Raw genomic sequence first — 57671 nt, forward strand, 5'->3', positions numbered from 1 at the left:
ATAGCAATACAGGGACGACAGGAACAGTCTTTACTTGGAATAAACCGACAGGTACTTATCATTTGCGAGTGAATACTTATCATAAAGACGCTCGAAAAAAAGTTTGGGAAGTCAAAGTCGAGCAAGGGACTATCAAGACTGATTGGAGCCCAGCACCAGAAGATGTCGATGAGCAAATAACCGTTGCCAAAACCACATTAGAAAAAACTGCGGAAGGTCTAAAAACAGACATGGTTGCAGTTAAAAACTACGTGGCCGACGATGGCAAACGTAGGGATGAGCTGGAAAAATACAGCAGAGAAGAAACTGCTAAGCAGATAGAAGCTGAACGAATTAAAACAGCTGAAAATTACGTTGGCAAAAGCCAGTATACGGAAGATGTAAGAGGCATGAATCGGCGGTTTGAGGAGTTGCGGACAGGAACTAGTAACTTACTCTTAAACACAGAGTTTAATAAAATTTCAGACATTAACAACGTTAATAATCCTACGATTAAACTCAATCAAAATGACTATAACGGTCACAACTCAATTGAGGTAACTGTGACGGGTCAAACTAAGAATGCGTGGAAGGGTATTACCTTAAATGCGCTAACGCTTGCATTTAAGAAAGGCGACACAATCGCTGTCAGAATGCCTATTTACATTTTTTCTGACGTTCCTATAAATGCAGGCTTAATGCTTTTATTAAAAAACCACCCTAAAAATATAGGTTATGTTTCAAAAAGTTTGGAAGACTTACCTCGGAACAAATGGCACATTGTTGAATTTCTGCACACGTTTAATAGTGACGTTAATTTTGAAGGCGTGGATTACTTTTATCTGTATATAACGCAAAACGGACACTATAAAATAGCGGAGCCATTGCTCACGCTATCAAACGTAATCCCGTCAAGTTGGGCGCCAGCGGTAGAGGATAGCAAAAGCTATACAAACACTAAGCTTGCAGAATACAAGCAGGGCGTGGACGGTCAGCTTGCGGCAGTTAAGCAAGAGGTCGGCAGTAAGGTCTCACAGACTACGTTTGACCAACGAGCAAACCAAATCACGCAGTCAGTACAAGAGTTAAGCAATAACACCGTCAAGAAGAACCAAATCAAGATTGACGAGAACGGCTTGGTCTCTAGCTCTGAGAAAACAGTCAACGGTCAAACGTTGGCCAGCATGATTTCTCAGAATCCTGAATGGGTGGAAATCATCGCTAAGCTGTTAAAGATTAAGGGTGACATGATTGTCAATGGTGCAATCACAGCTGATAAGCTAAATATCAAAGAGTTGAGTGCTTTAGCTTCGAATTTAGGTAAGGTTAAAGCTGGTGAAATTATCAACGAATACCGAACCGCTGGAACTTATGGAGAAATTAAGATTGGCGATAATATCAAAATTACTAATCACAACACCGCAGGAGCTCGCTCTCATATTCCAAAAGAAGAAATCATGATGCTTCCAAACGGCTTCCTGATGAATGCTTATGATGCAGCAGACCGATTGACTTATACAATGCGCATTTCTCCCGAAGTGATAGAGTTTCAAAAAGTCAATAATACCCAAATGCAGAGTGGGACGGGTTCTTGGAGTTTGGGTTATTCAAACTCTTACTCATTGCTAAGCATTGACGCTATTTTGCAAAAAGTGAGACTGCAAGCGACTTCTAACTTAATGTGGGGTATTGGTGCGACATTCGTCCGTATAGGTAATCTTGTGACGATTTCTGTAACAAGGGTCATCAAGAATATTGCAAGCGTGGTTGAAAACGCACGAGCAAATGAGAGGATTCCTGACGGCTTCAAGCCAATCTCACAAGTACATTTGACACTAACTGGTAACTTCAATGCGACAATCGATGCTACTTGTGTTGTCCATCTTGAACCAGACGGAACAATCAACTACACGAATAATAAGTCAGGCAATCGTGTATGGACAGGAACCGTCACGTATACGACTGTTGATGATTTTCCAATTGTCGGAAATATACCAAATGGAAAACTTATATAAGAATAAAAGGAGAAAAGAAATGACAGAACTTTTAAATGTTGACACAATTATAGAGCCGTTTGATTTGCAGACGGCTCTTAGATATATGGACGAAAACGGCGAGTTTATCCGTTTTAAAAACGATGTAGAAGATTACTACATTTACAAAGAAACGCAAAAACGCCCCGCAATTGTGGGCGGCAAACGTAAATTGGTGGAAGTACCGCTTGTTTGGGCGTTTGACCGATATAACAATTCAATTACGACTTTCCGCTTTACAAATATGTTTGATAAAGCATTTTATATCATGAAATTTGACGAAGCGGGTGAACCAATCTGGGATGCCCCTGCTAAGAAGGAGTAGTGTATGGCACCAGACGTCATAAATGCGGTCGTGACAATTAGTGCTTCCTTAATCGGAACATTTGGCGGGATTATTACTAGTGCTAAGATAACTACTTTTCGGATTCAGGAATTAGAAAAGAAAGTGGAAAAGCACAATAGTGTAGTAGAGCGAACCTATCGCTTGGAAGAAAGAACGAATTACCTTGATGAGCAAATTGACAAGCTCGAAAGCAAAATTGAAAAGGAGAAATAAGATGCAACAAATTTTAATCACAGCGGGGATTATTGCCCCCATCATTTCAGCAATTGTAAATGTCGTTAAGACGCAATTCAATCTAAACGGAAAACAAGTATCTACGTTAGCTCTCGGTTTGGGGATTATTGTAGGTCTTGCGTACGCCGCAACAATTGCACATGGTGATTATGCTGCGTATGGTTGGGGCGGGCTAATTGCCGGCTTATCTGCTATCGGCTATTACGAATTGGCTTTTAAAAATAAAAAAGGAGACACAGCGGATGACACAGAAAAAGAAAATTAAGCAGCTTTTAGCTCTTGTTACAATCGTACTTGGTTTCATGCTTCCTACTGCTGCACAAGCAGCGGTAGGAGATCAAGGCGTGGACTGGTCTGTCTATCAAGGGACAAGTGGTATCTTTGGATACGGGCATGACAAGTTTGCTATTATCCAAATTGGCGGTATCAATGCCTATGGTATGTACGGACAGTCAACTTACGAAACACAAGTGGCAAGTGCTATCGCACAGGGTAAACGTGCTCATACTTATGTTTGGTACGAGGTGGGCGGCAATGCTGCTTTGGGTGAGCAAGTACTTAAAACCTTCTTGCCGCAGGTACAAACACCAAAAGGGTCAATTGTAGCTCTGGACTATGAGAGCGGAGCGAGCGCTAGCAAAGAAGCCAACACAAACGCAATTTTGCATGGGATGCGTATGATTAAGGCAGCGGGTTACACGCCTATGTACTACTCCTACAAGCCTTACACGCTTGATCACGTTGATTATAATCGGATTTTAGCCGAATTTCCAAATTCTTTGTGGATTGGAGCTTATCCAGATTACAACGTGACCCCATCACCAAACTACAACTTTTTCCCGTCACTCCCAGGAATTGCAATATTCCAATTCACCTCAACTTACATTGCAGGCGGACTTGACGGTAACGTGGATTTGACTGGTATCACAGATAACGGTTATGGTCGTAAGAATACACCTAAAACACAAACGCCAGCGATTAAAGAGGGCGAAAAAGCTGATAACACATCGAAAAGCGATATTAAAGTCGGCGACACAGTCAAGGTTAATTTCTCGGCTACCAACTGGGCGACAGGAGAAGGGATTCCTGATTGGGTTAAAGGTCGGTCTTATCAAGTAGCAGAGGTGAGCGGTGATAAGGTGTTGTTAGCAGGCATTAACTCTTGGATTTACAAACGAAATGCAGAGATTATCTCTACTACCACCAGCCAACCTCAAGCCCCGGCCGGTTCAAGTGCCGGCTCATATACAGTACAATCGGGCGATACGCTCTCTGGAATTGCGGCTAAATACGGCACAACTTACCAACGATTAGCGGCTCTAAATGGCATTAGCAATCCTAACTACATCTATGTTGGCCAAATCCTAAAAGTGACGGGACAAGGCCAATCAGCACCTCAAGATGTGTCTTATCATACTGCGCAATGGGGCGACACGCTCTCTGGCATGGCTGCTCAATACGGTACAACAGTAGAGAATATTCAAGCGCTCAATGGATTGTCTGGTGATCTAATCTATGCGGGCGTAACTTATAGGATAAAATAAGATAAGTAGAGCCCTTTGGAAAATCCAGAGGGCTTTTTTTCGTGGCCGGAAAGTGGTATAATAGCGTAAAAGAAATCACAGGTTAATTTTTATGCCCCAAAGAATCCAGAAAGCCCTGTTGGGGCAAAACTGGGGCATAAGTCCAAAACTTACTCGGACTTATTAAATAAATTTAAATAGGTTTGCTATTTATAACTCCTTATATAAAAAGAATTTCTACTATATAAAATTAACGGAAAATATTAATATTGAAAAGACGCTGTTAAATAATGAAACTTTAAAAAGCTTATTGTACCAACGTTTCGGCGTTATACAATAGGCTTTTTTCTTGTAAAAGTGCAGACAAGGAGAACAATGTTATCATTTGAGTTTATTTACAATCATTCTAAATATGCATTTTTCTATTTTCATGATATAATAAAGGAAAAAATCATGAGCAGGTAGGAAATGAACTCACATCCTTATTTAGAAACCACAGTTCAAGGTGATTATGAAAACGTTATTCAACGATTGAAAACAAAGGGAGTGCGTATTACAGAGACTAGAAAGGCAATCATTGCCTATATGATTCGGACGCATGAACACCCAAGTGCGGAAGCAATTTATCATGATTTACTTCCTGACTTTCCTAATATGAGTTTAGCAACAGTTTATAACAATCTCAAAGTTTTGGTGGAAGAGGGTTTTGTAGAAGAAATTAAGATTAGCCATGATAAGACAACCTATTTTGATTTTATGGGGCATGAACATCTGAATGTTGTCTGTGAAAAATGTGGTCGAATTGCAGACTTTGAAGATGTAGATATACCTGATTTGAAGCGCGAAGCCGAAGAACAAACGGGTTATAAAATTACAAAGACACAAGTTTTGATGTACGGAATTTGCCCTGAGTGCTCGAAAAATAGTTAAGGAATTGATGTACATTGCTTGAATAAAGTAAATTATCAAAAATCAAATATTCTCCCATTGATACTGGATTTTTTTGAAAAAATTTTGTAAAATAGAGTAGTGACTGTGAGACAGTTTTCAAAAATCAAAGGAGAATTTCTAATGGTAAAATTAGTTTTTGCTCGCCACGGTGAGTCTGAATGGAACAAAGCAAACCTCTTTACAGGTTGGGCTGATGTTGATTTGTCTGAAAAAGGGACGCAACAAGCTATTGATGCTGGTAAATTGATTAAAGAAGCTGGTATTGAGTTTGACCAAGCTTACACATCTGTTTTGACACGCGCTATCAAAACAACAAATCTTGCCCTTGAAGCGGCAGGTCAACTTTGGGTGCCAGTTGAAAAGTCATGGCGTTTGAATGAACGTCACTATGGTGGTTTGACAGGTCAAAACAAAGCTGAAGCAGCTGAAAAATGGGGTGACGAACAAGTTCATATTTGGCGTCGTTCTTATGATGTATTGCCACCAGCTATGGCAAAAGATGATCAATATTCAGCACACACTGACCGTCGTTATGCAAATCTTGATGACTCAGTTATTCCAGATGCAGAAAACTTGAAAGTAACCTTGGAACGCGCTCTTCCATTCTGGGAAGATAAAATCGCTCCAGCTTTGAAAGACGGTAAAAATGTATTCGTAGGTGCACATGGTAATTCTATTCGTGCCCTTGTAAAACACATCAAAAAATTGTCAGATGACGAAATCATGAATGTGGAAATTCCTAACTTCCCACCACTTGTATTTGAATTTGATGAAAAATTGAATCTGGTGAAAGAATACTATCTTGGAAAATAAGTCCAATATAATATTAAGAGGCTCTGCGTAAGCAGGGCTTTTTAATATCATGCAAAGCTTTCGTTTTTTAGCTGTATTTTTTATCAATGTTTTCCATTTTCCACGACTTCATTTAGGTGGATTTATGGTACAATAAAAGATAGCATTTTGACTAGAATGAGAGAAACCATGTCTAAGAAAAAAAGAACATTTAATAGCCATTCAATCCCACGACGTTTGAATTTATTATTTGGAATTGTGATTTTACTGTTTATGAGTCTGATTGTGCGTTTGGGCTATATGCAGGTTGTCCATAGAGATTTTTATACAAAAAAATTAGCGACAGCTAGTAAGACTAAGGTGACGACCAGCTCGGTTCGGGGGCAGATTTATGATGCGAGTGGGAAACCGTTGGTTGAGAATACAACCAAGCAAGTCGTTTCTTTCACACGTAGCAACAAAATGACGGCTGCAAAGATTAAAGAAATTGCTCAAAAATTGCTTCCATTGGTTTCTATTTCCAACGCAGACGTTACTGAGCGTCAACAAGTAGATTATTATTTGGCAGACAGCGAGGTTTATAAGAAGGTCGTTAATCAGCTGCCTAAAAATAAAAAATATGGTACAGATGGAAATCGTTTGGCAGAGTCTCAGATTTATAATAATGCCGTTAAGAATGTTGATGTAGCAAAGTTAAACTACTCAGATGAAGATAAAAAAGCTATTTATTTGTTTAGTCAGATGAATGCTATTTCTAATTTTGAGACGGGAAATATTCGTACGGATGATTTATCAGCTGATCAGATTGCGACAATCGCCTCTAGCTCGAAAGAACTGTCTGGTATCAGTATTACCACCAGCTGGGACAGGAAAGTGTTGGATACTTCTTTGGCTTCTATCATCGGAAGTGTTTCAAGTGAAAAGGCAGGGCTGCCCGCAGAAGAAGTGGATACTTATTTGAAAAAAGGCTATTCCCTTAATGATCGTGTTGGGACGAGTTATTTGGAAAAACAATATGAGTCTACACTTCAAGGAAAACGCGCAGTCAAAGAAATCAATCTTGATAAAAATGGAAATATGGAAAGCGTGAAAAATATTTTCAATGGTAGTAAGGGAAATAATCTAAAATTAACAACAGATTTAGCTTTTCAGAACGGTGTAGAAGACATTTTGAGAAAGTATTTTAGTGCGGAATTAGCGAGCGGAAATGCGACATATTCTGAAGGCGTATATGCTGTTGCGATGAATCCTAAAACGGGTGCTATTTTAGCCATGGCTGGTCTGAAGCACGATACCAATACAGGCGAACTAACAACAGACTCTCTTGGAACGATTATGAACAACTTTGTGCCGGGTTCTGTGGTGAAAGGAGCTACTTTAACAGCTGGCTGGGAATCTGGAGCTATCACAGGTAACCAAGTTCTGACAGATCAACCGATTTCTTTTGGAGATTCCTCTGCCATCACTTCTTGGTTCACACAATATGGGGCTCGCCAAATTACGGCTTTAGAGGCACTAGAATATTCATCCAATACTTATATGGTTCAGCTAGCTTTAAATATGATGGGAACGCCTTATACGCCCAATATGGCAATTGATTTGACGAATTTGAACTCCTCTATGGACAAATTGCGTAAAGCCTTTGCTCAATATGGCTTGGGAGCATCTACAGGAATTGATTTGCCAAGTGAATCAGAAGGTTACACACCTAAAAAATATACGTTTGCGAACTACTTAACCAATGCTTTTGGGCAGTTTGATAACTATACTCCAATGCAGTTGGCGCAATATGCTGCAACGGTAGCTAATGGCGGTACTCGTATTGCACCGCACTTAGTAGAAGGAATTTATGACAATAATGAGACGGGCGGGCTTGGAAAGCTGATTGAATCCAAGTCAACCAAAGAGCTGAATAAAGTTGATATTTCAAAAGAGAATATGGATTTGATTCGACAAGGTTTTTATCAGGTAGTTCATGGAACAAGTGGCTTTACCACAGGGCGTACTTTGTCACAAGGTGAAGCAGTGCCGATTAGCGCCAAAACAGGGACGGCAGAAACCTTTGCAGGTGGAAAGAAAGCCATTAATACGAATGTAGTGGCTTATGCGCCAAGTAACAACCCGCAGATTGCAGTGGCAGTTGTGTTCCCGCACAATACAAACTTATCGTCAACCGTTAGCCATAGTATAACTCGTGATATTATTAACTTGTATCATCAACAGCATCCAATGAATTAGAAAGGATACTATGCTTTATCCAACACCGATTGCAAAATTGATTGATAGCTTTTCAAAATTACCAGGAATTGGCATAAAAACAGCAACGCGTTTGGCGTTTTATACCATTGGTATGAGTGATGATGATGTCAATGAATTTGCTAAAAATTTGCTTGCAGCGAAACGTGAGCTGACCTATTGTTCTATTTGTGGTAATCTAACGGATGATAATCCTTGTGCTATCTGCACCGATGAGACACGGGATCAATCTACTATTTTGGTTGTAGAAGATAGCCGAGATGTATCTGCTATGGAAAATATTCAAGAATACCATGGTTTGTACCATGTTTTGCAGGGATTGATTTCTCCTATGAATGGTATTGGACCAGACGACATCAATCTGAAAAGTCTCATTACACGGTTGATGGATAGTGAGGTAACAGAGGTAATTGTGGCAACCAATGCGACAGCAGATGGGGAAGCGACTTCCATGTATATCTCGAGGGTGTTAAAGCCAGCTGGTATCAAGGTAACCCGCCTGGCTCGTGGATTAGCAGTTGGTTCTGATATTGAATATGCAGACGAAGTGACGCTGCTTCGGGCTATTGAGAATCGCACGGAATTGTAAAAAAGAAAATAGAGCTTTCCTTTAAAAGAAAATGGAAGCTCTTTTTCTATTCAAAAACAATCTAAAATATGATATACTAAAAAGCGATTAAATTTGTAGATTTCTTTTAAGATAAGAAGGTTAGGTATAAAAATGGCAAAACAACAAATTATTCTCCTTTACGGTGGTCGCAGTGCCGAACGAAAGGTCTCTGTCTTATCAGCGGAGAGTGTCATGCGTGCGATTGACTATGATAAATTCTTTGTGAAGACTTATTTTATCACACAAGCGGGTGACTTTATCAAGACGCAAGAATTTTCAAGCAAACCTGCTGATGATGAAAAATTGATGACAAATGATACCGTCATTGAGAGTCAAAAAATGAAGCCGAGTGATATTTACGAAGAAGGGGCGGTTGTGTTCCCCGTTCTTCATGGTCCAATGGGAGAGGACGGGTCTATCCAAGGATTTCTTGAAGTGTTGAAAATGCCTTATGTGGGTTGCAATATCCTTTCTTCTAGTGTTGCTATGGACAAAATCACGACAAAACGAGTGTTAGCTTCTGCTGGCATTCCGCAAGTTCCCTATGTAGCAGTGATTGAAGGGGAAAATATAGACGAAAAGATTGCAGCAGTAGAAGCCAATCTGACTTATCCAGTTTTTACAAAACCGTCAAATATGGGATCTAGTGTCGGCATTTCTAAGTCTGAAAATCAAGATGAATTGCGCTCTGCTCTTGAATTGGCTTTCAAATATGATAGCCGTGTCTTGATTGAGCAAGGTGTCAATGCGCGTGAAATTGAAGTTGGTTTACTTGGAAATGAAGGAGCCAAAAGCAGTTTGCCAGGTGAGGTAGTGAAAGATGTTGCTTTCTATGACTACGAAGCCAAGTACATTGACAACAAAATCACCATGGATATTCCTGCAAAACTCTCTGAAGATGTCATTGCCACTATGCGGCAATATGCTGAAAAAGCATTCCATGCTATTGGCGGTGTTGGTTTAGCTCGCTGCGATTTCTTTTATACTGATAAGGGCGAGATTTTCCTTAATGAGTTAAACACGATGCCAGGTTTCACTCAATGGTCGATGTATCCGTTGCTTTGGGAAAATATGGGCATTTCTTATACAGATTTGATTGAGAAATTAGTTCTCTTAGCGCAAGAAACATTTGCAAAACATGAAGAGCATTTGTTGTAAGACAAGATTGAAAGAGCCGAAAGGTTCTTTTTTCTATTGTTTTAGTATGTCTTTGGCGAGTGTGTGTAAAAGTAGGTTATTCTGTGGTATAATGAGAGAGTTAGAGAAATTTAAGACATATAGGTGAAAAAATGCAATTAACGTTCTATGAAGTAGCTTCTGTATTGAAAGCACAAAATGATGTTCATCAATTTCCAGATTGTACATTTGGAAAGGCAGAATTTGACAGTCGATTGATTGGAGAGGGAGACTTGTTTGTTCCTCTTAAAGGAGCACGTGACGGGCACGATTTTATTGTGACGGCATTTGAAAATGGTGCTGTGGCAACCTTGTCAGAAAAAAAATTGGGCGACTATCCTTATATTTTAGTTGATGATGTATTGGCAGCGTTGCAGCGTTTGGCACAGTATTATCTGGAAAAAATGAAGGTAGATGTCTTTGCAGTTACGGGTTCTAACGGTAAGACGACGACCAAAGATATGCTGGCTCACCTCTTGTCAACAACTTACAAGACTTATAAAACGCAAGGAAACTACAATAATGAAATTGGTCTTCCTTATACGGTTTTACACATGCCAGATGACACCGAAAAATTGGTTTTGGAAATGGGACAAGATCACATGGGGGATATTCACCTTCTGTCCACAATTGCGCAGCCAAAAGTAGGTATTGTGACGCTGATTGGCGAAGCGCATTTAGAATTCTTTAAAAGTCGTCATGAAATTGCAAAAGGAAAAATGCAAATTGCCGACGGCATGAAAGACGGGACTCTTTTGGTTGTTCCAGCGGACAAGATTATCAATGATTTTCTACCGAGCCAGCAAAATGTAGTCCGTTTTGGTCCAGACGAAGATATTTTCCTAACGAAATTAGAAGAACGAAAAGATAGTTTGACTTTTGAAACCAATTTCTTAGATAACGCCATTGACCTTCCAGTAACTGGGAAATACAATGCAACAAATGCCATGATTGCAGCTTATGTGGCATTGAAAGAAGGAGTAACACAAGATAAGATCCAAAAAGCATTTGCCACGCTTGAATTAACACGAAATCGCACCGAGTGGAAGAAAGCTAAAAATGGTGCGGATATCCTTTCAGATGTTTACAATGCCAATCCAACCGCTATGCGATTGATTTTAGAGACATTTTCAACGATTCCGTTTAATGAAAAAGGTCGGAAACTGGCAGTTTTAGCTGATATGAAAGAATTGGGGGTTGATTCTAAACAAATGCATGGTGCCATGATAACCAGCCTAAATCCAGAAATTCTCTCAGAAATTTTCCTTTATGGAGAGGACATGGCTGCTCTATTTGCCTATGCTAAGGAAATTTTCCCGCCTGGAAAAGCCCATTATTTTGTAAAAAATGCTGAAAAAGATCAATTTTCTGACTTAGTAAAGGCTGTTAAAGAAGCACTCAAACCAACGGACCAATTGCTGATAAAAGGAAGTAACTCTATGAACTTAGCTAGTTTAGTGGAGGAATTGGAGAATGAAGGGTAACAAATAAAGTACAGTATCTTGCCCTCCTTCGTGGTGTGATGCCAACAGGACCAAATCGGATCCCTAAGATGAGTGATTTGGTTCAAATGTTGGAACAATCTGGTTTAGATAATGTTTCAAGTTATATTCAATCAGGCAATGTGATTTGCGAAACAAGCCTACCAGCTGAAGAATTAGCACAACACATGCATCGGGTGATATTGGAAAGCATTGGTGCAAATTTATCCATTATCGTAAAAGAAAAGTCCGATTTAGAAAGGGCTATTTTAGGAAATCTCTTTTCTGAGGAGTTGGATTCGTCACGGATTCATCTCGTTTTTACAAACAATTACATTTCAACGGAGCAATTGGCAGAACTGCAAGTAATGAACTTTATGGACGAAATATTTGCAGTTGGAACTGCTTGCCTTTATATGTATTTACCAAGAGATGCCAAAAAAAAGAAGTTAAATAATAATTTTCTTGAAAAGAAGTTAGGTATTGTCGCCACAACAAGAAAGCTGAGTGTTATCAAAGAATTAAGTAATAGGATGGTTGAGTAGGAGATGAATCTACAAGAATTTTTTACAAGTCATAAAACGGAGGCCCCTCAATTAACTCCATTTTGGTATGGAATGATGTTTTTAGGAATCATTTATGTCATGTATAGTGCTGTAAAATATCATAAAAACAGGCGCTATCAGAACTTTTTGAAAGCTGTACAAGGTTTACAAATTTTAGTGCTTTATGGCTGGTATATTGTGACCTTGTCACCAATTTCTGAATCACTTCCTTTTTATCATTGCAGATTGGCGATGTTTGCTGTTTTGCTACTGCCTGATTCTTCAACCTATAAACAGTATTTTGCGCTTTTAGGAGTATTTGGACCTATTTGTGCATTGGTCTATCCTTTATTTGACCCATTTGCTTTTCCTCACATCACTTTAGTCTCCTATTTAATTGGTCACTATGCTCTTTTGGGAAATTCTCTCACATATTTGCTGAATCATTATGATAGCGAGTTATTGAGTTTACGGCGAATTGGAGAGATTAGCTTTAGTATGAATCTTTTATTACTATTTGTAAATTTGGTGAGTGGTGGAAATTATGGATTTTTGAAAGTACCACCTTTAGTTGGAAGTCATGGAATGATTGCTAACTATATTTTTGTTTCATTGATCTTGATTTTAGCAATTTTCGTGGTTTCTCTGATCTTTAAACAAATTAGACGAGAACAAGGAGAAACAGTAAGACAGGAAAATTAAGCTATGCTGAATGATTTTTTAACGACTCAAAAGACAGCACCGCCTCCCATTTCTGCTATGGGCTATGTGACGATGATAGGAATTCTCTTGTTCCTCATTTATATTTCAGTTCGCTATGCGCAAACCCCACTGTATCAGAAAACTTTTAAATATTTACAAGCTTTTCAATTAGTTATACTTTATTCTTGGTATTTTGGTTTCCATATTTCATTTGCAAATAATCTGCCTTTTTATCATTGCCGCTTAGCCATGTTTGCCATGTTGCTGCTGCCAGATAAATGCCGAAGCAAACAGTATTTTGCTCTTTTAGGTGTCAGCGGGGCGATTTTTGCCATTGGTTATCCAGTTTTTGACCCCTATGATTTTCCGCATATCACTAGTTTTTCATTTCTTCTGGGGCATTACTGCCTCTTGATTAATTCGCTGGTTTATCTTATCAACCACTATGACCAGCAGCTTTTGAAGAAGTATGTGATTGTAGGCTACACTTTTGCCTTGGATTTGTTTTTAGTTGGTGTCAATGCCGTCACTGGTGGAAATTATGGATTGATGACTCATCCCCCGCTTATAAAGGGAGACCGAATCTGGGTGAACTACGTACTTGTCTCATTGGTTCTGGCCACCGCTTTGCTTCTTTTTGATGAATATTTTAAAAGGCGATGGAAGAGGCAATCAAAACCGGTTTAAAATCTCAACCATTATATCCTCTGTCAAATTTATTTGGCAGGATTTTCTATTGTTTTTTCTCAATGTAAAAAAATTTTGCTAGATTTTATAAACGAAAATAGTAAAATAAAAGTAGAAAGATAGGAGTGAGATAATGGAAATTGGAAGAAAGTTAAAAGAAGCACGTCAGATGAGGGGCTTGACACAAGAAAATGTCGCAGAAAAATTAAATGTATCTAGACAAACCATTTCAAATTGGGAAACAGAAAAATTTTATCCGGATATTTTATATGTTTTGCAGTTAAGTGATTTATACCAGGTTAGCTTGGATGAATTGCTGAAAGGAGATGAGCGCATGATTCAGCACTTAGAAAATTCGACGAACGTTGTAAAGAGCAACCAAAAGATTTTATTGGCCTTTATATGTAATATTTGTCTTTTGTTCCTTTTCTTTATTTTTGTCACTCCAATCTCTAAGAGTTATCTGCTGACCTTGTTGTCGGTGGCGCTGGTGGTTGGCACCACAGGTTATATCTTGGTGCAGATTATTCGTAAAATATAGGAGGTTCTATCATGACTTGGTATCTATTGACCTTGATTGGTTTACTCGTCGTAACAAATGGGCTGTTTGTGTATCAATTGTTTAAACTAGTCGAATTAGACGCTGCGGTTCGTGGGATGAAACATCCTAAGTTCTGGGGAGTTTTGGCAGCTGGCGGTCAACGGGGAGAAGGCTTGATTTTATACTTATTAAACCGAAACAAGGCTATTTTTTCCATGACGGCAAAAGAAAAAGAAGAACTTCAAATGAGGAAACAACGGATTATCTATTTACTGGTTTTAATCATGATATTAGTAATTTTTCTCTTTGCTAGTGTGATTGTGAGATTCTAAAATGTAGTCTCTTATATCAAGAAACTGCGTCTTATAATTATGACTATACAAACAAAGGAAGCTGAGTCTTTTGCCCCAGCTTCTTTATATGTTCTAAGCAATTGAAAAAATCCTTTAAATCCGCTATAATAGGTAGGTTGAAACGAGTTAGGAGCAGTCCAATGTAATAAGAGTTTTCACAGAAATCGAAAGAAAAAGTATAAAAAAGAAAAAGAGGACATAATGACGATTCAAGATGAAATAAAAAAACGCCGAACTTTTGCGATTATCTCTCACCCAGATGCTGGTAAGACAACTATCACAGAGCAATTACTCTACTTTGGAGGCGAGATTCGTGAAGCGGGTACGGTCAAGGGTAAGAAGACCGGGAACTTTGCCAAATCTGACTGGATGGATATTGAGAAGCAGCGGGGGATTTCAGTGACCTCTTCTGTCATGCAGTTTGACTATGCCGGAAAACGGGTCAATATTCTTGATACGCCTGGGCACGAAGATTTTTCAGAAGATACCTACCGCACCCTCATGGCTGTGGATGCAGCAGTCATGGTGGTGGACTCTGCCAAAGGGATTGAAGCCCAGACTAAAAAACTATTTGAAGTGGTCAAACATCGCAATATCCCAGTCTTTACGTTTATCAATAAACTGGACCGCGACGGGCGTGACCCCCTTGATTTGCTGGAAGAACTAGAAGAAGTGCTTGGCATTGCCAGCTATCCGATGAATTGGCCAATTGGGATGGGGAAATCCTTTGAAGGTCTCTATGATTTGCACAATCAGCGACTGGAGCTCTGTAAAGGTGATGAGCGCTTTGCCAGCATCGAAGAAGGAGAAAAAATATTTGGCAACAATCCATTTTATGCTCAGGTTTTAGAGGATATTGAACTCCTACAGGAAGCGGGAAATGAATTTTCACAGGAAGCTATTTTTAATGGGGAATTAACCCCTGTCTTCTTTGGTTCAGCCCTAACTAACTTTGGAGTGCAGACTTTTCTTGACACTTTCTTGGAGTTTGCACCAGAGCCTCATGGACACAAAACCACAGATAATCAGGAAATCAGTCCGCTGGATAAGGATTTTTCAGGATTTGTCTTTAAAATCCAAGCCAATATGGATCCAAGACACCGTGATCGCATTGCTTTTGTCCGCATCGTATCGGGCGAATTTGAGCGCGGTATGAGTGTAAATCTGACCCGTATCAAAAAAACTGTCAAACTCTCAAATGTCACCCAGTTTATGGCAGAATCACGTGAAAATGTAGAAAATGCGGTGGCCGGTGATATCATTGGGGTTTACGATACAGGGACTTATCAAGTTGGTGATACTTTGACAGTTGGTAAAAATAAGTTTGAGTTTGAACCCCTGCCAACTTTTACCCCAGAAATTTTCATGAAGGTTGCAGCTAAAAATGTCATGAAGCAAAAGTCCTTCCACAAAGGAATTGAGCAATTGGTCCAAGAAGGAGCCATTCAGCTCTACACCAACTACCAGACCGGTGAATACATGCTGGGGGCTGTCGGTCAGCTTCAGTTTGAAGTCTTCAAGCACCGCATGGAAAATGAATACAATGCCGAAGTAGTCATGACACCCATGGGCAAAAAGACTGTCCGCTGGATTTCACCAGATGATCTGGACGAGCGTATGTCTTCCAGCCGCAATATTTTAGCCAAGGACCGCTTTGACCAGCCTGTCTTTCTCTTTGAAAATGACTTTGCCTTGCGCTGGTTTGCCGATAAATATCCAGATGTCAAGTTGGAAGAGAAGATGTGAGAGCGGTAAAAATCCGACAGAAAATTAGAAAATCTGACGAAGAAGCGATTGCTTCTAGGAGGATTTATCTATTTTCCGAGGATTTAGCTCGAACTCAGTTAGAGAAAATGTAAGACGTTGCCAATGACTAGTAACTGAAGTTACTGTCATTGGACGGCAGCCACTATGTGCGGTCTGCCTAAACGGCCTACTAACTGTGTCGAATAAGTAAAATCGAATTGTTCGACTTCGTGTCGTAACTCAGTACCAACAATTGGAACTGAAGGTTCCTAATTGTTGGACGCTAGCCACTGTAGGGGGACTAGCTAACTGCCTTACTAACTTCGTCAGACGAATAAAATCGATTCGTCTGACTCTGTGTCGTAACGCTAGGAAAAATAGGAAACTTTATCTATTTTCCGAGGATTTAGTTTGAACTCAGTTAAAGAAAATGTGAGACTTACCACGGCATATTAACGAAGTGATTCACTTAAAAACTATGCTATTGTTGGAGTTTTATCATAATGATTTTTGAAACAGAACTGGGTTAAGTGAGTTCGTTTGTTAGCATATCAAGCATTAGATAAAGAAGTACAATAACGATTGATGAAGGATTGAGCGTTTTTCTCAATCCTTTAGATTATTTAAAGTCAAGAAAGGAGAAAAGGGTGTTTATTGAAAAAGAGTTGAAAAATGGAATGTCTTGGATAAACTTAGATGCAGATATTTTAAGTCAACATCCAGATTCTTATAAGGAATACAATATTGATGAAGAAACGATTGAGTACGCGTTAGATAAAAATGAACGAGCGCACATGGATTACAATCGTGAAACAGGAACAGTCGTTTTTATTTTCAATGTATTAAACTTAAAAAGGGATAAGGACTATTATGAAACTATTCCTATGACCTTTATTGTACAGAAAGATAAACTCTTAACAGTCAGCAATCTAGCAAATACTTATGTTGTAGATATGATGAAAAACTATATTGAACATCATGAACCTGTGACAGTGTACAAATTTCTATTTGCTAGTTTAGAATTAGTGTGCAATTCTTATTATCCTGTTATCGAAAAAATGGATGAGACAAAGGATCATATCAATCAGTTATTGCACAAAACGACCACCAAGAAAAATCTCTTTGCTTTAGCAGACTTAGAAACTTCCATAGTCTATTTGGTAGCAGCTGCAAAGCAAAATCGTATGCTGTTAGAGCACATTAAAGGACATGCAATTTATCGCCATTTAGATGAGATTGAAAAAGAGCAGTTTGACGATGTCATGATTGAAGCTCGCCAATTAGTAGCAATGACAGACTTGATTTCTCAAGTTCTCAGTCAATTGTCAGGTTCTTACAACAATATTTTGAACAACAATCTGAATGATAATTTGACCGTTTTAACAATCATTTCAGTCCTTTTAGCAGTCCTTGCAGTTATTACGGGATTCTTTGGCATGAATGTGCCACTTCCATTGTCTAATGATAAAAATGCTTGGATTTATATTGTCGTTATTAGTCTCGTTCTGTGGGTTGTATTGACCAAAGCTTTAAAATGGCTAGCCAATAAAAAGTAAAACACGCCAAGTGCATGAAGAAATTATCGTTTTCAATTAGCGTGTTTTCACGATAAATATCACTTTTTAAATATAATTTATGCTATAATTCATTCAAAATGAATGTATTTAGTTTTAATTGGTAAATCTGTTTGAAAATTTTTTTGAAAAATGTATGTATTCCGGAAAAAAGGGTTACATGCATTTTCTTCATGCGTACGGCGTGGAAGTAAAAAATAAAACCTATCTTTTTATCATTCTTTGTGTTATACTAGATAGGTTGCAAATAACTATGTTTTATAAGGTAGCTTCGCACTGCCTTTTTAGAAAGAAGAAAAAATTGAAATTTAATGAATTACATTTATCTGCTGAATTGTTAGCAGAAATTGACAAAGCGGGCTTTGTGGAAGCCAGCCCAATCCAAGAACAAACAATCCCGCTTGCTATGGCAGGAAAAGATGTGATTGGACAAGCTCAGACTGGTACAGGAAAGACAGCCGCTTTTGGTTTTCCGACTCTTGAAAAAATTAACACAGAAAATCCTATTGTTCAGGCTTTAGTCATTGCACCAACTCGTGAATTGGCTGTTCAAAGTCAAGAGGAACTCTTCCGCTTTGGTCGAAGCAAAGGTGTGAAAGTCCGTTCTGTTTATGGCGGATCCAGCATTGAAAAGCAAATCAAGGCTCTCCGTTCAGGTGCGCACATTGTTGTTGGAACTCCAGGACGTTTATTAGACCTCATTAAGCGCAAAGCACTGAAACTCAATCATGTAGAAACGCTCATTTTAGATGAAGCGGATGAAATGCTCAATATGGGTTTCTTAGAAGACATTGAAGCAATCATCTCACGTGTGCCGGAAGAGCGTCAGACCCTTCTCTTTTCAGCTACTATGCCAGATGCTATCAAGCAGATTGGCGTGAAGTTTATGAAAGAGCCAACACATGTCAAAATTGCAGCAAAAGAATTGACAACGGAGTTGGTGGATCAATATTATATCCGTGTAAAAGAAAATGAAAAATTTGATACCATGACACGTCTCATGGATGTGGAACAACCAGAACTTTCTATCGTTTTTGGGCGTACCAAACGCCGAGTTGATGAATTGACTCGTGGACTTAAAATCCGTGGTTTCCGTGCAGAGGGGATTCATGGCGATTTAGACCAAGGAAAACGTCTCCGTGTTCTTCGCGACTTTAAAAACGGAAATTTAGATGTTCTTGTTGCGACGGACGTTGCTGCGCGTGGTTTGGATATTTCTGGTGTTACACATGTTTACAATTATGACATTCCACAAGACCCAGAAAGTTATGTACACCGTATTGGGCGGACAGGTCGTGCTGGAAAATCTGGTCAGTCCATTACATTTGTTGCACCAAATGAAATGGGTTATCTTCAAATCATTGAAAGTTTGACCAAAAAACGTATGAAAGGCATGAAACCAGCCACTGCAGAAGAAGCCTTTCAAGCTAAGAAAAAAGTTGCACTTAAAAAGATTGAGCGAGATTTTGCGGATGAAAACATTCGCAACCAATTTGAAAAGTTTGGCAAAGACGCTCGCAAGTTGGCAACTGAATTTACACCAGAAGAATTGGCTTTATATATATTGACCTTAACCGTACAAGATCCAGACACTCTACCAGAAGTAGAAATCGCGCGTGAAAAGCCATTACCATTTAAGTATGTTTCGGGAGCTAATAAAGGCAATCGTAATAGCAAAAATGGGTGTCGTAGTAATGATCGTCGTGACCGTACTAATGGGCGTGACAATTACAAAAAGAGTGGTCGCCACGATCGCTTTGACAAAGAAAAGCGTTACCGCAAAGATCACAAAAAACCTCGCAATACTTCAAGTGAGAAGAAAACAGGTTTTGTCATCCGTAATAAAGGTGATAAGTAATTATACAATAATAAAAAGGCGAATAGCGATTCGTCTTTTTATGTTTTTATAAGGAGATACAAAGTTATTTAAATACCATAGGCGTAGCAGTCTCTTGGAGAACGGCATCTAATTCAACAATATTTTGTTTACCTATTGTTTCAAGCCATTTAATTGTAGCAGCTTCGCCACCTTCTTGATAGGCTTTGGTAGCACCAGCCCAAGTTGCACGGCCACAAAGGACACCGTTGAAAGTTGAGCCGGATTCCTTAGCAAAGCGAAGTGTATCTTGGAAAAGCTGTGCGGATACTCCAGCAGATAAGAAAATAAATGGAAGAGAAGTTGCATCACTTTGTTCTTTGTAGAAGGCAGCAGCTTCTTCTTTGGTGTAAAGAACTTCATTTTCTGCGAATCCTTCAACATATTTCATATTGACTGGAACTTCAACTTTGAGAACATCTACGCCAAATCGTTCTTGTGAGTAAAGCTTCATTGCTTCAATGACTTTGCGAGGTTTGAGTTTGGCATTTTCCTTTTCATCTGTCACCTTGGCATCATAAGAAACCAACTCAAGGAAAAATGGCATGTCTTCTGCTTTACATTCAGAAGCAATCCGTTCGATAAAGGCTTCTTTGACGTCATTGACTGCTCTACCTTCGTCAATATCTATATAGAGTAAGACTTTCACAGCATCAGCACCGTTTGCTTTGAGACGTTGGACGGAGACATTTTCGACGAGGTCAGGATAGCGACCGGGAACAGTTTTGTCATAACCTGTTTTTTCATAGGCAACTAATAATCCAGCGTTTTTATCACGAGCTTCCGCCGCTTTCCAACCTAACTCTGGATCAAGAAGGATAGAAGAAGCGTATTTTGTTAAGTATTTCGAAACTAGCACTTTAAAGGTTTCCAATTGTTCAACTGGAGTATCTTCACCAAGCATACGACGCAAAGCCCCTCGTTGGTCAATAGCCAAAGCGCCGATAATTCCGTTTTTATCACATAAACGTTTTAATTTTTCTTGTTTTGTTGTCATCTTTAGACTCCTTTTGTTTTGTATAGTTTAATTATAGAATACAAATAAAACAAAGTCAAACAATATTTTACAAAAATCAAAAAAATATTGTTTTTAATTTTTCAAAATGAATAAATTGTTGTATAATATATTTGAGGAATAAAATTATATAAAACTAGAAAGGAGATAAAATGAAAGAAGGACGGCATAGAGTGATTCTCCAAGAATTGGATCAGCAAGGAGTGGTTTCTGTCAAGAAATTAAAAGAGTTACTAGATGTAACAGATATGACGATACGTCGTGATTTGATTGATTTGGAAAAGCAAGGCTTGTTGACTCGTGTTCATGGAGGAGCTCACAAAAAAGTAAAAAATGGCTTGAATGAAGCCTCCCATACTGAAAAAACGATGTTAAATATTGAAGAAAAACGAATAATTGCTCAAAAATGTGCCAATTTGATTTTTTCTGGTGATACAGTTTTTATCGGTTCGGGAACAACGACGGATTTTATCGGAGATTATTTGGCTGATAAAAGTGTGAGTATTGTGACAAATTCGCTTCCTATTTTTGAAAAATTAAAAGATAATCCCAATTGTGATATTATCCTGATTGGCGGTCGTTATCGGGTGAAGACACAAACGTTTGTCGGACAATTTGCTAATAAATTATTGAAAGAAATCAAAGTTTCTAAAGCATTTATTGGTGTCAATGGAATTGACGGTCATAATGTCACAACTGCCAATGAAGAAGAAGGAAATGGCAATGCCATTATCTTGAACAATGCGATTGAAAAGTACATTGTGGCGGATAATAGCAAATTTGACAGCTATTCTTTCTATTGTTTCTATCAGTTGGATGATTTAGATGCAGTAATCACAGATGATCATATCTCACCAAAGGTCAAGGAGAAGTATAAATCATATACAAATGTTTTATAGTTAATATTTTAATCACCTGTTCATAGAGGAGCAGGTGATTTTGTATCTTTCGTGCAGTATTGACACATCCTATTAAAAAACAGGCTTTGTCCATATTAGACTGAGCCTGTTTTTCTGAGTATTGAGTTTTTAGTCGTGGTATTCACCGCGAGCCCATTTAGCATTTTCTTCATCGAAAATATGGTCATTTTTAGCGATTTCAGGGCTAACTTCAATGCTATTATCGATTTTTTCAATCAATCGTTTGTTGGCTTCAGTTGGTTCGTACTCTGTTTCAAGAAAGACATCAACGATATTATGAATAAGATTTTGACCAAGAATACGTCCACCAAAAGCGATGATATTTGCATTGAGTTCTTTCTTTGCATAGCGTGCGGTTAGAACGTCACCAACAAGAGCTACACGAGTACCAGGAACTTTGTCAGCAGAAGCAGAGATACCGACTCCTGTACCACAAAGGGCAATTCCAAGATCAGCTTTTCCTGAAACAACATTTTCTGCAATCAGACGACCAAAGATTGGGTAATGAGTCCGGTGAAAGTCATAGGTTCCGACATCAATGACTTCATGACCGAGGTCTTTTAAATGTTCAGAAATTTTCATTTTTGTATCTGTTACGATATGGTCACAGCCAAGAGCGATTTTCATAATTTTTCCTCCTACCCTTTAACATAATTTATTAAGCATATCAATGCGAACTTGGTGGCGTCCAGCATCATAGTCAGCTTTTAAATAAGCTTCTGCACAGGCGTTTGCCAATTCTTCACCGAGAATAGCTGCACCGAGAGTGATAATGCGTGTAGAATTGTGGCGAATGGTCATCATGGCAGAATGCTCATCTGAAACAGCAGCACAAATGATGCCACGGTGTTTATTCGCAACCATATAAGAACCAACTGCAAAGCGATCAAACAAAATACCACGGGCAGTATCATCTTTTCGTAATTCTTCAATAAGAGCGTCTGCCGAGTCGACAAAATCAGCAGCACCTTCTTGTTCGTTGAGATCTTTAATGTCATAACCAAGTTGGAGTAAATGAGTTTTTACTTTATTTTTTAACTCAAAACCATCACGGTCTGTACCTAGTATAACTTTCATTGTTATACCTCCTTTTTTTATTTCACAACAACATCATAACATCTCATGCAAATATTGTCAAACAAAAAATAACATAAAAAAACATAACAAACTATTGACACCGTTTGCATATAATGATATACTTTACTTATAAACAAAATAGAACAAAATAGAAGGAGGGCATGATGGAACTTTATCAGTTGTTCGATAAAGATTTAGTCTTTTGTCTGCATGCTGACAGTCAAGAAGAGCTTTTCAATCAAGTTGCGAATCTCCTTGAGGAGAGACACATTGTGACCTCTTCTTATAAAGACGCCTTGATTGAGCGAGAGAAGTCCTTTCCTACGGGGCTGGACATGGAATTTTTAGGGAAAGATTTGCCGAATGTAGCAATTCCGCATACGGATATTGTTCATAATTTAGCAGAAAAAGTGGTTGTAGTCCGCTTGGATCAGCCGGTGACTTTTCATAATATGATTGTTCCGTCAAATGAAGTACAAGTATCGCTTTTGTTCTTCATTATCAATAATTCTAATGCCAGTCAAACGAATATCTTGGCTCAATTGATGGACTTCTTTACTGCTGACGGCAACCTAGAGTCCTTATCCAAGTTGGAAGAGGAAGATAAACTATTTCATTATATATCGGAAACAATAAATCATTAAAAATAAAAATGGAGGATTTTACAATGATTAAAATTTTAGCAGCCTGTGGAGCAGGGGTAAACTCAAGCCACCAAATCAAAAATGCTCTTGAAGAAGAACTTTCAAATCGCGGCTATGATGTCCAATGCGATGCGGTAATGGTCAAAGATGTGAATGAAGACTTGATAAAAGGTTATGATATTTTCACCCCAATAGCAGCCACGGATTTGGGATTTGAACCGGGGATTCCTGTTATTGAAGCAGGACCAATTTTATTCCGTATTCCAGCCATGAGTGCACCAGTATATGACAATATTGAAGCAGCTATTAAGGAACATGGACTTAGTTAAAGTAATTCATTGGAAAAAATAAAAAAATGAAAAATTGAAACGCTAGATAAAAACAATTTTTATCTACTGAAATAGTTAGTTCACTTTTCGTTCACTATCATTCAAAAAATAAAATCGGGAGGATTTTTTATGAATGTCATTATTGACTTAGCCAATCGCTTCTTTAAACCCATTTTAGATATGGGGGCACCAATTATCATGTTGATAGTCTTAACGGTGCTTGCTTTATGCTTTGGAGTGAAGTTTTCCAAAGCTTTAGAAGGCGGTATTAAACTTGCCATAGCTCTTACGGGGATTGGTGCTATTATCGGTATGTTAAATGGCGCTTTCTCGGCTTCACTTGCGAAATTCGTTGAAAACACAGGAATTCAACTTAATATTACAGACGTTGGTTGGGCACCATTGGCGACGATTACATGGGGTTCTGCTTGGACGCTTTACTTCTTACTCATTATGCTCATCGTTAATGTCGTGATGTTAATTACGAAAAAAACGGATACCTTAGATGTTGATATTTTTGATATTTGGCATTTATCAATTACAGGTCTATTGATTAAGTGGTATGCGGATAATAATGGTGTTAGCCAAGGTGTGTCGCTCTTTGTAGCAACGCTTGCAGTCGTACTTGTCGGAGTAATGAAAATTATTAACTCTGACTTAATGAAACCAACATTTGATGACTTGCTTAATGCGCCTAGCTCCTCGCCAATGACCTCTACTCACATGAACTACATGATGAATCCAGTTATCATGGTTTTGGATAAGATTTTTGATAAATTCTTCCCTTGGTTGGATAAATATGACTTTGACGCTGCAAAATTGAATAAGAAAATTGGTTTTTGGGGCTCTAAATTCTTTATTGGATTTATCCTTGGGATTGTGATAGGGATTATGGGAACGCCACATCCAGTATCTGGCATTGCCGAAGCAGCAAAATGGTCACTTGTTATCAAAGGTTGGTTGTCTCTTGGTTTGACAGCTGGTGTCTGCTTGGAATTGTTCTCACTTATTGGTTCTTGGTTCATCGCGGCAGTAGAACCTCTTTCACAAGGAATTACAAATGTTGCAACAAAACGTCTTCAAGGACGTAAATTCAATATTGGACTTGACTGGCCATTTATCGCAGGTCGTGCAGAAATCTGGGCATGTGCCAATGTTTTAGCACCAATTATGCTAGTAGAAGCAGTTCTTCTTTCCAAAGTCGGAAATGGTATTTTGCCACTTGCTGGGATTATTGCAATGGGGGTTACTCCAGCGCTTCTGGTTGTTACACGTGGTAAACTCATTCGGATGATTGTATTTGGAACTCTATTGCTTCCGCTCTTCCTTCTATCTGGAACCCTTATTGCGCCATTTGTTACGGACTTAGCGAAAGGCGTAGATGCATTTCCTAAAGGGGTAGCTAGCACACAATTGATTACCCACTCTACTCTTGAAGGTCCAATTGAAAAATTACTTGGTTGGACAATCGGAAATGCTACAACAGGCGATATCAAAGCTATCTTTGGTGTTATTGTCTTTCTAGTGTTCTATATTGGTATCTTTGCATGGTATAGAAAACAAATGATTAAGCGAAATGAAGAATACGCTGCAAATGCAAAATAGAAGAATAAGATAACAATAAGCTGGGCTATTCCTTTTGAAATAGTCTGGCTTTTGATTGAAAAAAAGAAAGGAAGAAACATGATTCATTTAGTTTGTCCAAATCCAGCTTTGGATCGGACAGTTTTACTTAGTCATTTTAAAGAAGATGTGGTCAACAGACCAAATCAAGTGCATGAGAATGCTGGCGGAAAGAGTTTTAATGTGGCTTATGTCCTGAATTGCGAGAAAGGCGAAGAGCAAGGAAATTTTTGCATTCATACAATGTTAGGTGGCAAAATGGGCGAATATATTCAACAATTAAATGAAGAAGACGGTATTCCGCTCGTTGTGACAGAAGTTGATAAAAATACGCGTACTTGTACAATTATGATTGATACAGAATTAGGAAAGACCTATCTTGTGTATGAAGCTGGATTTGAGCTGAATAAGGATTTATTAGAACAATTCACTTCAAATCTTATAAAGCGCATTCAATCTGGAGATAGCGTTGTGTTTTCTGGCTCTTTGATGAAAGGGATGCCAGATGATTATATTGCACAAATTGGTCGTCTTTTGCCAGAAGATGTGAATTTAGTAGTAGACACAAGCGGTGTCGCACTAAAAGCAGCTTTTTCAGCACAACCTGACATTGTAAAAATTAACGATGAAGAATTGGCAGAATTAACAGGATGTCCAGTTGAAACTGCAGAAGAAGCAGCAAAACTTCTCAAAGAATATACTAAAATTCCCTATTTCATTGTGACAATGGGAGGAAAAGGAGTCGTAGCACGTCTGAAAGATGATGTTTTCCAACTGACGTTTCCAACAATTCATGTTAAAAATCCTATTGCGTCAGGGGACTTTTTCCTTGGAAGTCTCTGCCATGCTTTAGAAAGTAGGGGGAGAGTTGATAGAGAAGCTGTCATTTGTGCCTGTGCTTATGCAACAGCTAACTGCCTGCAATGGACTCCAAAAGTAGACCCAGCCGATGTAAAACGAATTGTAGAAGAAATCGAACTAACAACATTGTAAATTCTTTCTACAGTTTATATGATATTTTTTGAATGTATTGACTTAGGAAATCCCCTCTTTATATAATAAAATAGATTATTTTATTATAAGGAGGTCGTATGACTTTATCAGGACTTATTGTTTTAGCGGTATTTATATTTCGGTTGGTATTTCTAAAAATATCGATGAAGAATGAGAAAGCGATATTGGCAAATGGTGGGCGTGAATATGGCGTGCAAAATACCAAGTATATCACTATTCTTCACATTTTATTTTACCTTTCTTGCTTTGCCGAAGCTACGATACGTCAGGTTCGGTTTGACGCACTTAGTGCTATAGGTTTGGGGCTATTGCTATTTTCAATGTTTATGCTCTATGTTGTGACGCAATTATTAGGGGACATTTGGACAGTGAAATTGATGCTTGTAAACGATCATAAGTTTGTCGATCATTGGCTTTTCCGCTATGTGAAACACCCAAATTATTTCTTGAATATCGTTCCAGAGTTGATTGGTTTAGCATTACTTTGTCATGCACTAATTTCATTTTGTATTCTATTTCCTCTGTATGCGGTAGTTTTGTATAATCGCATCAAGGAAGAAGAGAAACTGCTCAAAGAGGTCATTATCCCAAATGGTATTGCGCAGAAGTAAGTTATTTTTTTAAGTGTAGAATGAAAGATTTTAAATTTATACAAATTATCCATTTTGTATAAATTTTTAAAAAATAAAGTAGGAAAGGGTTTACAAAAGTTTGAAAATGTGTTAAACTCTATTCATAAAGTTAAATAAAACATAGATTGTAACTAAGAAATTAGGCGAGACCATAAATGACCCAAGTAAAAAATCTTGGTTTGTTTATGGCTTTTTTATGTTTTACAGAAAGATTGTTAGGAAGGAGGACACGAATGTTTCGAATTGTCCAGCCACTAAATAATAATGTTGCGGTGGTCAAAAATGAAAGTGGTGAACAGGCTGTTGTCATGGGGCTCGGTATCATTTTTAAAAAGAAAAAAGGGGATTTGCTGGCAGAAGAACGAGTAGAAAAAGTCTTTCAACTAAAAAGTGAAGAATCGCGCGAAAACTTTTCTGCTTTGTTAAAAGATGTTCCCTTGGACTTTATCACGACTAGTTATGAAATTATTGATTATGGTATTCAACAGTTCCAATTTCCAGTTCAAGAGTACATCTATGTAACTTTGACAGATCATATTTATTGTAGTTATCAAGCGCTGCAAAGAAATACTTATAAAAGCAACCACTTGCCGGATATGTCGGAGCAATATCCGACGGAGTACAAAATTGCTGAGCATGCTTTGGTGATTTTAAAAGAAAAATTGGATGTGGATTTTCCAAAAGATGAGATTGGGCGGTTGGCCTTACAGTTTATCAATGCGAAAGGCGAAGATGTCGTGATTAGTAAAGATGAACAAACACTGACCCGACAAATGATTGCTTTGGTGCAAGAGGAGCTCTTAAAACATGGTATTAAGCGGACGAAAAAGAATAGTAATTTTTATGATCGTTTAATGATTCATTTGACGTACTTTATTGAGCGTTTGGATCAAGATGACAGTGATTCAAAAGTTTCCATGAAGAATTTAGAAGAATATATCAAAAAGGATTATCCAGAAGCCTATCAAATTGGCGAAGATATTTATGAAGTCATTCGTCAGCATTTGGGTGGAGGGCTTCATCCAAATGAAAAGGTGTATTTGGTGATTCATATTCAAAGATTATTGTAAAGGAGAAGACATGTTTCAATTACCAGAAGATTTTATTTTTGGCGGTGCAACAGCTGCTTATCAAGTAGAAGGAGCTACAAAAGAAGGTGGAAAAGGTCCGGTCGCTTGGGATGAATTTTTAGAAAAACAAGGACGATTTTTAGCAGATCCGGCTAGTGATTTCTATCATCAATACCCAAAAGATATTGAGCTGTGTGAGAAGTTTGGTGTCAATGGTTTGCGCTTGTCTATTGCTTGGAGTCGGATTTTTCCGAATGGACGTGGTGAAGTGAACCAAGAAGGAGTAGATTTTTATCACCGTGTGTTTGCTGAATGTGCGAAACACCACGTCCTGCCATTTGTTACACTGCATCACTTTGATACTCCGAAAGTTTTGTTTGATCAAGGTGATTTTCTCAATCGTGATACGATTGAAGCGTTTGTGGAATATGTTGAATTTTGTTTTCAAGAATTTCCAGAGGTTCATCATTGGAGCACTTTTAACGAAATTTATCCTGTTGCGACCAATCAATACTTGCTCGGTGTCTTTCCTCCGGGGATTCAGTATGATTTGAGTAAGGTGATTCAATGCCTGCACAATATGATGTACGCGCATGCGCGTGTAGTAAATCTTTTCAAGGAGAAGGGTTACCTTGGTGAAATTGGAGTGGTGCATTCTTTGGAAACAAAATATCCAGCAACAGACAGCGAAGAAAATAAGCATGCAGCTTTTCTGGATGATGCGCTTTCTATTCGTTTCTTGCTAGACGCTACTTATCTAGGTTATTATTCAAACGAAACAATGGAAGCTCTTAATGAAATTTGCGCTGCTAACAATGCTAGTTATGAGTTCCTTGAAAGTGACTTTGAAGAAATGAAAAAAGCTAGTCACCGAAATGATTATCTTGGAATCAACCATTATCAATGTCATTTTGTTAAGGCTTATCAGGGCGAATCAATTATTCATCATAATGGAACGGGTGATAAAGGCACTTCAGTTTATAAAGTGCAAGGCATTGGAGAACGGATTTACAAGGAAGGGATGGAACGAACAGACTGGGATTGGATTATTTACCCAGAAGGCTTGTATGACCTTTTATTGAGAATTAAGAAAGACTATCCACATTATCAAAAGATTTATATTACTGAAAATGGAATGGGCTATAAAGACGAGTTTGACAATGGTATCGTCATGGATAAGCCACGGATTGATTATTTGAAAGTGTATTTGCAATCTTTAAGCAAAGCTATTGATGCCGGTGTTGTGGTAAAAGGGTATTTCCTTTGGTCTTTGATGGATGTTTTCTCGTGGTCAAATGGCTACAATAAGCGCTATGGCTTGTTTTACGTTGATTTTAAAACTCAAAAGCGTTACCCTAAGGAGTCCGCTTATTGGTACAAGCATGTTAGTGAAACAAAGATTGTGATTTAAGAAGGGAGATAAGATGAATAAAAACGAATTACAAATGTTAGGATTTGAAATCGTAGCTTATTCGGGGGATGCACGTAGTTGTTTACTGAATTTGCTGAAAGAGGTTCGTCAAGGTAATTTTACAAATGTAGATGCTGCTTTAAAAGAAGCAGATGAAAATTTAAATTTAGCCCACAATTCACAAACGCAGATTTTAGCACAAGAGGCAGCTGGAGAAGATTTAGATTTAGGATTTATCTTTATTCACGGTCAAGATCATTTGATGACGACATTATTGTTAAAAGAATTGATCGTAGATTTTATTGAATTATATAAAAATCAATACAAGGAGGACTAATTCCATGAACGGAATTATCAAACAAATTGAGAAAGGAAAACCTTTCTTTGAAAAAATATCACGCAATATTTATCTTGGCGCTATTCGTGACGGCTTTTTAGCCGCCATGCCTGCAATTTTATTTTCAAGTATTTTTATCTTGCTAGCAGCAATTCTAGAAATTTTTGGATTTAAGTTGCCAAATGATGTTTCCACCTGGCTTTGGAAAGTATATGGCTATTCTATGGGTGTAGCAGCTATTCTCGTGTCTGCTACGACCGCTCGTTGTTTGTCAGAATCAATGAACCGCAATATGCCGACCAACAAGACTATCAATTCGGTTTCTGTTATGTTGGCTTCCATTGTGAGCTTCCTCCTTTTAAGTGTGGATCAAATTGAAAACGGTTTAGCCAATGGCTACATGGGAACAAAAGGGATTTTAGCGGCTTTTGTAGCAGCTTTTATCACGGTGAATGTTTATAAATTCTGTGTATTGAAAGACATTACTATTAAGATGCCAAAAGAAGTCCCTGGAACGATTTCTCAAACTTTCCGTGACGTCTTTCCATTTTCATTTGCAGTATTTGCTACTGTCCTGATTGATACAATCGTGCGTTATTTCTTTGGGCATTCGTTTGCAGAAGCTGTTATCACACTTCTCCAACCTTTGTTTACCGCAGCTGATGGCTATTTAGGAATTTCAATTATTTGGGGAGCAATGGCGCTCTTCTGGTTTGTTGGTGTGCATGGTCCTTCAATTGTAGAACCAGCTATTGTCGCGATTATTTATGCAAATGTGGAAACAAATTTACAGTTGGTAAAAGCAGGTCATCATGCTTCAAACGTGTTGACAGTTGGGCTTGGAAACTTCGTTGGCACAATGGGTGGTACAGGTGCAACATTGGTTGTTCCATTCCTCTTCATGCTCTTTGCAAAATCTAAGCAATTAAAAGCTGTCGGAAAAGCTTCCTTTGTTCCGGTTTGCTTTGCAGTCAATGAGCCATTGTTGTTTGCAACACCGATTATTTTAAATCCTTATTTCTTTATTCCATTTTTAATCGCTCCAATGATCAATGTTTGTGCTTTCAAGTTCTTTGTTGATGTGTTAGGTATGAACAGTTTTATGTATGTCCTTCCTTGGGCAACACCAGCACCGATTGGCTTGATTTTAGGTACGGGTGCAGGAATCTTATCTATTGTGTTGATGCTGTTGTTGATTGTAGTTGATTCTCTCATCTACCTTCCATTTATCAAAGCGTACGATGATTCATTAGTAGAAGAAGAAGCGAAAAAGGCAGAAGTGATGGAGCTTGAAGAAGCAGCAGAAGCTGAAATAGACGATCAAATTCAAGCGGTTGCAGATGGAAAGCATCATAATATTTTGGTTCTATGTGCCGGTGCAGGGACAAGCGCCATGCTAGCAAATGCACTAACAGAAGGTGCAGCAGAACTAGGCATAGACCTCAGTTCAACAGCTGGTGCTTATGGTTCGCACTACGATATTATGAAAGATTTTGACATGATTGTGCTAGCTCCACAAGTCAATTCTTACTATGAAGATATTAAGAAAGATACGGATAAATTGGGCATCAAACTTGTTGCGACAAAAGGTGCTGAATATATCAAATTGACGCGTGATCCTAAAGGTGCTGTGCAATTCGTTCTTTCGCATTTTGAATAACTAGCCTTCTTATAAAATGTTCGTTTAAAAACTGATAAAACCTATTTCTTGTTTTATCAGTTTTTTAAAGCGAACACTAAAATATTAAACCAATTAGAAATAGGAAAACTGTATGAAAATAGGATTAAGATTGTCACTTGTTTTTGCTGCTAGTCTTTGTTTGCTTGGAGGAGTCATTCCTATTAAAGCTAATGAAAATACTAAAATACGTGTTGATAAAGTTGAAAATTTATCATCTGATTTTATCATGGGGACGGATATTTCAACAGTAATTGCTCAAGAAAAAAGTGGTGTAGAGTACAAAGATGAAAATGGAAATGTCAAAGATATCTTTGATATTTTGAAAGAAAATAGTGTGAATTATATTCGTGTCAGAGTATGGAATAATCCTTATGATCATAACGGACATGGTTATGGCGCTGGAAATAGCGATATAGAAAAGGCAATTGAGATTGGAAAACGAGCTACAGCACATGGTATGCGGCTACTAGTGGACTTTCATTATTCAGATTTTTGGGCTGATCCAGGACGTCAAGTTCCACCAAAAGATTGGACAAATATGAATGTGTCTGAAAAATCAGAGGCTTTATATCAATACACCAAAACGAGCCTTCAAAAAATAAAAGCAGCTGGTGTCGATGTTGGAATGGTTCAAGTTGGTAATGAAACAACGAGTAGCGGGATAGCAGGTGAAGCAGGAGAGGAACGCTATCAGTTGTTTGTAGCAGGCGCCAAAGCAGTGCGAGAAGTGGATGCAACTATACTGATAGCTTTTCATTTTACCAACCCAGATAAAACGGAAACGATACTGAATTACGCAAAAGGTTTATCAGATCACCATATTGATTATGATGTATTTGCTACTAGTTATTATAGTTTTTGGCATGGTAATTTAGATAATCTGACTTCAGTTTTAAAGACAGTGACCGAAAAGTATGGGAAAAAGACACTTGTAGCAGAGACTTCTTATGCCTATACATTAGAAGATGGAGATGGTCAACAAAATGTTATCCGAACACAAAATCAAATGATGGTAGGTGGCTATCCCGCTTCTGTTCAGGGGCAATCGCATGCCTTACGAGATGTCATTGATGCAGCCAATAAAGCAAGTGCATTAGGCATCTTTTATTGGGAACCAGCTTGGACACCGGTTAGTTCCAAAGGAAAAGAAGTAAATACACCTATTTGGGAAAAATATGGTTCGGGCTGGGCTTCTAGTGCCGCCATTGGGTATGATCCAAATGTTAATCAGGAAAATTACGGTGGATCTGAATGGGATAATCAAGCATTGTTTGATTTTACAGGAAAAGCTTTGCCATCACTTGCAACATTTAAATATGTTTATACTGGGTTGAATACAAATCTAAAATATGATAAGAATGAAGAAGCAGAGCTGCAAGAGAGTTTGTTATCAAATTCTAGCTTTGAGGAAGAAGATCTTTCAGATTATACTTTTAACGATTTTATCAAGCGTAGACAAGACACGCCTAAAACAGGCAAGTATGCCATGAATTTCTACAATGGCGCAAACGATTACACAACTGGCATTGAAAGAAAGATAACACTTCCAGCAGGAACTTATCAATTTTCTGCTCAAATTCAAGGTGGTGATACGAATGGCTCTGAAGATATTTATGCTTTTGCTCGTGCTGAGGCAGTAAATGTTCAAAGTGAAAAAGTCAAACTAGCTGGTTGGTCAAATTGGCAGACAGCGAAATTGAACTTTACACTAACAAAAGAGACAGAGGTGACACTGGGAGTATTTGTGAAAGCAAATAAAGGTTCATGGGGAACAATTGACGATTTGCTTTTAACCAGAGAAGGAGTAGATAAGACAAAGTTGGGAACCGCTCTTTCTTCGGCAAAAGAAAAATTAGCGGAAACTATGCATTATACAAAGGATTCACTTGCGAACTTAAAAGAACAAGTAGAAGAGGCGCAAGCTATTTTACAAAAAGATGATGCGACACAAGCAGAGATTGGTGCAGAATGTGAAGCATTACAGACTGCTATTCAAGCCCTTGTACCACTAGAAAATCAATCTTCATCTAATGTTCAGCATGAAGATGGTAAAAAAACAAAGGAAAATTCTAATAATAAAGAACAAAAAGGAGAAAACTCCCATGCTGGGTTGACAGATTCTGATTCGTCTAATAAAAATGGGAAGTCTTCTCAAACGAATAGGAACAAGGAAACTTTGCCTACTACAAGTGACAAAAAATTAGCTAAAACCAAAGAATTATTACCAAGTACAGGAACTAGCATGTCATATTTAGCTGGTATCGGTGTTGTTTTTCTGAGCGTATTTGTTGCTGTCATTTCTAAGAAAAATAACCAATAAATCATTGCAAAAAAGTAGAAAGACCTCCCGCTTTCTACTTTTTCTTATCTGCAATATATTCTAATTTTTGTTGTCGTGTTTTTCTTTTAAAGAGGGCTTCGGCTGACATGGCAGAAGGTTTGTCGGGAAATTCTTCTTGATACAAAAGAGTAACAGGTAATCGTGCACGAGTATATTTGGCGCCCTTTCCAGTATTATGTGTATGAAGTCGTTTTTTAACATCAGTCGTGTACCCTGTGTAGAGAGAGCCGTCGGCACATTCCAGAACATACATATAGGCTTTAGTTTCCATAGTAAATCTCATGAATTTCTGGAGTGTAGCTGCCATCTTCATTATGAATGAAAAGCGGTGGCAGGATTTTTAGCCCGTCACGGGAACCATCTTTGATAGCTTCAATGAGGAGCATATTGGCTTCGCGATTTGTCTTTGGGTAAACAAATTGAATGCGTTTTGGTGCTAAATTGTGAGCAGTCATAGTGTCAACAATATCAAGGAATCGTTCGGGACGATGAACTATTGCTAAGCGTCCGTTGGATTTCAAGACCCGTTGGGAAATTTGACAGATTTCTTCCAGATTTGTCGCAATTTCATGCCGGGCAAGCAGATAGTGCCGACTTGCATTGAGATTAGAATGTTCATCCACTTTAAAATAGGGTGGATTGCATAAAATCATGTCCACTTTACTACCATCGATATAGTGGGTGAGATATTTCAAATCATCCTGAATGACCTGCATTTGGTGGGTTAAGCCATTTAGCTCAATAGAGCGCTCTGCCATATCTGCCAGTCTCTCTTGAATTTCAACTGCTATGATTTGAGCCTTGGTTCGGGTGCTTGCAAAAAGCCCAACGGCACCATTTCCAGCACAAAGATCCACGATAAGACCACGTTTAGGTAAATTTGGAAAGCGAGAGAGGAGCACGCTATCTACTGAGTAGCTAAAGACCTCTCGATTTTGAATAATTTTGACGTCAGTAGAAAAGAGCTGATTGACTCGCTCACCGTCTTTTAAAAGAATTTCTGCCATATATCCTTATTATATCATGATTTAGAGGAAAAGAAGCAACAAAAATAAGCAGTAAGACAAAAATGTACGTTTTTTCTTACTGCTATACCTTAAATTTTATAAATTTTTTTCCCGTTTGTTCTGTATGTGTGTCACGACAATAAAAGTAATTGTAAATAAAATCATCAAAATGATATAGATTGGGAAGCTATTGCTGGTTAGAGTAGCGATTTCGATGTACTTTTGCAGGAGAACGGCTGTTCCAAAGAAGCCAATGAGTGACCAGAGGATCAGCAGAATCCGCCAGAGATTGAGTGGCAGGCAGGCACGAACAACAGATAGAAAGCCGATAGAACCTAATAAATAATAAAGTAGAGTTGAGATTTCCACCTGTGACCAGCCATGCAGCCCACCGAAAATATTGACAAATAAAACGCTAAAGACGACCATTAAACCGCTCGGTAGAGCCTTAAAAATAGCTTTTTTAAGAAAGTCGGGTTCGACTGGTTTGATATTGCGCTCAAAGGTGAGGACAAAAGGTGGTAAACCTTCAACAAATTGGTCAATTAAGGTGATTTGAATAGGGATAAATGGAAAGACTAAGAGCCATTCTGCTCGACCCAGTAAGATACTGGAAATACAAATGATTGTCAAAATGAACGAATAAGTTGTTTTAATGAGGAAAATTGGTGCAATGCGGGCGATGTTATTAACAACACGGCGTCCTTCAAAGAGAATTTCAGGGACATCGTTAAAGTCAGAATTGAGCAAAACGAGATTGGCAACTTGTCGTGTTGCGGGATCTCCTTCAGCCATGGCAATGGAGCAGTCTGCTTCCCGTAATGCCAGAATATCATTGACTCCGTCACCAGTCATAGCTGTGGTGTGCCCTGCTTTTTTCAGGGTTTGAATGATAAGTTTCTTTTGATGAGGAGAGACGCGGCCAAAGATAGCAGTCGTTTCTGTCAGCTCAATCAACTCTTGATCCGTTACTTTTGAGCAGTCAACATAACTTTGGTAGTTTGCAAATCCTGCCTTTGCAGCAATGTTTGACACAGTAATTGGATTGTCACCTGAGATGACTTTCAAGCCAACTTCTTGTGAGCGTAAGTATTCCAAAGTATCAGCTGCCCCGTCACGAATCGGATCTGTGATTTCTAAAATAGCAATGGGCTCAATGCTAGTTGGTAAGTGAATGTGTTTATGGTCAATGCGTTCAGGACTAATGGCTAAAGCGAGTACGCGCGAACCACGCTTTTGGGCTTCCTGTGCTAGCTCAATTTCTTTATCAAAGAGCATTTCAGGTGCACCGAGAAAGACTGTACCCAAGTCCGACATTTCCATTGCTCCCCATTTACGGTCACTAGAAAATGGGATCATATTACTTGTTTGATAGTCAGTCGGAGTAGTAAATTGCTTGCGAATGGCTTGGGCAGTTGGATTATTGTCATCGCTTGCAGTGATATAAGCACTAAGAATGTCAGAGATTGCTTGTTCTGAAAAATCTTCTGTGAGTGGGCTGAAGGTTTCAACGTGCATTTTCCCTTGGGTAATCGTACCTGTTTTATCAAGGCAGAGCATATCAACACGAGCTAGCGTTTCGACGGAGTACATTTCTTGTACGAGGACTTTTCGCAATCCTAACTTGATGACTGCTGTTAAAAGTGAAGTAATCGTTAAAAGTGCAATTCCTTTTGGCAACATTCCCAGAAGAGCTGTCGAAGTATTGACAACCGAATCTTTGACAGGCAAGTGTTTTACCAAAAGTGCTTCTAGAAAGAGCGCAATCCCAAAAGGAATAATGATTTTCCCTGTGAAACCTGCAATTCTGTCCATGGATTTCATGATACGAGAATTGATTGGTTTAACGGTTTTTGCTTCTAGCATGAGCTTAGAGGCGTAATTGTCAGCTCCGACATGAGTAATTTCAGCTATTACATGACCACTGACAAGAAAACTTCCTGAGAGCAGTTGATCCCCAATCTCCTTTTGGACGAGGTCGCTTTCTCCTGTCAGCATGGCTTCGTTTACTTCTGCAAAACCGTCTAAAACAGTTGCATCGCTTGGAATTTGCTCACCTGCGCTCAAACGAATCACATCACCTAGAACTAACTCTTCTGGATTGATAGATGTGGTTTGCCCGATACGGATAACACTAATCTTTTCTTTATTTAAGAGATTGAGTTTATCAACCATGTGCTTGGCGCGTAACTCTGTGACAATACCAGAGAAAGCATTGAAGCAGATAACGGCAAAGAAGACCAGATTGCTCCATGCTTGTACAATAACGAGTGCCAGGGCAATGGCAAAATTTAACGCATTAAATAACGTAAAAACATTGCGCTTGATGATTTGCCAGGTGCTGGTACTTGTATTGGCTGTAAAATTATTGGTAAGTCCTTGTGCAATTTTTTCTTGGACTTGCTGGTGGGTTAATCCTGTAAATTCTTTCATGTTCATGAGGATAATCATACCATTTTTTTAATAAAATTTCTAATAGAATCCATTCAGCTGTAACAGTTTTAAAGCAAAAAAAGTTTGCGAGTGGGCATTGGATAAGGTATAATGAAAAGGATAAGAAGGGAGAGCCTATGTTTTATAGATATTTGAGAAGATTGGTGATGTTGATTTTATGGGCTTTAAATGGCAATGCGCACTACCACCATTTGGAGAACATTCCAGACCAAGAGGAAAATTATATTTTAGTGGCTCCACACCGTACTTGGTGGGATCCTGTTTACATGGCTTTTGCAACAAGACCTAAGCAATTCATCTTTATGGCAAAAAAAGAATTATTCACGAATCGCGTTTTTGGTTGGTGGATTCGGATGTGTGGTGCTTTTCCGATTGACCGTGAAAATCCTGGAGCATCTGCTATTAAATACCCTGTCAAGATGTTGAAATCAAGCGATCGTTCTTTGATTATGTTTCCAAGTGGAAGTCGGCATTCGACAGATGTTAAGGGCGGTGTAGCCTTGATTGCGAAAATGGCAAAGGTACGGATTCTTCCAGTCGTTTATGTTGGTCCGATGCATTTGAAAGGATTGGCAAAAGGTGAACGTGTAGACATGGATTTTGGGCACCCGATTGATATTTCAGACATCAAAAAGATGAATGATGAAGGTGTGGAAGAAGTTGCCCGTCGTATTCAGACAGAATTTGATCGTTTAGATGCCGAAGTAGCAGCTCTTGAAGTGAAAAAAAGTCCAAATATATTATTGCTGTTGCCACGTTTGATTGCCCTCTTACTATCCCTTGTTGTTGGCTTGTTGACATTTGTTTTTAGTTTTATCGCAAGCTTTGTTTGGGATCCTGAAAAGCATAGAAAATAAAATCTCTTATGGAGGATGATAACTATACACCTATCTGGATAGCAGCAATCGTACAGAATGAAATGTAATTTGTATATCTGGCAAAGCAAGTGTAGCAAACATTTGATTTATGTTTCTAAAAGGAGCCTCTATGAAAATAGCAGTTTTATTGTATCCAGCATGTTCATTGCAGGAAATCACAACTTTGACATCAATACTTTGTCTTTCTTTTGGACAATCTTTGGATTATCTTGCTTCAGAAAAGAAAGTCTATACGAGTGAAGAAGGATTGCAAGTTATTCCAGATTTTACTTTTAAAGAAGTGCAAAATGAAAAGTATGATTGCATCATATTGCCAGGCACACTAGATCCATTTGTTAGCCTTTATGATTCCAGACTAATCTCTTTTTTGGAGAGGGTAGACACAAAGCGGACGATGGTAGCGGCTATTTCCTCATCGTCTATGTTTTTAGGAAAAGCTGGTTTGTTGAGAAGCAGGTATTACACAGGTGGTCTGTATATGGAGTTGGTAGAGTATTTTTCTTTTTTGGAAAAAGAAAATATGCTCCATCAGCCTGTTGTAAAAGACAAGAATGTTATTACAGCCATTGGATTTGCCTATGTAGAATTTACCCAGACCGTTTTGGATACTTTAGGATTAGAATTACCGAGCAATTTCTTTTTGAGAAAAAATTTCTACAGCCCAGAGGAATTAACTTATCATTTAGAAGCAAGCGATTACCAAAAAATACTGCAAAAGATTTCACAATATGAACGATGTACCCAGGAATGATTTCCTGGTTTTTTACTATGAATTTTAAGATATAAGGAACCAAAACACACAAAACTTACATGAAAGCGCTTGCTAAAATAGATTTAAAATAGTATACTAAATTTAGGGTATACGGTTTTAAAAAGGTGATAAGAGTGATGCTCACTCTTAAAGGTTGATGTATTCAACATACAATCATAAAAGGAGAAATATATGAAAAAATTGATTTTTCGATTAACAATTCTGTTATCTGCTCTTATGCTCTTTCCTTTTCAAGCAGTAGAAGCCTGTACAGGTTTTATTGTTGGGAAGAACTTGACAGCAGATGGTTCGACTTTGTATGGTCGTACAGAGGATTTGGAGCCTAATCATAACAAAGTCTTTAAAGTTCATCCAGCCAAGGACAATCAAGCAGGAGAAAAACTGATTGATGAAACGAATGGCTTTGAATGGCAATTACCTGCACATAGCTATAAATATACTTCTGTTTCGGACGTTACACCAAAAGAAGGTATTTTTGATGAAGTAGGCTTCAATGAGCATGGAGTTTCCATTTCTGCTACAGTATCAGCTAAGGCGAATAAAGCTATCCAGAAAGTTGATCCTTATGTAGAAAAAGGGCTAGCAGAATCCATTATGACAACGGTTGTCTTGCCACATGTCAAAACAGCTCGTGAAGGTGTGGAGCTCATTGCAGAGATTGTCAAAAAACAAGGTGCTGCTGAAGGAAACATTGTGACAATTGCAGATAAGACAGGTGTCTGGTACATGGAAATCCTCTCTGGCCACCAATATGTTGCCATTAAATATCCAGACGACAAATATAGTATTTTCCCTAATACCTTCTTCTTAGGAAGTGTTGATTTTAATGATAAGGAAAATGTCATTGCTTCAGAAAATGTAGAAAAAGTAGCACGAGATGCAAATTCCTACAAGGAAATCAATGGCAAGTTCCATATTTCCCAATCTTACAATCCGCCAATGGCAGAAGCTGATCGTTCACGGGCCTGGGCTGGTATTAAGGCTTTGAACCCAGACGCACCAGTCAATTATGATGATAAATATTTTGATTTGTTGCAATCTAGCAATAAAAAAATCAGCGTTGCAGATGTGATGCGGATGCAGCGGAACCGTTTTGAAGGAACGCAATTTAAACCCCTTGACCAAATGGAATTGGACGGGAAGGGCATTCCTCAGCGTGGAAAAGTAGATCCAGTCTATAAATATCCTCTTGGCAATCCAAACGTAATGGAAGCGCACATTTTCCAATTGAAAGATAATATCCCTGCTAGCATGGGTGGTGGCACAATGTGGCTTTCTGTTGGTAGTCCTTGTTTCGCTCCATACCTACCATATTATGGAAATATCAACAATACTTATGCTGCTTATCAAGTTGATACAACGAAATATGACAAAGATTCTTGGTACTGGGTTGCGTCACACATTTACGATATGGCAGCCAAATATCAAAAACTATTTGGCAATAGCATTCAAGAAAAATGGAAAGCACTGGAAGCGCGATTGATTGAAGAACAAGCCAAATTAGATGAACAATATGCAGCTGCAGGAGGAGCTTCGTCAGAAGAAGTGACTGCATCTAGTATGGCGCGTGCAGAGGAAGTCTTTAAAGAAATGAAAGCTCTAGAAGCTGAAATGGAAGAAAAGATTAAAAATGAGCAAACGCCACCAAGCTCTAGCTCAGAACCATCTTCAAGTACAAGTGAGTCATCTTCAACTTCGTCTACATCTCAATCTTCGTCAAGTACAAACGAAACTTCTACATCTAGTTCATCAGATGTTGAAAAACCAAAACCAAACGAAACTTCTGATACCTTAGTGGATACAGCTACAGGTGTTCGTTTGCAAAATGCAGATTTAGTAAAGGCTAATCTCAAATTAGCAGTTAAAAAGACAATTGAAGAAAATGCAGATAGCTATGATATTACTTTGACCAATCCAAAAGTTGAAGCAGTGTCACAAGTTAGCTCCACATTAGTGACAGTACCAGTGAAACAAGGTGCTACGGTGGATTCTGTTTATGCTATGAAAGACGGTAAGCAAGCGGAAAAATTTGATTTTGTTCTCAACAAAGACCAAACGATTAGCTTTAAAACAACACACTTCTCTACTTACAAAGTGAATTATAAAGTTGTTAAAGAAGCGCCAAAACAAAATAGACGTGGCTTCCTTCCGTCAACTGGTGAAAAAGTAACCTTCCTTGGTTTAGTAGGAATTGTCATTTTAGGAGTTGTCATCTTCATCTTAGCAAAACGTTCAAAAAAGAATAATGACTAGTTGAAGTAAGAAAATCAACATCATGTTGAAGGGATTCCCTCAAAGTTAGGTACAAACTAATTTTGGGGGATTTTTATATGAATTGGATAAATTTCTACATTGAATTGACAATGATAATGTTATTTTTGACAATAATAGTTGTCAAAATGACGTGGATGAGTTACAATAGAGATGAAAGGAGAGGAGCATATGAAGCTGGAAAATCGATTAAAAGAACTTCGAGCGCGAGATAGGTTGAATCAAACAGAGTTGGCTAAAAAAGCAGGAGTTTCTCGACAAACCGTCAGTTTGATTGAGCGGGGAGAGTATGCTCCGTCTGTCATCATTGCCTTGAAGATTGCACATATTTTTGGTGAAAACGTAGAAAATGTATTTTATCTAAAGGAGAATAGCGATGAAAAAATGGATGAAAATTATCGGTTTACTAGTAGTGAGTGTTTTGCTAGGAATTTTTGTAGCAAATAGTTGGCTCGGAAATTTCCATTTTCCAACTTTTTTAAATAGTACACTTTTCGGGTGGATGATTCGTGTGCTTAATCTGATTTTATTTTGTATGACGATTTATTTACTACAGTCTAGTCGGACAATTCAAAGGCAGTCATATTCTATATGGACAATATTGTCTCCAAAAGACAATTGAGTAGGTTCTGCATTTTAAATTGCCAATCGTTACATTTCCCGAAGATGTTTTAGCCTTGATGAAGACCTATGATGAAGCAGAAAGAGAAGCACATTATGAGCAGAGCTTTAAGATTCCTTTTCAGTTAAATCAGTTTATTTTGCCAGCGTTCTACATCCTCCTGTTTACTATTTCGCTTCTATTACGTGAAGTTCAATACCTTCCTATTGCAATCGTAGTCTTTATCCACCTCTACATCAATGTAGCAAATATTTCTATGATAAAGAAATACTTTAAATAAGGCTGGTCAAAAAGTATTTCTGCCTCTATCTCATTTAGTGATAAGCGAATAGCGCAGTAGGTGATTGCTCAAAGCATTGCTTTGAGGTAGCGGATAGGGCTTGTGAAGCAAGTCTCAAACCTGTTCGCTTTTCAAGCTAGAAAGAACACTTTTGACGAAAACTCTGTTTTTTTTATCCACTGCCTCAACAGTCAGGGAGACTGTTGAGCAGTCTTACAGGGAGGGAACTACGAACTTAAATTTTTCAAGATAAGTTCTGTCCCAATCTTATGAAATATAACTAGTTATACGAGGAGAATTTTAATGAAAAAAATAGCCCATATTGGACTTGGAATTGTAAAATTATTGGGACTAATTGTGTTAGTCATGGCTATCAATGGCATTCCTATGTTGTTTCTAGCTAGAGGGCAAGATTTGCCCGTGTATATAGAAATTTTACTGGTGTTAGCCTACCTTGTGCTCATGTTTTTTGCTATCCGCACTTTATGGAGAAGATACCAAACACACATCTCAAAAGACGTCAAAGTTCTGTCGTTTTCTTGGGGAGATTTTGGAAAAGCCTTGTTATTCTTTTTAGTGGCGAGAGTGGTAGCAGTAGTTGGAACTTATCTAAATATTCTTTTAACAGGACAAAGTACGACCAGCAACGATAACGCTTTACAAAGTCTAGGAAAAATTATGTCAGTTGATCACATCTTTTTTGCTTTGTTATATGTGATGACGGTTGCAGTGATAGCTCCGATAATTGAAGAACTGGTGTTCCGCGGTTTTGCGACGATCTTTTTCTTTGAAAAAGATCAAAAAATATCAGCAGCCATCATAACATCTATCATTTTTGCACTTCCTCATATTTCAAAATGGACAGAGTTTCCACTTTATTTTGCCATGGGATTAGTGCTTTATGCTGCCTTTGCACGTCGAGGAAATCTCAAGGATTCAATAGCTGTGCATATTTTAAACAACACACCAGCAGCTCTCGTTATGCTGCTTACGATGTTTCAATAGTGGTTTAAAAATGGCAAATCATTCATAATTTAAAATCAAAAACACGAAAGGAGTAGTACCACTTATTGTTGGTATGTCCCATTCGTGTTTTTGTGTTATTAGATGTTATTTTTGTTAATTGATATTTTATAACCCGTAATTATAATCATCATCTTGCATGGCTTCAACTTCACCAAGAAGATAACCGTTTCCGACTTGAGAAAAGAAGTCATGGTTAGAGGTTCCAGTTGAAATACCATTCATGACAATCGGATTGACGTCATCAGCTGTATCAGGGAAAAGTGGGTCTTGACCAAGATTCATCAGAGCTTTATTAGCATTATACCGAAGGAAAGTTTTGACTTCTTCCGTCCATCCGACGCCGTCATACAAAGTTTCTGTATAACCTTCTTCGTTTTCATAGAGGGTGTAGAGCAGGTCGTACATCCACTCTCGGAAAGTTTCTTGCTCTTCTTCTGACAATTCGTTAAAGCCTAATTGGAATTTATAGCCGATATACGTTCCGTGGACAGATTCATCACGGATAATCAGCTTGATGATTTCAGCTACATTGGCCAATTTGTTATTTCCAAGATAGTAGAGCGGAGTAAAGAAACCAGAGTAGAAGAGGAAGGTTTCCAGAAAGACACTGGCAACCTTCTTTTCAAGAGCATTTCCATTGAGGTAAATCTCGTTGATAATTTCTGCTTTCTTTTGCAAATAAGGATTTGTATTGGTCCATTCAAAAATTTCGTCAATTTCTGATTTCGTGTTAAGGGTTGAGAAAATAGATGAATACGACTTAGCGTGAACAGACTCCATGAATTGGATGTTATTCAACACAGCCTCTTCATGAGGTGTGCGAATATCTCCTCGGATAGCTTCGACACCTGATTGGGATTGCATCGTATCCAATAATGTTAATCCGCCGAAGACCTTACCAACAAGGTCTTTTTCTTTAGGTGATAATTTTCTCCAGTCATCCAAATCGTTGGAGAGGGGAATTCGCGTATCGAGCCAGAATTGCTCGGTCAGTTTTTCCCAAGTAGATTTGTCAATGACATCTTCAATGGCATTCCAATTTATGGCTTTGTAATAGGTTTTCATGTTGATTACTTTCTTTTATTCCAATTGATTCTTATTGTTTGCAGATAGTTTAATATCCTGAAAGGCTTATATAGCGGTTGTTGTACTAGCATAAACAAGAGAAATTTTAGTCCTCCTTAAATCACGCAGCTCTCACACTGGTTGGCTCCAACTTCGCCGCCGTCATCTGTAAAGGTACGGACATAATAGATTGATTTGATTCCTTTGTTAAAGGCGTAGTTGCGCAGGATAGACAAATCGCGCGTGGTTTGTTTGCTTTCAGTTTTCCATTCGTAGAGTCCCTGTGGAATGTCGCTACGCATAAAGAGGGTCAGAGATAGTCCTTGATCTACATGCTCAGTCGCTGCTGCATAGACATCAATGACCTTGCGCATATCCATGTCGTAAGCGCTGGTGTAATAAGGAATCGTCTCAGTTGATAGACCAGCTGCGGGATAGTAGATTTTTCCGATTTTCTTTTCTTGGCGTTCTTCGATGCGTTGCGTAATTGGGTGGATAGAAGCAGATACATCATTGATATAGCTGATAGAGCCATTCGGTGCAACAGCTAAGCGATTTTGGTGATAAAGACCGTCTGTCATGACCTTGTCTCTCAAGTCTGACCAGTCTTTAGCAGAAGGGATAAAGATATTTTCAAAGAGTTTTTTAACTCGGTCAGATTTTGGTACAAATTCGCCAGTCACATATTTGTCAAAGTATGAACCATTTGCATAGTCAGATTTTTCAAAGTTGTGGAAGGTCACACCGCGCTCGCGGGCAATATTGTTGGACTCAACAAGTGTCCAATAATTCATGAGCATAAAGTAAATGCTGGTAAACTCAACTGATTCAGCTGAACCATATTCAATCAACTGTTGAGCCAGATAACTGTGTAAGCCCATGGCTCCTAGCCCAAAAGTATGAGCTAAGCTATTGCCATGATCAATAGTCGGAACGGCTTTGATGTGAGAGCTATCTGTAACAAACGTTAGCGCCCGCGTCATGGTACGGATAGACTTACCGAAATCTGGTGAAGTCATCATATTGACTACATTGGTCGACCCAAGATTGCAAGAAACATCCGTTCCCAAATGTACAAATTCTTGAGCATCATTCAGGAGACTTGGTTCTTGTACTTGCAGGATTTCAGAGCAGAGATTACTCATGATGATTTTACCGTCGATTGGATTTGAACGGTTAGCTGTATCGATATTTACGACATAAGGATAGCCAGATTCTTGTTGGAGTTTAGAAATTTCTGTTTCTAAATCACGAGCTTTAATTTTCGTTTTATTAATCTTAGGGTTGGCAACCAATTCGTCATATTTTTCAGTAATATCAATATAAGCAAATGGGACACCGTACTCGCGTTCAATAGAGTAAGGACTGAAGAGGTACATTTCCTCATTCTTACGAGCTAATTCGTAAAATTTATCTGGAATGACAACTCCTAAAGAAAGAGTTTTAACCCGAACTTTTTCGTCAGCATTTTCTTTCTTTGTAGAAAGGAAAGCGATGATATCTGGGTGGAAGACATTGAGGTAAACAACCCCGGCTCCCTGACGTTGCCCCAGCTGGTTAGAGTAAGAGAAGCTGTCCTCAAACAGTTTCATCACTGGTACAACACCAGAAGCAGCCCCTTCATACCCTTTGATGGGAGCACCTGCTTCACGCAGGTTACTGAGAGAGATCCCAACGCCACCACCGATACGAGATAGCTGCAGAGCAGAGTTAATGGAGCGGCCGATAGAGTTCATATCATCTGTTACTTGGATGAGGAAGCAAGAAACTAGTTCACCGCGACGGGCACGTCCTGCATTGAGGAAGCTTGGTGTAGCCGGTTGATAGCGCTGGTGAATAATTTCATTGGCAATATCCTTGGCGATTGCTTCATTACCGTTGGCAAAATAGAGCGCATTGAAAAGAACGCGGTCTTCCATGCTTTCAAGGTAATATTCACCGTCATTTGTTTTGAGAGCGTATTGATTGTAGAATTTATAAGCTGCCATGAAAGATTTAAAATGAAAATCTTGTTCACGAATGAAAGCAGCCAGTTCTTCAATGTATTCAGGTGAATAAAGCTGGATGAATTCTTTTTCTAGATAGTTTTCTTGAATTAAATAGTGAATTTTTTCTGTGATAGAAGAGAATTTTTTCGTATTTGGTTCAACATTTTCTTTAAAGAATGCTTCCAAGGCTTCCTTATCTTTGTGAAGCATAATCTGTCCGTTGATTGGACGGTTGATTTCGTTATTCAGACGGAAATACGTCACGTCTTCGAGTTGTTTAAGTCCCATATTGTTCCTTTTCTAAATGATTGAATTGTTTTGCAAAAGAAAGAGCTTCTATGGTTTATAGAAGCGGCTGGATAGCTCTATGATTACAACAATTTTATGATAATTTTTTCAATTTACCTGGTTGAAAACCGGAAAATGCTTCCGTTGGAGTTTGAACGACTGGAGCAGCATTAAAGCCTAAGCTTTTCACATGATCGATGTATTCAGGCTGTTCGTCCAAATTGATTTCACGATATTCTACATGGTTAGTGTCTAAGAAGCGTTTTGTCATTTTACATTGAACGCAATTATTTTTTGAGTAAATAGTTACCATAATGAACTCCTAATTTTTTAAATTCAGTGTGATTTCAGTATATCCAAAGCAGGAAATTTTGTCAACTATTATGTTCTAAATATTGTGTTTTGCTTTGAGGTTTTAAATATTATAACACTAGATATGGTGTTTGTTTGAAAAAGATAAAGATAGAATGTACCCCTATTTTTGCCTTCGTTAGACTAAGCTTTCCTTAGGGAACAATGGATTAAAAATGTGTCAATCAATTGGATAGTGAAAATCTCGTTTTAATGAAATTTCAGTAATTCTCATAAAAAAGACTTGCTGAATACACATAAAATTCTTGAAAAAATTTTACAAAGATGTTATAATCTAGAATTGTAAGGGTTATCACATGAGACCCCAAAAAGATTACATTAAAGGAGAGTCAAACTATGGCTTCTAAAGATTTCCACATTGTGGCAGAAACAGGTATTCACGCACGTCCAGCAACTTTGTTAGTTCAAACTGCTAGCAAATTTGCTTCAGATATTACTCTTGAATACAAAGGTAAATCAGTAAACCTTAAATCAATCATGGGTGTTATGAGCCTTGGTGTTGGTCAAGGGGCTGATGTAACAATTACTGCAGAAGGTGCAGACGCTGATGATGCAATTGTAGCAATCGCAGAAACAATGACAAAAGAAGGATTGGCTTAACATGACAGAAATGCTAAAAGGAATTGCAGCATCTGACGGTGTTGCTGTTGCTAAGGCATATCTACTCGTTCAACCGGATTTATCATTTGAGACTGCTTCAGTCGAAGATACAAATGCAGAAGAGGCTCGTTTGGATGTAGCTCTTGAAGCTTCACAGAACGAGCTTTCTGTTATCCGTGAGAAAGCAGTAGAAAGCCTTGGAGAAGAAGCAGCTCAAGTATTTGATGCTCACTTAATGGTACTTTCTGACCCAGAAATGATTGGTCAGATTAAAGAAACAATTCGTGCAAAAAAAGTGAATGCTGAAGCAGGTCTGAAAGAAGTAACAGATATGTTCATCACTCTCTTTGAAAATATGGAAGATAATCCATACATGCAAGAACGTGCGGCAGATATTCGCGACGTGACCAAACGTGTGTTGGCTCACTTGCTTGGTGTACGCTTGCCAAACCCTGCTATGATTAATGAAGAAGTAGTTGTGATTGCCCATGACTTGACTCCTTCTGATACCGCTCAATTAGATAAAAACTTTGTTAAAGCTTTTGTAACCAATATTGGTGGACGTACAAGTCACTCGGCTATTATGGCTCGTACTCTTGAAATTGCTGCGGTTCTTGGAACAAATAACATTACCGAATTAGTAAAAGACGGTGATACAGTTGCCGTGAATGGAATTACTGGTGAGGTTATTATCAATCCAACAGAAGAACAAGTTGCAACCTTTAAAGCAGCGGGTGAAGCCTATGCAAAACAAAAAGCTGAATGGGATTTACTGAAAGATGCTGAAACAGTAACAGCTGACGGAAAACATTTTGAACTGGCTGCAAACATCGGTACACCAAAAGATGTTGAAGGTGTCAACGCTAATGGCGCTGAAGCTGTCGGACTTTACCGTACTGAATTCCTTTACATGGATTCCCAAGATTTCCCAACAGAAGATGAGCAGTATGAGGCTTATAAGGCTGTTTTGGAAGGAATGAATGGCAAACCAGTTGTTGTCCGTACAATGGATATCGGTGGGGATAAAGAACTTCCTTACTTTGATTTGCCAAAAGAAATGAATCCGTTCCTTGGATTCCGTGCTCTTCGTATTTCTATTTCTGAAACAGGAAATGCAATGTTCCGCACACAATTACGTGCACTGTTGCGTGCATCTGTGCATGGACAATTGCGTATCATGTTCCCAATGGTTGCTTTATTGACTGAATTCCGTGCAGCAAAAGGCATTTTGGAAGAAGAAAAAGCTAAATTGCTTGCAGAAGGTGTGGCAGTTGCGGACAATATTCAAGTTGGTATCATGATTGAAATTCCAGCAGCAGCAATGCTTGCTGACCAATTTGCAAAAGAAGTTGACTTCTTCTCAATTGGTACTAATGACTTGATTCAATACACAATGGCTGCTGACCGTATGAACGAACAAGTTTCTTACTTGTACCAACCATACAATCCTTCTATCCTTCGCTTAGTGGATCGAGTAGTTAAAGCTGCTCACGCTGAAGGTAAGTGGGCTGGTATGTGTGGTGAAATGGCAGGCGACCAAACTGCTGTTCCACTTCTAGTTGGTATCGGTTTGGATGAGTTCTCAATGAGTGCAACATCTGTTCTTCGTACACGTAGTTTGATGAAAAAATTGGATACGAAGAAGATGCAAGAACTGGCTCAACGTGCCCTTACAGAATGTGCAACGATGGAAGAAGTTCTTGAACTTGAAAAAGAATATCTTGATTTTGAATAATATCGAAACGGAGACCATGGTCAATTAAGACAATTGGAATCTCAATTACTGAAAGAGGGCGTTGTTGTCCTCTTTTTTATATTGCAGATAATTTAGGTTTTCCATGCTCCTTTTCACTTCCTTTTGGTCATTTCTGCTATAATGTTAATTATGAATAACTTGATTCAATCAAAATTAGAATTGCTGCCGACTAGTCCAGGTTGCTATATTCATAAAGATAAAAATGGCACCATTATTTACGTAGGCAAGGCTAAGAATTTGCGCAATCGAGTGCGCTCTTATTTTCGTGGGAGTCATGATACTAAAACGGAAGCACTGGTGTCTGAGATTGAGGATTTTGAGTTTATTGTCACGGAGTCTAATATTGAAGCCTTGCTGCTTGAAATCAATCTAATCAAGGAAAATCAGCCTAAGTACAACATCATGCTCAAGGATGATAAGTCCTACCCTTTTATCAAAATTACCAATGAGAAATATCCACGTCTAATTATTACGCGTCAGGTCAAGAAAGACGGTGGCTTGTATTTTGGTCCGTATCCTGATGTAGGTGCTGCCAATGAAATTAAGCGTCTGCTGGATCGAATTTTCCCTTTTCGCAAGTGTACCAATCCGCCTGAGAAGGTTTGTTTCTACTACCACATCGGACAGTGCCGAGCTCACACTATTTGCCATAATGAGCAGCATTTTTTTCAAAATATGGCTCAGGAAGTAGCAGATTTCCTCAAAGGTCATGATAATAAGATTATTGATGAATTGAAAGGAAAAATGACTAGTGCTGCTGAAAAGATGGAATTTGAAAAAGCGGCTGAATACCGAGATTTGCTTCAAAGTATTGCGACACTTCGCACCAAGCAACGAGTGATGGCGAAGGATTTGCAGAATCGGGATGTCTTTGGCTATTATGTGGACAAAGGATGGATGTGCGTACAGGTTTTCTTTGTCCGTCAAGGAAAACTCATTGAGCGAGACGTGAATATGTTTCCTTATTACAATGATCCCGATGAGGATTTTCTGACCTATATTGGTCAATTTTATCAGGAAAAATCTCATCTGATTCCCAATGAAATTTTGATTCCATCTGATATTGACGAGGAATCAGTACGGGCTGTGGTGGATACAAAAATTCTCAAGCCTCAACGAGGAGAAAAGAAACAGCTGGTCAATCTGGCAATTAAGAATGCTCAAGTTAGTTTACAGCAGAAGTTTGACTTATTAGAGAAATCTGTTGAAAAAACGCAAGGAGCAATTGAAAATCTAGGCCGGCTCTTCAATATTCCCACTCCAGTTCGGATTGAATCGTTTGATAATTCCAATATTATGGGAACTAGTCCTGTTTCAGCTATGGTGGTCTTTGTCAATGGTAAGCCTAGCAAGAAGGATTACCGCAAGTATAAGATCAAGACTGTGGTAGGGCCGGATGACTACGCCAGTATGCGAGAGGTCATCAAGCGTCGCTATAGTCGGGTCATTCGTGACGGGCTGACGCCACCAGATCTGATTGTCATTGATGGTGGTCAGGGGCAAGTCAATATTGCTAAAGACGTCATTCAAAATCAATTAGGGTTAGATATTCCTATCGCTGGTTTGCAAAAGAACGACAAGCACCAGACGCATGAATTACTCTTTGGCGATCCTTTGAAAATGGTTGAGTTATCTCGCAATTCGCAGGAATTTTTCCTCCTCCAACGTATTCAAGATGAAGTTCACCGCTTTGCCATTACCTTCCATCGCCAGCTGCGGTCTAAGAATTCCTTCTCATCGCAACTCGATGGTATCGAAGGCTTGGGGCCAAAGCGCAAGCAAAATCTCATGAAGCATTTCAAATCTCTGACCAAGATTAAGGAAGCCAGTGTCGATGAAATCGTCGAAGTGGGTGTACCGCGAAAAGTGGCAGAGGCCGTGCAGGAGAAATTGAGCAAATCTACAGATAAAAAGATAACCAACTCCTAGATTTTAGGGAAGCAAGTTCATCAGACTATTTCTCGTGAAAAACCTCTGCAAGCTCTTCCAATTTATGGTAAAATGAAATGAGTATAATAAGAAAAGGAAAGTCCTTATGAAATTTCTTGAATTAAATAAAAAGCGTCATGCAACGAAGCATTTCAATGATAAAGCAGTTGATCCGAAAGATGTGCGGACGGCGATTGAAATTGCAACTTTAGCGCCAAGTGCTCATAATAGCCAGCCTTGGAAATTTGTAGTTGTGCGTGAGAAAAATGCAGAGTTGGCTGAGATTGCTTTCGGTGCAAACAAAGACCAAATCACAGAAGCACCTGTGACGATTGCTCTTTTTACAGATACAGACTTAGTTAAACGCGCTCGGAAAATTGCTCGTGTGGCTGGGGTCAATAATATGTCCGATGAATTGTTGCAATATTATATGCAAAATTTACCGGTTGAATATGGGCATTATTCTGAGCAGCAAAAAAGCGATTATTTGGCTTTAAATGCTGGTTTGGTGGCAATGAATCTTGTTTTAGCATTGACTGACCAAGGAATTGGTTCCAATGTTATCCTTGGATTTGATAAGTCGAAAGTCAATCAAGTGCTAGATATTGATGAACGCTTCCGTCCAGAACTTTTAATTACCGTTGGTTACACAGACGACAAACTGGAGCCAAGTTATCGTTTGCCAGTGGATGAGATTATTGAAAAACGTTGATAGAAAGGAATCTGATTTTATGACGATTGATTTTAAAGCAGAAGTTGAAAAACGTCGCGATGCTCTGTTGGCTGACTTGTTTAGCCTTTTGGAAATTAATTCCGAGCGAGATGACACGAAAGCAGATAAAGAACATCCTTTTGGGCCTGGACCTGTTAAGGCTTTGGAAAAATTCTTAGAATTAGCCGCGCGTGATGGCTATCCAACGAAGAATGTTGACAATTATGCAGGGCATTTTGAATATGGCGAAGGAAAAGAAGTGCTTGGAATTTTTGCGCATATGGATGTTGTGCCGGCTGGAAGCGGTTGGGATACAGATCCTTATACACCAACAATTAAAGATGGAAAACTCTATGCGCGTGGTGCGAGCGATGATAAAGGGCCGACGATGGCTTGCTATTATGGACTGAAAATTATCAAAGAATTAGGCTTGCCGACATCTAAGAAGGTTCGTTTTGTAGTTGGTACAGATGAGGAATCCGGCTGGGCTGATATGGACTATTATTTCAAACATGTTGATCTTCCAGAGCCAGATTTTGGTTTTTCGCCAGATGCAGAATTTCCGATTATCAATGGTGAAAAAGGAAATATTACTGAATATCTTCATTTTGCAGGGGAAAATAGCGGAGCTGCGCGCTTGCATAGCTTTACTGGCGGACTTCGTGAAAATATGGTTCCTGAATCTGCAACAGCAGTAGTATCAGGAAATATGCCAAATCTTGTAGATAAATTGGACGAATTTGCCAAAGGACATGGACTTCGCTTTGAATACCAAGAATTACCGAATGGTCAAATAACAGTTACAATTGTTGGTAAATCTGCTCATGGCGCTTCACCGCAATCTGGTGTTAATGGTGCGACTTATTTGGCAAAATTCCTGACTCAGTTTGATTTTGCAGATTCCGCTAAAGACTATCTTGAAGTGGCAGGAAACGTTCTTTTAGAAGACCACGAAGGGAAAGCCTTAAAAGTGGACTATGTAGATGAAAAAATGGGTGCTCTTTCTATGAATGCAGGGGTCTTCCGATTTGATGAAACAAGCGATGACAACACCATTGCTCTTAATTTCCGCTATCCACAAGGAACCAATCCAGCATCAATCAAATCTAAATTGGAAAACTTACCTGTGGAAAATGTGACATTGTCAGAGCACGAGCATGTTCCTCACTATGTTCCAATGGAAGATCCGCTTGTGACAACGCTTTTGAACGTGTATGAAAAGCAAACAGGTCTAAAAGGTCATGAACAAATTATTGGTGGAGGAACCTTTGGTCGTCTCTTGAAACGCGGTGTTGCTTATGGTGCCATGTTCCCAGACTATACAGATACCATGCACCAAGCAAATGAATTTATAGATGTAGAAGATCTTTTCCGTGCAGCAGCTATTTATGCTGAAGCAATTTATGAACTGATTAAATAAAACAGGTAAACTCAGCTAGAAATAGTTGAGTTTCTTTCAAAGAAAGGGGAATATTATGATTTATACAATTACGAGTGCGACAGGTCAATTGGGGCAAAAGGTCGTTGCCGAAGCACAGAAACATTTAAATTCTAATGAAATTCGGCTATCTGTTCGAAGTCCCAAAAAAGCAAGTCAATATGTAACAGCAGGGATTGATGTTAGAGCAGCTGATTATTTAGATGTGGATTCTATGGTCGAGGCTTGGCGTGGAACGGATGTTTTGATTTACATTCCAAGTATTTCCCATCCAAGCATTGTGCGTGTGCCAGAATTTGAAAATTCGGTCATTGCAGCAGAAAGAGCTGGAGTTAAGCACTTTATCTTTGTTGGATTTTTCGCCGATCAAGTCAATAGTCCATTTCACATGGCAGCTTTCTTTGCATATGCCAATACTCGTCTAGCGTCGGCTGGATTTTCTTACAGCATTATCAAAAATGCTATGTATGCTGATCCATTGGTGCCTTATTTACCTGAGTTAATAGAGCGCAAGGCTGTTATTTATCCAATGGGAAATGCCAAAATGAGCTTTGTTTCGCGGGAAGATAGTGCAGAAGCTATTGTCAAACTGGCTATGTTACCTGCCCTACAGGGAAAGACGTATGTTTTGACTCAAGAACGCAATTACACAATGTTGGAGCTGGCTAATCTTTTGTCCGAGGTTTCTGGTCACGAGATTGGCTACCAACCAGTGACGGTTGAGGAATTTGCTGCCCTTTATGATCAACCAAAAGGTTTCGGTGTTGTGCTGGCTTCTCTTTATCAAGCTGGAAGTCAAGGCTGTCTGGATATTGTGACAGATGATTTTCGGACAATCACAGGACGGCAGGCAACTGATTTGAAAAACTATATGAAGAAGAATTATCAAAAATAGAGGCAAGAAATGGAAACGCTAGAAGACATTAAGAAAGCTATTATGGCTGATTCACAAAATCAAGCATATACAAAGCAAGGAATTGAGCCACTTTTTGCAGCGCCTAAAACGGCACGTATCAATATTGTCGGTCAAGCACCGGGCATCAAAGCGCAGGAAACGCGCTTGTACTGGAATGATAAGAGCGGTGATCGCTTGCGTGAATGGATGGGTGTTGATTATGATACTTTTTATCATTCAGGTTATTTTGCTGCGATTCCAATGGACTTTTATTTTCCAGGGCATGGAAAATCAGGTGATTTACCGCCTCGCAAGGGTTTTGCTGAAAAATGGCATCAGCCGATTTTAGACTTGCTACCAGATCTTGAATTGACCATTCTAATTGGTCAGTATGCTCAAAAATACTACCTTCATCAAAAAGGAACTGTAAAACTAACTGATACGGTAAAACATTATCAAGACTACTTGCCAAAATTTTTCCCGCTTGTCCACCCCTCACCACGAAATCAAATTTGGATGGCTAAGAATCCTTGGTTTGCAGAAACCGTAATCCCTGATTTAAGGGAACGGGTACAAAAGATTATTTCAAGATGAGCACTTGCTCATCTTTTTTTTGAAACCAAATCTTTGACAAAAAAGGTTCGATATAGTATTATAAATAAACTTCTATATCGTATAATTTTAGAGGAAAAACAGTTGGATAGAAAAATAATTAATAGTGGGTTTTACATTGGAAAAATTCATCGTTTGTCCAATCGACTGATGAACCACATTTTGTTAGAACGAGGAATCCAAGCCTTTAATGGAGAGCAGGGACGTATTTTACATGCGCTTTGGCAAAAAAATTATCAAAGCCAAACCGAACTGTCAGAGCAGACTGGCTTGACGTTGAACACTCTAACCAAAATGATTGACCGAATGATTCGCATGAAGCTTGTGGAACGGTGTTCTCATGAAAAAGATAAGCGCAAAAAGATGATTTGTCTGACAGATTATGCAAAAGGATTAAAAGCAGAATATGATGCAATTTCTGATGAAATCATTGAAATCTTTTACAGTGGTTTTTCTGATCTGGAAATCAGTGAATTTGAGATTTATTTAGAGCGTATTTTAGTAAATTTAAGCCAATCAAGAAAGGATGAAGCATGAACGAGTTAATCAAATTAGTGACCAATCAATGGCAGTTTCTATTTAGTCTGGTGCGGGATCATATCTGGATATCGGGCTTGTCTATCTTGCTTGCTTTAATTTTGGGAGTTGGGCTTGGAATTTTCATCAGTTTCAAAAAAAGCTGGGCTGGTGTCGTTATCGGAATAGTGAATATTCTTTATACAATTCCCTCTATTGCCCTTTTAGGGATTTTGATTTCAATTACAGGAATTGGTAACAAGACAGCAATTGTAGCTCTAACCTTGTATGCACTTTTACCTATGGTACGGAGCACTTATACAGGGATTACAGGTGTTGATCCACTTCTCGTTGAAGCAGCAGAAGGAATGGGTTCTACTCGCAAGCAGATTTTAACCAAAGTGCAATTGCCGCTTGCTTTTCCAGTTATGATGGCAGGTTTTCGTAATATGGTGACGATGACCATTGCGCTAGCTGGAATTGCCTCTTTCGTCGGTGCCGGCGGTCTTGGTGTAGCAATTTACCGTGGGATTACGACTAATAACCAAACCCTAACTTTGGTCGGAAGTGTTTTAGTAGCTTTGTTGGCGCTGGTCTTTGATTTTCTCCTTTCTTTGGTCGAAAAATCAATCTTAAACCATAAAAAAGTATCCAAAAAATGGCTGTCTATTGTAGGCTTCATAGCTCTATTGGCGGCAGGAACAATCGCATTTTTTCAAATGAATCCAATGGGTGGAACTGTCAAAATTGCGACCAAGCCACAGACAGAAAACTATATTTTAGGAGAAATGCAAAAGCAAGTTATTGAAGAATACACCAATCTTAAGGTCAAAATGACAAAGGGTGTTGGTGGTGGGACAGCTAATATTCACCCTGCCATTACAAAAGGCGAGTTCGATATTTATGCTGAATACACCGGTACGATCTGGGAAGTTATTCTCAAAAAATCAGGTTCTTATGATGAAAGTCAATTTAAGATACTTGAAAGTCAATACCGTAAAAAATATCAACTTGCCTGGGCTAATACGTTTGGCTTTAATAACACATATGGCTTAGCCGTTCGCAAGGATGTAGCAGAAAAATACAATATTAAAACCTTTAGTGATTTAGCCAAAGCTAGTCCTAATTTAACTTTTGGTGCGGAGTATGACTTCTTTGGTCGTGAAGACGGTTTTGCACGTTTACAATCTATCTATGGTATGAAGTTCAAATCTCAAGTGGATATGGATAGCGGATTGAAATATCAGGCTATTAAATCCGAAAAAGTTGATGCGATTGATATTTTTACCACAGATGGACAGCTTTATGGTGCCAATCTAGTGGTTTTGAAAGATGATAAAAAAATCTATCCTTCTTATCAGGCAGGAACAGTTGTTCGAGAAGCCACTCTAAAAAAATACCCACAATTGAAAAAAGCATTGGCAAAATTAGACGGTATTTTAACGGATAGTAAAATGGCAGAATTGAACCACAAAGTAGAAAACGACAAAGAAGAGCCTGCTAAAGTTGCTCATGACTATCTTGTAGAGAAAGGGATTTTGAAAAAATGATTGAATATAAAGAAATTAGCAAATCTTATGGGAATCAAGACATTATCAAAAATCTAAATCTAAAGATTGAAGACGGCACTTTTCTGACAGTTGTGGGGACTTCTGGCTCAGGCAAAACGACATTGTTAAAGATGATAAATGGTTTGGTCAAGCCGAATCAAGGGCAAATCCTTATCAATGGTCAAGATGTGCAGGACACGGATTTGATTGAATTGCGGCGTAACATCGGTTATTCAATTCAAGGGAATGGACTTTTTCCACATTTAACAGTCGCTGAAAATATTGCCTTTGTCTTAAATTTACAAAAGAAAAATCAAGCAGAAATAGAGAAGATTATCGATGAAAAGTTAGCTATGCTTGGTTTGGATACTCAGCTAAAAAATCGCTACCCAGCAGCCCTTTCGGGCGGGCAGGCGCAACGAGTAGGGATTGCGCGTGCATTAGCTGCAACACCTAATATTTTGCTAATGGATGAGCCGTTTGGAGCAGTGGACGCTATTACGCGCTATCAGTTACAGCGTGAATTAAAATTACTGCATGAAGAAACCGGCATTACAGTCGTATTTATCACGCACGATATAGCAGAAGCTTTGAAACTAGGTACGAAAATCCTCGTTTTAGATAAGGGAGAAATCCAGCAATATGGCACGCCAGAGGAAATTAAACAACAGCCAGCTAATGAATTTGTAAGAAAACTACTAGAATTAGCAAGCTAAAGAGAAGTTCTATGAATCAAAAAATGAAAGCCATGGTGATTTATGAGCCTGGTGGTCCAGAAAAATTTGTTCTAGAAGAACGAGAAATCCTGAATGTAAAAGAAGGCTAGACTCTAGTCAAGATTAAAGGTTTTGGGATCAATCATTCAGAAATTTTCACTCGGAAAGGTCTATCTCCAACTATTCAATTCCCACGCATTTTGGGGATTGAGTGTGTAGGACAAGTGGTTGAAACGACAAGGGCAGATTTACAACTTGGACAAAAAATTGTTTCCATCATGGGTGAAATGGGACGTGCTTTTGACGGTTCTTATGCTGAATATGCTCTACTTCCAAATGAGCAGATTTATCCCGTAGATAGCCAATTACCTTGGTCTGAGTTAGCAGCAGTTCCAGAGACCTATTATACCGCCTTTGGCTCCTTC

54 protein-coding genes and 2 pseudogenes (1 of these 56 running past the window's edge) are annotated in these 57671 nt (G+C 38.6%); 47 read left to right on the forward strand and 9 right to left on the reverse strand.

Going from position 1 to position 57671, the window contains the following annotated elements:
- The 19 genes and pseudogenes from IYQ91_RS06995 to IYQ91_RS07085 all read left to right on the forward strand — a co-directional run.
- Nucleotides 1-1994 (forward strand): annotated as a pseudogene (locus tag IYQ91_RS06995) (hypothetical protein); the annotation flags it as partial.
- Between the two features lie 19 nt (nucleotides 1995-2013).
- On the forward strand, nucleotides 2014-2337 hold the full coding sequence (locus IYQ91_RS07000; RefSeq protein ID WP_195673444.1) for a hypothetical protein: 324 nt from the start codon (nucleotides 2014-2016) through the stop codon (nucleotides 2335-2337).
- A 3-nt stretch (nucleotides 2338-2340) separates the two neighbouring features.
- Nucleotides 2341-2571: a hypothetical protein gene (locus tag IYQ91_RS07005; protein ID WP_022524853.1), complete on the forward strand. Its 231-nt coding sequence runs from the start codon at nucleotides 2341-2343 to the stop codon at nucleotides 2569-2571.
- A 1-nt stretch (nucleotide 2572) separates the two neighbouring features.
- Entirely contained in the window at nucleotides 2573-2857 is a 285-nt protein-coding gene (locus IYQ91_RS07010; protein WP_022524852.1) for a hypothetical protein, read from the forward strand.
- Nucleotides 2835-4136, forward strand: a complete 1302-nt coding sequence (locus tag IYQ91_RS07015; protein WP_195673445.1) for a LysM peptidoglycan-binding domain-containing protein — start codon at nucleotides 2835-2837, stop codon at nucleotides 4134-4136. The genes IYQ91_RS07010 and IYQ91_RS07015 overlap by 23 nt, the downstream gene beginning before the upstream one ends.
- A gap of 447 nt (nucleotides 4137-4583) precedes the next feature.
- A complete protein-coding gene (locus IYQ91_RS07020; RefSeq protein WP_003031404.1) occupies nucleotides 4584-5045 on the forward strand; it encodes a Fur family transcriptional regulator in 462 nt (153 codons plus the stop codon).
- Nucleotides 5046-5186: 141 nt separating this feature from the next.
- On the forward strand, nucleotides 5187-5879 hold the full coding sequence (locus IYQ91_RS07025) for a phosphoglycerate mutase (RefSeq protein WP_003023729.1): 693 nt from the start codon (nucleotides 5187-5189) through the stop codon (nucleotides 5877-5879).
- A 156-nt stretch (nucleotides 5880-6035) separates the two neighbouring features.
- The gene (gene pbp2b / locus IYQ91_RS07030; RefSeq protein ID WP_195673493.1) at nucleotides 6036-8096 is read left to right on the forward strand and encodes a penicillin-binding protein PBP2B; all 2061 of its coding nucleotides are present in this window, start codon (nucleotides 6036-6038) and stop codon (nucleotides 8094-8096) included.
- Between the two features lie 10 nt (nucleotides 8097-8106).
- Nucleotides 8107-8703, forward strand: coding sequence for a recombination mediator RecR (gene recR / locus IYQ91_RS07035; protein ID WP_003023742.1), 597 nt, complete (start codon nucleotides 8107-8109; stop codon nucleotides 8701-8703).
- Nucleotides 8704-8835: 132 nt separating this feature from the next.
- Complete coding sequence (locus IYQ91_RS07040; protein WP_195673446.1) at nucleotides 8836-9882, forward strand: D-alanine--D-alanine ligase; 1047 nt, start codon at nucleotides 8836-8838, stop codon at nucleotides 9880-9882.
- Between the two features lie 131 nt (nucleotides 9883-10013).
- On the forward strand, nucleotides 10014-11384 hold the full coding sequence (locus IYQ91_RS07045; protein ID WP_195673447.1) for a UDP-N-acetylmuramoyl-tripeptide--D-alanyl-D-alanine ligase: 1371 nt from the start codon (nucleotides 10014-10016) through the stop codon (nucleotides 11382-11384).
- A 38-nt stretch (nucleotides 11385-11422) separates the two neighbouring features.
- Complete coding sequence (locus IYQ91_RS07050; RefSeq protein ID WP_195673448.1) at nucleotides 11423-11926, forward strand: DUF1697 domain-containing protein; 504 nt, start codon at nucleotides 11423-11425, stop codon at nucleotides 11924-11926.
- Between the two features lie 3 nt (nucleotides 11927-11929).
- The gene (locus tag IYQ91_RS07055) at nucleotides 11930-12628 is read left to right on the forward strand and encodes a TIGR02206 family membrane protein (RefSeq protein ID WP_003023748.1); all 699 of its coding nucleotides are present in this window, start codon (nucleotides 11930-11932) and stop codon (nucleotides 12626-12628) included.
- Between the two features lie 6 nt (nucleotides 12629-12634).
- Complete coding sequence (locus IYQ91_RS07060; RefSeq protein WP_195673494.1) at nucleotides 12635-13315, forward strand: TIGR02206 family membrane protein; 681 nt, start codon at nucleotides 12635-12637, stop codon at nucleotides 13313-13315.
- Between the two features lie 133 nt (nucleotides 13316-13448).
- A complete protein-coding gene (locus IYQ91_RS07065) occupies nucleotides 13449-13856 on the forward strand; it encodes a helix-turn-helix transcriptional regulator (RefSeq protein WP_195673449.1) in 408 nt (135 codons plus the stop codon).
- A gap of 11 nt (nucleotides 13857-13867) precedes the next feature.
- Nucleotides 13868-14188 (forward strand): hypothetical protein, encoded by a 321-nt coding sequence (locus IYQ91_RS07070; RefSeq protein ID WP_195673450.1) that lies wholly within the window; start codon nucleotides 13868-13870, stop codon nucleotides 14186-14188.
- 222 nt (nucleotides 14189-14410) lie between these two features.
- On the forward strand, nucleotides 14411-15955 hold the full coding sequence (locus tag IYQ91_RS07075; RefSeq protein ID WP_195673451.1) for a peptide chain release factor 3: 1545 nt from the start codon (nucleotides 14411-14413) through the stop codon (nucleotides 15953-15955).
- A gap of 647 nt (nucleotides 15956-16602) precedes the next feature.
- Complete coding sequence (locus tag IYQ91_RS07080; protein WP_195673452.1) at nucleotides 16603-17511, forward strand: magnesium transporter CorA family protein; 909 nt, start codon at nucleotides 16603-16605, stop codon at nucleotides 17509-17511.
- A 319-nt stretch (nucleotides 17512-17830) separates the two neighbouring features.
- The gene (locus tag IYQ91_RS07085) at nucleotides 17831-19387 is read left to right on the forward strand and encodes a DEAD/DEAH box helicase (RefSeq protein WP_195673453.1); all 1557 of its coding nucleotides are present in this window, start codon (nucleotides 17831-17833) and stop codon (nucleotides 19385-19387) included.
- A gap of 64 nt (nucleotides 19388-19451) precedes the next feature.
- On the opposite strand, the gene lacD is transcribed toward IYQ91_RS07085, so the two are convergent.
- Nucleotides 19452-20402, reverse strand: coding sequence for a tagatose-bisphosphate aldolase (lacD, locus tag IYQ91_RS07090; protein WP_195673454.1), 951 nt, complete (start codon nucleotides 20400-20402; stop codon nucleotides 19452-19454).
- Nucleotides 20403-20572: 170 nt separating this feature from the next.
- On the opposite strand from lacD, the gene IYQ91_RS07095 reads away from it, so the two are divergent.
- The gene (locus tag IYQ91_RS07095) at nucleotides 20573-21319 is read left to right on the forward strand and encodes a DeoR/GlpR family DNA-binding transcription regulator (protein WP_003036175.1); all 747 of its coding nucleotides are present in this window, start codon (nucleotides 20573-20575) and stop codon (nucleotides 21317-21319) included.
- A gap of 129 nt (nucleotides 21320-21448) precedes the next feature.
- Here the strand turns inward: IYQ91_RS07095 and lacB are convergent, their stop codons facing one another.
- Together lacB and lacA are read right to left on the reverse strand one after the other, a co-directional pair.
- The gene (gene lacB / locus IYQ91_RS07100; RefSeq protein WP_003035857.1) at nucleotides 21449-21967 is read right to left on the reverse strand and encodes a galactose-6-phosphate isomerase subunit LacB; all 519 of its coding nucleotides are present in this window, start codon (nucleotides 21965-21967) and stop codon (nucleotides 21449-21451) included.
- 18 nt (nucleotides 21968-21985) lie between these two features.
- Nucleotides 21986-22417, reverse strand: a complete 432-nt coding sequence (lacA, locus tag IYQ91_RS07105; protein ID WP_022526652.1) for a galactose-6-phosphate isomerase subunit LacA — start codon at nucleotides 22415-22417, stop codon at nucleotides 21986-21988.
- 164 nt (nucleotides 22418-22581) lie between these two features.
- Between lacA and IYQ91_RS07110 the strand changes: the two genes are divergently transcribed.
- The 10 genes from IYQ91_RS07110 to IYQ91_RS07155 all read left to right on the forward strand — a co-directional run bounded on the left by IYQ91_RS07110 (nucleotide 22582) and on the right by IYQ91_RS07155 (nucleotide 33478).
- Nucleotides 22582-23061, forward strand: a complete 480-nt coding sequence (locus IYQ91_RS07110; RefSeq protein ID WP_195673495.1) for a PTS sugar transporter subunit IIA — start codon at nucleotides 22582-22584, stop codon at nucleotides 23059-23061.
- Nucleotides 23062-23084: 23 nt separating this feature from the next.
- On the forward strand, nucleotides 23085-23390 hold the full coding sequence (locus tag IYQ91_RS07115; RefSeq protein ID WP_003023769.1) for a PTS sugar transporter subunit IIB: 306 nt from the start codon (nucleotides 23085-23087) through the stop codon (nucleotides 23388-23390).
- Nucleotides 23391-23519: 129 nt separating this feature from the next.
- Complete coding sequence (locus tag IYQ91_RS07120) at nucleotides 23520-24995, forward strand: PTS galactitol transporter subunit IIC (RefSeq protein ID WP_195673455.1); 1476 nt, start codon at nucleotides 23520-23522, stop codon at nucleotides 24993-24995.
- Nucleotides 24996-25073: 78 nt separating this feature from the next.
- Nucleotides 25074-26006 (forward strand): 1-phosphofructokinase family hexose kinase, encoded by a 933-nt coding sequence (locus IYQ91_RS07125; protein WP_195673456.1) that lies wholly within the window; start codon nucleotides 25074-25076, stop codon nucleotides 26004-26006.
- 98 nt (nucleotides 26007-26104) lie between these two features.
- Entirely contained in the window at nucleotides 26105-26638 is a 534-nt protein-coding gene (locus IYQ91_RS07130) for an isoprenylcysteine carboxyl methyltransferase family protein (protein ID WP_126467404.1), read from the forward strand.
- 254 nt (nucleotides 26639-26892) lie between these two features.
- Complete coding sequence (locus IYQ91_RS07135) at nucleotides 26893-27729, forward strand: PRD domain-containing protein (protein WP_195673457.1); 837 nt, start codon at nucleotides 26893-26895, stop codon at nucleotides 27727-27729.
- A gap of 10 nt (nucleotides 27730-27739) precedes the next feature.
- Nucleotides 27740-29140, forward strand: a complete 1401-nt coding sequence (gene lacG, locus IYQ91_RS07140; protein ID WP_195673458.1) for a 6-phospho-beta-galactosidase — start codon at nucleotides 27740-27742, stop codon at nucleotides 29138-29140.
- 13 nt (nucleotides 29141-29153) lie between these two features.
- Nucleotides 29154-29477 carry a PTS lactose/cellobiose transporter subunit IIA gene (locus IYQ91_RS07145; protein WP_003030041.1) on the forward strand — a complete coding sequence of 108 codons (324 nt, stop codon included), beginning with the start codon at nucleotides 29154-29156 and terminating at the stop codon, nucleotides 29475-29477.
- A gap of 4 nt (nucleotides 29478-29481) precedes the next feature.
- Complete coding sequence (locus IYQ91_RS07150) at nucleotides 29482-31137, forward strand: PTS lactose transporter subunit IIBC (protein ID WP_195673459.1); 1656 nt, start codon at nucleotides 29482-29484, stop codon at nucleotides 31135-31137.
- A 112-nt stretch (nucleotides 31138-31249) separates the two neighbouring features.
- Nucleotides 31250-33478: a glycosyl hydrolase 53 family protein gene (locus tag IYQ91_RS07155; RefSeq protein WP_195673460.1), complete on the forward strand. Its 2229-nt coding sequence runs from the start codon at nucleotides 31250-31252 to the stop codon at nucleotides 33476-33478.
- Between the two features lie 34 nt (nucleotides 33479-33512).
- Here IYQ91_RS07155 and IYQ91_RS07160 read toward each other — a convergent pair whose 3' ends face one another.
- The 3 genes from IYQ91_RS07160 to IYQ91_RS07170 all read right to left on the reverse strand — a co-directional run bounded on the left by IYQ91_RS07160 (nucleotide 33513) and on the right by IYQ91_RS07170 (nucleotide 36957).
- Nucleotides 33513-33770: a GIY-YIG nuclease family protein gene (locus tag IYQ91_RS07160; protein WP_022526317.1), complete on the reverse strand. Its 258-nt coding sequence runs from the start codon at nucleotides 33768-33770 to the stop codon at nucleotides 33513-33515.
- Nucleotides 33760-34506, reverse strand: coding sequence for a tRNA1(Val) (adenine(37)-N6)-methyltransferase (locus IYQ91_RS07165; protein ID WP_195673461.1), 747 nt, complete (start codon nucleotides 34504-34506; stop codon nucleotides 33760-33762). The genes IYQ91_RS07160 and IYQ91_RS07165 overlap by 11 nt, the downstream gene beginning before the upstream one ends.
- A gap of 96 nt (nucleotides 34507-34602) precedes the next feature.
- The gene (locus tag IYQ91_RS07170; protein ID WP_195673462.1) at nucleotides 34603-36957 is read right to left on the reverse strand and encodes a cation-translocating P-type ATPase; all 2355 of its coding nucleotides are present in this window, start codon (nucleotides 36955-36957) and stop codon (nucleotides 34603-34605) included.
- Nucleotides 36958-37076: 119 nt separating this feature from the next.
- On the opposite strand from IYQ91_RS07170, the gene IYQ91_RS07175 reads away from it, so the two are divergent.
- From IYQ91_RS07175 to IYQ91_RS07200, 6 genes are all read left to right on the forward strand, one after another.
- Nucleotides 37077-37817: a lysophospholipid acyltransferase family protein gene (locus IYQ91_RS07175; RefSeq protein WP_195673463.1), complete on the forward strand. Its 741-nt coding sequence runs from the start codon at nucleotides 37077-37079 to the stop codon at nucleotides 37815-37817.
- Between the two features lie 130 nt (nucleotides 37818-37947).
- Nucleotides 37948-38589, forward strand: coding sequence for a DJ-1/PfpI family protein (locus IYQ91_RS07180; protein WP_195673464.1), 642 nt, complete (start codon nucleotides 37948-37950; stop codon nucleotides 38587-38589).
- A gap of 192 nt (nucleotides 38590-38781) precedes the next feature.
- Complete coding sequence (locus IYQ91_RS07185) at nucleotides 38782-40863, forward strand: C69 family dipeptidase (protein ID WP_195673465.1); 2082 nt, start codon at nucleotides 38782-38784, stop codon at nucleotides 40861-40863.
- Nucleotides 40864-41052: 189 nt separating this feature from the next.
- A complete protein-coding gene (locus IYQ91_RS07190; RefSeq protein WP_195673466.1) occupies nucleotides 41053-41328 on the forward strand; it encodes a helix-turn-helix transcriptional regulator in 276 nt (91 codons plus the stop codon).
- Nucleotides 41329-41522: 194 nt separating this feature from the next.
- Nucleotides 41523-41783 carry a DUF3169 family protein gene (locus IYQ91_RS10040; RefSeq protein ID WP_229311734.1) on the forward strand — a complete coding sequence of 87 codons (261 nt, stop codon included), beginning with the start codon at nucleotides 41523-41525 and terminating at the stop codon, nucleotides 41781-41783.
- 303 nt (nucleotides 41784-42086) lie between these two features.
- Complete coding sequence (locus IYQ91_RS07200; RefSeq protein ID WP_195673467.1) at nucleotides 42087-42788, forward strand: CPBP family intramembrane glutamic endopeptidase; 702 nt, start codon at nucleotides 42087-42089, stop codon at nucleotides 42786-42788.
- Between the two features lie 126 nt (nucleotides 42789-42914).
- On the opposite strand, the gene nrdF is transcribed toward IYQ91_RS07200, so the two are convergent.
- The 3 genes from nrdF to nrdH all read right to left on the reverse strand — a co-directional run bounded on the left by nrdF (nucleotide 42915) and on the right by nrdH (nucleotide 46463).
- The gene (gene nrdF, locus IYQ91_RS07205) at nucleotides 42915-43874 is read right to left on the reverse strand and encodes a class 1b ribonucleoside-diphosphate reductase subunit beta (RefSeq protein ID WP_195673468.1); all 960 of its coding nucleotides are present in this window, start codon (nucleotides 43872-43874) and stop codon (nucleotides 42915-42917) included.
- 116 nt (nucleotides 43875-43990) lie between these two features.
- Nucleotides 43991-46150, reverse strand: a complete 2160-nt coding sequence (nrdE, locus tag IYQ91_RS07210; RefSeq protein ID WP_195673469.1) for a class 1b ribonucleoside-diphosphate reductase subunit alpha — start codon at nucleotides 46148-46150, stop codon at nucleotides 43991-43993.
- Between the two features lie 94 nt (nucleotides 46151-46244).
- Entirely contained in the window at nucleotides 46245-46463 is a 219-nt protein-coding gene (gene nrdH / locus IYQ91_RS07215) for a glutaredoxin-like protein NrdH (RefSeq protein ID WP_003023812.1), read from the reverse strand.
- A 395-nt stretch (nucleotides 46464-46858) separates the two neighbouring features.
- Between nrdH and IYQ91_RS07220 the strand changes: the two genes are divergently transcribed.
- From IYQ91_RS07220 to IYQ91_RS07270, 11 genes and pseudogenes are all read left to right on the forward strand, one after another.
- Entirely contained in the window at nucleotides 46859-47122 is a 264-nt protein-coding gene (locus IYQ91_RS07220) for a phosphocarrier protein HPr (protein ID WP_003023815.1), read from the forward strand.
- Nucleotide 47123: 1 nt separating this feature from the next.
- Nucleotides 47124-48857, forward strand: a complete 1734-nt coding sequence (ptsP, locus tag IYQ91_RS07225; RefSeq protein WP_003036105.1) for a phosphoenolpyruvate--protein phosphotransferase — start codon at nucleotides 47124-47126, stop codon at nucleotides 48855-48857.
- A 150-nt stretch (nucleotides 48858-49007) separates the two neighbouring features.
- On the forward strand, nucleotides 49008-50807 hold the full coding sequence (gene uvrC / locus IYQ91_RS07230) for an excinuclease ABC subunit UvrC (protein WP_195673470.1): 1800 nt from the start codon (nucleotides 49008-49010) through the stop codon (nucleotides 50805-50807).
- Nucleotides 50808-50913: 106 nt separating this feature from the next.
- Entirely contained in the window at nucleotides 50914-51519 is a 606-nt protein-coding gene (locus tag IYQ91_RS07235) for a nitroreductase family protein (protein ID WP_003041180.1), read from the forward strand.
- Between the two features lie 19 nt (nucleotides 51520-51538).
- Complete coding sequence (pepV, locus tag IYQ91_RS07240) at nucleotides 51539-52939, forward strand: dipeptidase PepV (protein WP_195673471.1); 1401 nt, start codon at nucleotides 51539-51541, stop codon at nucleotides 52937-52939.
- A 55-nt stretch (nucleotides 52940-52994) separates the two neighbouring features.
- The gene (locus tag IYQ91_RS07245; protein WP_195673472.1) at nucleotides 52995-53852 is read left to right on the forward strand and encodes an SDR family oxidoreductase; all 858 of its coding nucleotides are present in this window, start codon (nucleotides 52995-52997) and stop codon (nucleotides 53850-53852) included.
- Nucleotides 53853-53861: 9 nt separating this feature from the next.
- On the forward strand, nucleotides 53862-54446 hold the full coding sequence (locus IYQ91_RS07250) for a uracil-DNA glycosylase family protein (protein WP_195673473.1): 585 nt from the start codon (nucleotides 53862-53864) through the stop codon (nucleotides 54444-54446).
- A gap of 102 nt (nucleotides 54447-54548) precedes the next feature.
- The gene (locus IYQ91_RS07255; protein WP_018543559.1) at nucleotides 54549-55001 is read left to right on the forward strand and encodes a MarR family transcriptional regulator; all 453 of its coding nucleotides are present in this window, start codon (nucleotides 54549-54551) and stop codon (nucleotides 54999-55001) included.
- Complete coding sequence (locus tag IYQ91_RS07260) at nucleotides 54998-56530, forward strand: glycine betaine ABC transporter substrate-binding protein (RefSeq protein WP_195673474.1); 1533 nt, start codon at nucleotides 54998-55000, stop codon at nucleotides 56528-56530. Before IYQ91_RS07255 ends, IYQ91_RS07260 begins: the two co-directional genes overlap by 4 nt.
- Entirely contained in the window at nucleotides 56527-57246 is a 720-nt protein-coding gene (locus IYQ91_RS07265) for an ABC transporter ATP-binding protein (protein WP_195673475.1), read from the forward strand. The genes IYQ91_RS07260 and IYQ91_RS07265 overlap by 4 nt, the downstream gene beginning before the upstream one ends.
- 11 nt (nucleotides 57247-57257) lie before the next feature.
- Nucleotides 57258-57671: pseudogene (locus IYQ91_RS07270) on the forward strand (zinc-binding dehydrogenase) (it continues 551 nt past the right edge of the window).

It is taken from the genome of Streptococcus sp. HF-2466 (assembly GCF_015594645.1).
Taxonomy (GTDB): domain Bacteria; phylum Bacillota; class Bacilli; order Lactobacillales; family Streptococcaceae; genus Streptococcus; species Streptococcus anginosus.

Bases quoted from the DNA above. Each gene is read 5' to 3' on its own strand.
- IYQ91_RS07000 (WP_195673444.1), top strand. From the start codon at position 2,014: ATGACAGAACTTTTAAATGTTGACACAATTATAGAGCCGTTTGATTTG.
- IYQ91_RS07005 (WP_022524853.1), top strand. From the start codon at position 2,341: ATGGCACCAGACGTCATAAATGCGGTCGTGACAATTAGTGCTTCCTTA.
- IYQ91_RS07010 (WP_022524852.1), top strand. From the start codon at position 2,573: ATGCAACAAATTTTAATCACAGCGGGGATTATTGCCCCCATCATTTCA.
- IYQ91_RS07015 (WP_195673445.1), top strand. From the start codon at position 2,835: ATGACACAGAAAAAGAAAATTAAGCAGCTTTTAGCTCTTGTTACAATC.
- IYQ91_RS07020 (WP_003031404.1), top strand. From the start codon at position 4,584: ATGAACTCACATCCTTATTTAGAAACCACAGTTCAAGGTGATTATGAA.
- IYQ91_RS07025 (WP_003023729.1), top strand. From the start codon at position 5,187: ATGGTAAAATTAGTTTTTGCTCGCCACGGTGAGTCTGAATGGAACAAA.
- pbp2b (WP_195673493.1), top strand. From the start codon at position 6,036: ATGAGAGAAACCATGTCTAAGAAAAAAAGAACATTTAATAGCCATTCA.
- recR (WP_003023742.1), top strand. From the start codon at position 8,107: ATGCTTTATCCAACACCGATTGCAAAATTGATTGATAGCTTTTCAAAA.
- IYQ91_RS07040 (WP_195673446.1), top strand. From the start codon at position 8,836: ATGGCAAAACAACAAATTATTCTCCTTTACGGTGGTCGCAGTGCCGAA.
- IYQ91_RS07045 (WP_195673447.1), top strand. From the start codon at position 10,014: ATGCAATTAACGTTCTATGAAGTAGCTTCTGTATTGAAAGCACAAAAT.
- IYQ91_RS07050 (WP_195673448.1), top strand. From the start codon at position 11,423: ATGCCAACAGGACCAAATCGGATCCCTAAGATGAGTGATTTGGTTCAA.
- IYQ91_RS07055 (WP_003023748.1), top strand. From the start codon at position 11,930: ATGAATCTACAAGAATTTTTTACAAGTCATAAAACGGAGGCCCCTCAA.
- IYQ91_RS07065 (WP_195673449.1), top strand. From the start codon at position 13,449: ATGGAAATTGGAAGAAAGTTAAAAGAAGCACGTCAGATGAGGGGCTTG.
- IYQ91_RS07070 (WP_195673450.1), top strand. From the start codon at position 13,868: ATGACTTGGTATCTATTGACCTTGATTGGTTTACTCGTCGTAACAAAT.
- IYQ91_RS07075 (WP_195673451.1), top strand. From the start codon at position 14,411: ATGACGATTCAAGATGAAATAAAAAAACGCCGAACTTTTGCGATTATC.
- lacD (WP_195673454.1), bottom strand. From the start codon at position 20,402: ATGACAACAAAACAAGAAAAATTAAAACGTTTATGTGATAAAAACGGA.
- IYQ91_RS07095 (WP_003036175.1), top strand. From the start codon at position 20,573: ATGAAAGAAGGACGGCATAGAGTGATTCTCCAAGAATTGGATCAGCAA.
- lacB (WP_003035857.1), bottom strand. From the start codon at position 21,967: ATGAAAATCGCTCTTGGCTGTGACCATATCGTAACAGATACAAAAATG.
- lacA (WP_022526652.1), bottom strand. From the start codon at position 22,417: ATGAAAGTTATACTAGGTACAGACCGTGATGGTTTTGAGTTAAAAAAT.
- IYQ91_RS07110 (WP_195673495.1), top strand. From the start codon at position 22,582: ATGGAACTTTATCAGTTGTTCGATAAAGATTTAGTCTTTTGTCTGCAT.
- IYQ91_RS07115 (WP_003023769.1), top strand. From the start codon at position 23,085: ATGATTAAAATTTTAGCAGCCTGTGGAGCAGGGGTAAACTCAAGCCAC.
- IYQ91_RS07120 (WP_195673455.1), top strand. From the start codon at position 23,520: ATGAATGTCATTATTGACTTAGCCAATCGCTTCTTTAAACCCATTTTA.
- IYQ91_RS07125 (WP_195673456.1), top strand. From the start codon at position 25,074: ATGATTCATTTAGTTTGTCCAAATCCAGCTTTGGATCGGACAGTTTTA.
- IYQ91_RS07130 (WP_126467404.1), top strand. From the start codon at position 26,105: ATGACTTTATCAGGACTTATTGTTTTAGCGGTATTTATATTTCGGTTG.
- IYQ91_RS07135 (WP_195673457.1), top strand. From the start codon at position 26,893: ATGTTTCGAATTGTCCAGCCACTAAATAATAATGTTGCGGTGGTCAAA.
- lacG (WP_195673458.1), top strand. From the start codon at position 27,740: ATGTTTCAATTACCAGAAGATTTTATTTTTGGCGGTGCAACAGCTGCT.
- IYQ91_RS07145 (WP_003030041.1), top strand. From the start codon at position 29,154: ATGAATAAAAACGAATTACAAATGTTAGGATTTGAAATCGTAGCTTAT.
- IYQ91_RS07150 (WP_195673459.1), top strand. From the start codon at position 29,482: ATGAACGGAATTATCAAACAAATTGAGAAAGGAAAACCTTTCTTTGAA.
- IYQ91_RS07155 (WP_195673460.1), top strand. From the start codon at position 31,250: ATGAAAATAGGATTAAGATTGTCACTTGTTTTTGCTGCTAGTCTTTGT.
- IYQ91_RS07160 (WP_022526317.1), bottom strand. From the start codon at position 33,770: ATGGAAACTAAAGCCTATATGTATGTTCTGGAATGTGCCGACGGCTCT.
- IYQ91_RS07165 (WP_195673461.1), bottom strand. From the start codon at position 34,506: ATGGCAGAAATTCTTTTAAAAGACGGTGAGCGAGTCAATCAGCTCTTT.
- IYQ91_RS07170 (WP_195673462.1), bottom strand. From the start codon at position 36,957: ATGATTATCCTCATGAACATGAAAGAATTTACAGGATTAACCCACCAG.
- IYQ91_RS07175 (WP_195673463.1), top strand. From the start codon at position 37,077: ATGTTTTATAGATATTTGAGAAGATTGGTGATGTTGATTTTATGGGCT.
- IYQ91_RS07180 (WP_195673464.1), top strand. From the start codon at position 37,948: ATGAAAATAGCAGTTTTATTGTATCCAGCATGTTCATTGCAGGAAATC.
- IYQ91_RS07185 (WP_195673465.1), top strand. From the start codon at position 38,782: ATGAAAAAATTGATTTTTCGATTAACAATTCTGTTATCTGCTCTTATG.
- IYQ91_RS07190 (WP_195673466.1), top strand. From the start codon at position 41,053: ATGAAGCTGGAAAATCGATTAAAAGAACTTCGAGCGCGAGATAGGTTG.
- IYQ91_RS07200 (WP_195673467.1), top strand. From the start codon at position 42,087: ATGAAAAAAATAGCCCATATTGGACTTGGAATTGTAAAATTATTGGGA.
- nrdF (WP_195673468.1), bottom strand. From the start codon at position 43,874: ATGAAAACCTATTACAAAGCCATAAATTGGAATGCCATTGAAGATGTC.
- nrdE (WP_195673469.1), bottom strand. From the start codon at position 46,150: ATGGGACTTAAACAACTCGAAGACGTGACGTATTTCCGTCTGAATAAC.
- nrdH (WP_003023812.1), bottom strand. From the start codon at position 46,463: ATGGTAACTATTTACTCAAAAAATAATTGCGTTCAATGTAAAATGACA.
- IYQ91_RS07220 (WP_003023815.1), top strand. From the start codon at position 46,859: ATGGCTTCTAAAGATTTCCACATTGTGGCAGAAACAGGTATTCACGCA.
- ptsP (WP_003036105.1), top strand. From the start codon at position 47,124: ATGACAGAAATGCTAAAAGGAATTGCAGCATCTGACGGTGTTGCTGTT.
- uvrC (WP_195673470.1), top strand. From the start codon at position 49,008: ATGAATAACTTGATTCAATCAAAATTAGAATTGCTGCCGACTAGTCCA.
- IYQ91_RS07235 (WP_003041180.1), top strand. From the start codon at position 50,914: ATGAAATTTCTTGAATTAAATAAAAAGCGTCATGCAACGAAGCATTTC.
- pepV (WP_195673471.1), top strand. From the start codon at position 51,539: ATGACGATTGATTTTAAAGCAGAAGTTGAAAAACGTCGCGATGCTCTG.
- IYQ91_RS07245 (WP_195673472.1), top strand. From the start codon at position 52,995: ATGATTTATACAATTACGAGTGCGACAGGTCAATTGGGGCAAAAGGTC.
- IYQ91_RS07250 (WP_195673473.1), top strand. From the start codon at position 53,862: ATGGAAACGCTAGAAGACATTAAGAAAGCTATTATGGCTGATTCACAA.
- IYQ91_RS07260 (WP_195673474.1), top strand. From the start codon at position 54,998: ATGAACGAGTTAATCAAATTAGTGACCAATCAATGGCAGTTTCTATTT.
- IYQ91_RS07265 (WP_195673475.1), top strand. From the start codon at position 56,527: ATGATTGAATATAAAGAAATTAGCAAATCTTATGGGAATCAAGACATT.